Source organism: Sunxiuqinia sp. sy24, from assembly GCF_052677165.1.
In genome coordinates, this window is the sequence record NZ_JBQYLH010000004.1 from 115,343 (window position 1) to 173,013 (window position 57,671).

Genomic DNA, 57,671 nt, shown 5'->3' on the forward strand with positions numbered 1-57,671 from the left:
CACCCCAATAACTTTCAGGATCTACTTCATCGCCTGGCAAGAAAGGACGAATCCCATCTGGTGATTCCCAAACTCCTTCTGGCAAAACCCCTCCTTCACGGCCTTCAACAGTTCTTTTATCCAAACCTGAAGATACCATTGATTTTTCAAAACCATTGTAAACCGAGTTTCCAACATTTGCAAACAGTAAAGCCGATATACTTAGGTTACCATATTTGAACTCGTTAAACCACGATCCAATCCAATCAGGATTATAGTAACCAATAATCTCTTTGTCGCTTCGAGGCAAATCTTTACTTCCGTCGAAGAAAAGTTGTCCGTTGTATTGCTGCAACGAAGCATCGTGAACCTCGGGATCGTATTTAAATTTGCGGGCTACTCTCGAATAAATTGCGCCTCTTCTTTCGCCAACATAATCGTAAGTAAACAATCGGTAATCGATACTATGAGTAATGGCATATTCCGGATTTTCTTCATCCAACTCCAAAACTTTTGTTCGGTCAAGCGACCAGTTTATATTGGTATTCCATTGGAATTTACCTGCTTTAACCGGAGTTGCGTTTATGGTTACTTCAAGCCCTTCACTTCCCACTTCACCAATATTACGAATAACTTTGTCGTAGCCAGAAATAGGACTTACATCCATCTGCCAGATTTGGTTCTTTGTTTTTACACTGTAGTAAGTAAGATCGACATTTAGCCTGTTATTAAACAGAATAGTTTGAGCTCCAAACTCAAACGAATTTGAATATTCAGGCTTCAGATTACTGTTATTTTTCACAGAGCCTTCTCGTATGTCGGCAACTCCACCACTCCCTTGAGTAAAACTGAAAAATGGATCAAGCTGGAAGGCGCTTGTGGCACTACCAACACCAGCGTAGTTCATCTTCAACTTTAGCAAGTCGATCTTTTCGTTCATGTTGAACATTTTATTCAACAGTAAACTTAAACTAGCTGACGGGTAGAAATACGAGTCGTTTACCTTGTATTTTAGTGTTGAGTTCCAGTCATTACGAGCTGTTATATCCAGGTAAACCATATCCTTGTAGCCTAAGTTTACAAAACCATACAAGGCATTGGTTTTCGTATGCAAATCGTAGCCATTCCCAACAGTTGGGTAAGTTCGATAGTTGGCCAGGTTATAAACATTGGGAATAAGTAACTGCGATGAAGATCCATTAATATAGCTGCCATCGGTTTCCATCATATTTCCACCGAGCGATGCAACCATTGACAAGTTATTGGCAAAACTCTTTTTGTAGGATAACAGGAAGTCAGAGTTCATTTCAAAACCTTTCGACATGCCTGTACTGAACATTCCATACTCGTTATTAGCTCCTTCAGTAGTATATTGTTCTTTGTACCTGCTTTCGTTAACATATCCATTATAACCGCTACGCAGCATCAAACTTAATTCCCTGGTAATCTTAAAATCGAGAGTAAGGTTACCAATGTATTTTTCATTTTGCCAAAAATTAGTATTCTCGTATAAACTGAAATAAGGATTGTTTGATTGTTCTAACCACTGACGTTGCTGAACCCCTTCTTCAATCCAGTAATCTTTTAATACATCCAGATCGAGATTGGTTGGCCACAAACGCGGATCCATTCCTTTATCGTTATCGCTGTTCTTTTTTGCATATTTCACATTGGCTTTAATATTTAAAAGCCCGTCCATAAACGTCCAGCCCGAGGTAATGTCAATTCTGTTTTCACGATATTCGGTATTGGGAATCATCCCATTTTGGCGTATATCGGTAAGAGAAACCCGGAACATACCAGTTTCATTGTCGCCTGCCAGCGAAACATTATTAGTTGCAACAATTCCGGTTTCATAAAAGTCTGTCACATTATCTGGGTGCGATTTCCACGCATTGCTTCCCCATAATTGTTCAACATTCTGTCCGTCGAATTTTGGCCCCCAGCTGCCACTGCGGTTCGACATATAGTTTCCTCCTGATCCTTGTCCGTACTGATCCTGAACATCGGGCAATACCATTGGATTCTGAAAACTCATACTCGAATTTACTTCAACATTCAAACGGCCATTTTGGGGACCATCTTTTGTTGTAATCAGGATTACACCTGCTCCAGCTCGTGAACCATAGAGTGCAGCCGCTGCTGGCCCTTTCAGAACCGAAATTGATTGAATATCTTCCGATGCTATATCGTTAGTTCCTGCCGGTACACCATCAATCACAAACATGGGCTGGTTGTTTCCAGCCAAAGAGGTTTCGCCTCTGATTACAATACGAGAACCACCACCAGCAAGCCCACCGCCGCCTTGTGTGATGTGGACTCCTGAAATTCTTCCTGCAAGAGCATTGACAACATTAAGTTCTTTTGATTCAACAAATTCATCGCCGTCAACCGATTGTACAGCATAACCAAGTGCCTTTTTCTCGCGAGAAAGACCCAGTGCAGTCACAACCACTTCGTCTACGTTAATGTTTTCTTCCTGAAGTACAATCTGGAAACTTGTTTTCCCATCAATTGCGATTTCCTGAGTTTGCATTCCAACAAAGGAGAATACCAGGAACTCTGCATTTGCTGGAATTTTCAGTCCAAAATTCCCCTCAAAGTCTGTTATAATTCCCACCGTAGCTCCTTTCACAATTACAGAAACACCGGGAATTGGTTGACCAGATTGATCTGTAACCTTGCCGGAAACTTCAATTAGATTACTTTGCGTCAATCGGTCTTTGTTCATCAGAATAATCTGACGGTTATGAATTTCATAACTAACATTCGCATTATTAAAAAGTTGACTCAACACCTCTTCTATCGACTGCTCTTGAATCTCGATATTCACCTTGCGGTCTGTATCTATTTCTTCATTTCTATACATAAAGAAATAGCCACTTTGATCTTCGAGATCTCTGAGTACTTCCCGAACAGTTCCGTTCTTGCAGGAAACGTTCAATTTAGGTTGCTGAGAATACACACTTGCACTTACATGCACAAACGTAATTAACAAAATGAATGAGGTTAGTTTCATAAGTCGTAACCATTTTAACATAGCCGCCGAACACGGCCAGTCGTTTAACCACTTTTTTTTCATAAATTTGTAAAATTAAAGGTTATAGCTATCCCTTTGCTGAGGGATTCATGACAACTCATGCTACTGCATGAGATTAGAGGAAAGTGTTGCTGCACTTTCCTTTTTTACTTTTTAGAAATACGTACTACATCAGTTTCTATTTTATAGTTTATATTCGTTGTTATTGATAATACTTCCAGCATTTCCTTCAAACTTTCCGTTTTAATGGTGATTGTATAGCGATCGCTTGTGTCTATATCCGCATCAATATTCATTTTCACGTCATACCACCGCTCCATCTTTTTCAGAATTTCAGCTAATTCAGCGTTGTCAAACCGTAACTTATTCTCTTTCCAGCAGGTAAACAAGCCTGTTTCTACGGCTTTAATCTCATATTCTCCAGAAGACTTTGAATAGGAAATTTGTTGACCGGGAGTTATGCGCTTTCCTTTACACCTTCCGTCGGTAGATACTTCCACAAGCCCTTCTTCAAGTGTAGTACTTACAATTGATTCGTCGGCATATGCATACACATTAAACTTCGTGCCCAACACCTTTACTTTCAACTCTCCTGTATTAACAAGGAATGGTTTTTCATCTGAGTGGGTCACACTGAAATAAGCTTCTCCATCCAGATAAACATTTCGCTGTTCTGAATCAAAAATAACAGGATATTTAAATCGTGTGCCTGCGTTTAACCACACCTCGGTTCCATCATATAGGGTAATCAGCGATTTTTCTCCTTTAGGAACATAGACTTCATTATATACATTCGCAAGTTGATGCGAAGAACCGAAGAAAGAGTATTGCCATGCCAGACATCCAGCCAAAAAAGCAATAATGAATATAGCCGCATATTTGAGGTACTGGTGAATTGATGGAAGTTTCAGAATCTTCCTGGAAGAGGAGTGATTAAAGAATTTACTGCTTTTTAGAGGAGTAACCTTAGCTAAACCACTAAGTACCCATAAATGCTTCAACTCATTATATGTAGTACGATTTTCATCCGATACTTCTATCCAATCTAAAATTGATGCAATCTCTTGATCAGTCAGCGATTGCCCTTGGATGTAGCGCATGAGTTCTTTCTCGTCCATAGTTCAGTGTACTTTATAATATAACCCGATAGGACGTATATACCCTAACGCATTTGTAATTATTTTAAGAAAAACAAAATGTATAAAAGGGGAAGATACTCTTTGAGCTCAACGCGAAGATGTTTGAGTGATTTTGAAATGTGTGCTTCTACCGTCTTTATGCTGATACCAAGTTCTTCAGCAATCTCCCTGTTTTTTTTATCCTCAAATCGGCTTTTTTCAAAAACAAGACGAACTGATGGCGATAATTTTTGTAGTGCTTCCTCAATTTTATACTGCAATTCTTCAAAAACAAACTCGCTCGTATCAAACCCTGAGAGCGATTGGTAATTGATTTCCAATTGCCGTCCCTTCAGGTAACCAGTATAATTTTGCTGGGATCGGAGTTTTTCGATTCGTTTTAATGATTTGTTTTTTGCAACAGTAAAAAGCCATGCCTGAATATTGGTATGATTTGTAAGTTTCTGGCGGCGCTCCCAAAGATCAGTAAAAACGTCCTGTGCAATGCTATTTGACTCAATGGAATCTAACAAATACTGATTGGAGAAATAGGCTATCTTCGGATAATAAAATCGATACAATGCCTCAAATACGAGCTTGTTACCCGACTTAATCTGTTGTACTATTTCTTCCTTGTTTAAATTCACAAAAAAAAATCTAACTGATAAAATTGAATTTAAAAGTAGATAGATTTTTTCTGTTTATGAAAGATGAAATCATTCAATAGTGCAAAAAATTGAATTCAATCACTCAACAACTCTCATGTGAATGTAAATTAAGTTTATTCGCTCAAGACACTTCGTTAACAAAATACATAATAATATCCTAATTTGAAATAACAGATACCAGAGTGCACAAAATAAAGTCTTTTCACAGCACAACGCTCCTATCTTTCGCAACACACACTCTTATCTAGCAGTAGGACAACTCCTTATGCTTCACGACAATCCTTTTTACCCCGAGACATGTACCTGTCCGGATTGAATATTACAATAAAAAATTAAATCGTTAACACCCACGCACTTTCAAAATATCTCGTGTACCTTTTTCCAAGAAAGAATCTGAGCTCAGAACAAAAGCCCATGAGCAATAATAGTTTTCTTCATGGGCTTTATGTTGCACAACACAGAAAAAATAAGTCGTCTTTCTAAATACGATATATCCGAAACCTGCGGTTCGGCTGTGACTACACTGCAACTATCAGCTTTCCAAAAATGAAAGTCCTGAGGCAAAGTATAAATACTCATTTCAGTTATACTTATGAAATGAACTGCTTTGGTATTTTGCTCGCTGCCAACTCTTTTTGGCAGCGAGCTTTATTTCTCCATTATCAGTTCTTTATTCTAAGCCTTCCAGATAAATTTTCGTTACTTGTCGAGCTGGCATCAATTGAAATCTCCCCCTGGCTTAGTCCGGTTCTAATAAGGAATGCGGCAATTCCGGCTTCCGTTTCAATTTTCACTGGGGAAACAACCACAGCATCGCCGCTTATTTGAAGCGCAATCTCGGCGGATGAATCAACACACAATGCTCCATTCTCATCAAGCAGCTCAGCATAAACAAAAACAATGTCATTTGTGCCAAGTTTTCTGCCCGCTTCATCCAGAACCAGCCTTATGCTTGCTGGTTCATCCGGAGTACTTACTTTTTCTTCGGTTACTTTTTGCCCATTCACATATCCAACGGCTTTCAGTTCGCCTTTGCTCCAGCTTACCTTATTAAACGTGAAAGGTGCATGTTTTAGCGAAGTGCCGTTTCCGCTGTCGAACGGATTTCCGCCGTTGTTTCGATCCGAGTTTTCGATTTCATAGGCTGAATCGGAACCTGCATCAGGTTTTTGGCGGGCAATACGCTTGCCATTCACGAACAATTCCACTTCATCTACATTTCCATAAACGATAACTTTTTCGGTATCGCGTTTTGTCCACCAATTGGCGATATAAATCATTGGGGGCATTGAGCCATCAAACATGGGCGAACCAATATCTATTTGACTTCGGTAAAAATAGTATGCGAATTTGGGCAGCCGGTTTAATTCCGAAATACCACTGTGGCAGATATTGTCGCAGCAACCACGGTTGTAATCAAACATATCCCAGTTTGCATCGCCAATGGTCCATGGATATTGCTGGCGATATTTGTTGTGCGACCACTGAAAATTCCAGGCATTCTGAAGAAGTTTATCTTCTCCGTCTTTCCGGCTCACCCGGGTTGTACTGAAATGGCCTCCAAACTCGTAATCGCCATATTCCCGGATGAACCCGGGTTTGTCGCTATCATTTGGGCGGGTCATATTCTCATTCCAGTCGTTGTACAGCACATCCCAGCCATAATAGCCATACATGTCACCAGCAGTAAAACACTGGTCTCCGGGATACTCTTCATGGGCCGTTTTATGAGCAATATCTTTCCACCAAGCTGGCGGCCATGCTTCGTTCAAAATGGTTTCCCAAACAATAATGGAAGGATGATTTCGGTCGCGGCGAATGATATCTCGCACATCCCGATAGGTTTGCTGAGTAAAAACAGAATCGTTATTAAAAAACTGCCATCCCGGAATTGGCTCAATCACAAGTAAGCCCAATTCATCACAAGCATCAAGTACTGATATATCCTGCGGATAATGCCCCAGACGGACGGTATTAAATCCTGCCTGTTTAATTTTATACAAGTCGCGGTATTGGGCGTTATCAGAAATCGCATTGCCCACATACGGATATTCCATATGACGGTTGGTTCCAACCATCCTGACCGGCTTGCCATTCAAGACCAATCCTTTTTCGCGAGTAATCTCAATACGTCGGATACCAATGCTGGTTTTGTTGCTGTCTTCCATTTTTCCATCAACAAAAAGTTCTGTCTTCAATGCATAAAGATTAGGAGCATCAGGCGACCACAATTCAGGATTGTTAATAGCCAGCAAAGATGTGATATGCTGATCTGTACCTTCGCTCAGGAAAACGGCTTCCGATTTTTGAGTTAGCTGAACAATTCCTTTTGAATCAATTAATTGATGAACAAGCTGACAATGCGCTATTTTGCCAGCCTCGTTTTTCACATGAACCTTGACTTCTATCGTCGCCTGGTCAGAAGAAACTTCAGGATAGCTAATAAACACGCCCCCTCCTGCTTTTTGATTTGCGGCAACAGCATCGGTTATGTAGGTTTTATTTTTGATGATTAGGTTTACATCGCGGTAGATGCCACTGTGATAACAAAAATCGAGGCTTCCAAGTGGTTTGCCAGGAGGAATAAGAGGGTTGTCGCGGTTGTCGAGCCTGACCAAAATCTCATTAGGCTGATCGAACAATACCACCTTACTAAGGTCGATAGAAAAAGGCGTGAAGCCTCCTGCATGTTGTATCATATGCTTGCCGTTCACCCATACATCGGCCAACTGCATGGCACCTTCAAACTCTAGAAATATTTTTTTGTCTTTGCCGGCACTATCAATTTCAAAGTTCTTTCGATAATAGCAGATGCCTTGCCAAGGCTTAACAACCGTATAAGGCTCCATGTATGCAGTATGAGGTAAACATACGGCATCCCAGCTTTGGCTGCTAATGGTTTGAAGTTCCTGCTTTAGCATCTCATCGGATACCGTATTTTTATTCAGCATTCCGGCAGTCTCCATATGCTCAACATTGAATTGCGTTTGCCAGTCGGAACCTGTCTGAACCGTTTTCGAATGAGGCTCACGAATGCTTTTTAGGCTATCAGCAAGTCGAATAAATTGCCAATCGAAATTAAAATTGATCTTATCTGTGGGTTTTGTTTGGGATTCGATGCCGCAACTTTGAAAAAACATACAAATCATCAATGGCAGACATGCTCTAAACATTCTGGTTTTCATCATTTTATCGATTAATAGATTGGATTAAGAATGGAGAACCTTAGATAAATATGAACGATTTATCTCTTTAACAAAGGAATAAAAATTTTATCCTCTCAAATACGAAAAGAGGGAAGCAATGCCTCCCCCTATTCTATATATAATCTATGAAAATTAGTAATTCGGATTTTGCTCTATTGCTGGTGTAGCATCAATAACACTTTGAGGAATAGGCCACACATAATGCTTGTTGGCTTGGAAAACTCTTGTTTCTACCTCAATGCGATCGTTCGTTAGCGTTAAAGTACCATTGGTTGCATCTACGGTTCCCAAGCGGGCACCATATACTGTTGCATCCATTACTTCTTCGCCAATTTCCCAACGGCAAATATCAAACCAACGTAAACCTTCCAAAGCTAATTCAACACGACGCTCGCGACGAACCAGTTCACGCAATTTTGCTTGATCATTATATACTGCCCGATCAACTGAAGGCATTCCGGCACGATTACGAATTTCATCGATCGCATCATAAACGGAATCGTCAATACTGTTGGTTTCAATTTTTGATTCTGCGTACATCAGCAAAATCTCGGCATAGCGAATCACGATTGCATTCATTCCTGAATCCCAAATATCAGGGAAGACACTTAAATCGTCAACATACTTACGTGGATTGTATCCGGTTTTTGAGCGACCATAAGGTGCATAGTAATCCCCATTAGGATCATTCACATCAATCGGATTAAAATAGGCTCCTTCGTACAAACCTCCGGGATAAACGATGCTGGCTTCTAGACGTGGGTCGCGATTTTGATACGGTTCGTCTGGATTGAATACAGAAGACTCTGCAATTGTTTTACCATCAATACACTCATAACTATCGACCAATGATTGTGTTGGGTTAACCGAACTCCAACCACCTGAAGAGTTTGGAGGCAGAACACCCAAGACCCAAGTTGTTCCAATGCCTTCATTGTATTGAACATCAAGAATCACTTCGCTATTATCCTGATTCGAAAGTTTAAAGATATCCTTGTACTCAGGCACTAATGAGTAGCCCAGATCCATGATCTGCTGACAAGTAGCAGCACATTCGGCATATTTTCCTTCAAAAATTTCCATTCTCGCTTTAACCGACAAGGCGGCCCCTTTCGTAATACGACCAACATCAGGTCCGGAATAAGAAGCAGGAAGATCAGCCGCCGCCGCAGTCAGTTCATCCAATACAAATTTGACAACATCAGCTTTGGGATTGCGAGGCACATCTGCCTCTGATGGATTAAGCACTTGAGTTACCAAAGGCACATCACCATAAATTGTTACTTTAACAAAATAATCCCAGGCGCGTAAAAAACGCACTTCTGCTGTCAATCTCTTCCGAAGTGTTTCGTCCATTTCAGGACGGGAAATATTCTCCAGAAAACTGTTGCAACGGGTAATTGTGCTAAACCCCATAAAGCTCTGTCCGGCATCGCTAGGAGTAGCATTTCCGCTTGCCTGAACCTGAAATCCTTCCCAAGGGAAAGGGTTATAGCAGTTGTCTGATGCGCAATCCATATAAATCACATAGTACATGTCCCACCAGTCGGAGTAGCACCCATTGGCCGCAGCAATGGCATCTTTTTCATTATTCCAGAACGATTCGTTGGCAATCTGGTCTAATGGATTTTTGTCCATAAAGTCCTGCTCGCATGAAAAAAGGAACAGCAGAGCAATTAATAATAAACTATATCTTCTCATAATCCTGAATTTTTAAAATGTTACACTTAAGCCAATCGTATTGGTTTTCACCTGTGGGTAGTAAGCTCTGGCACCGGCAGGAGCTTCTGGATCTACGCCGTTTCGAAGGCCGGTAAAAGTCAGCAAGTTTTGGCCACTGTAGTAAATTCTCACTTTCGACAATCCAGCAGAATTGGTCATCATTTTAGGCAAAGTATAGCCAAACTGCAGGTTCTTCAAGCGTAAATAGGAACCATCAACAATCCAGAAAGAAGAAGGATAACTGCTGGATGAATTGACATTCCATGAAGAAAGAGGTCGGGGGAAATTCCCGTTTGGATTGGTATCCTTGTCGTAAGAGTCTCTGAAAATATCGGTAGGTTTAGAAGTAAAGCCGTTCAATTCACCTACAAACTCGTTTTGGACGTAACTCTTCACTTGGGCTGCCCCCTGGAATAGAAGCTGAAGATCCAAGCCTTTCCATGAAGCAGACAAAGTGCTTCCAAAGGTCCATGCTGGCATCCAGCTACCTATAAATTCACGGTCTTCGGCATTAATCTTACCATCGTCGTTTACGTCTTTATATTTAATATCGCCCAATGCAGCCTGGCCTCGGTTAATGACAGCACTGTTGTCCAAATCTTCCTGCGTTCTGAATAAGCCCTCAGCAATATAACCACCAAATGAGTTAATCGGGTAGCCTTCCTGCAAGAAACTATAGCCGTTCCAAATCCGGGCACCATCGTTACGAAGGTCAGTAATTTCATTCTTATTATAAGCCGCATTAGCCAGAACATGGAAGTTCCAGTCTCCTTTTTTCAGTTTGTAACCTAACTGAAACTCGACCCCTTTGTTCGTCACCTCCCCCGCATTTTGATAAGGGTCAGTTAATCCAGTAGGTGATGGTACTGGCAATCTTAGTAATACATCAGAAGTAGTCCGGTTGTAAACGTCGGTAGTAAACGTAAGTTTGTTGGAGAAAAGGCCTAAATCGACGCCAATATTAGTGGTGGTTGATTCTTCCCATTTAATATCCGTATTCACACCATCTTTCAAGGTAACACCAGAAACAACAGCTCCTCCTAATCGGTAATCGGCAGCTGACAACACCGATTGGTAAGGATAGTTACCAATGGATTGATTTCCGAGAATACCCCAACCAGCTCTAATTTTTAAGTCCGACACCACATCCTTCACGTTTTCCATAAATGGCTCGTTAATGGCACGCCATGCTCCCGAGAATGAAGGGAAGGTACCCCAACGATTGTCTTTCGAGATGCGAGAACTTCCGTCTTGACGTACATTCGCCTCTACTAAATATTTATCATTGAAGTTGTAAGAGATACGTCCGAAGTATGATCTTAATGAATACTCGTAAGCCGAACCTTCGGCTACCTGACCATCGGCAGAACCGGCATTAACTTCCCATAACTCATTGTTTAAGAATGACTTCCGGTAAGAACTATTCCAGTCGGTACGTGAGCTTTCTTGCGAAAAACCACCCAGTGCCTGAATTGTATGTTTTCCAAACGTTTTTTCATAAGTCACCAACGTTTGCAAACTAACAGTCTGGTAATCTGCCCGAATATCTTTTTGACTGTTTGGTCCTTGGTAAAGCGTCGGCTCACCCGTTTTCCAATTATAAAACTGAATGTCTTTAATGAATTTTTCGTCTGAAGTACCCGTATACTCATATCCCAGGATTTCTTTAATCTTTAATCCTTTGATGGGCTCATAGCTAATATTTCCGATACCGCGTGTCTTCCGGTATTTCTCTTCCCGTATGGCACCCAGATCCATCCAGGCCAAGGGATTACCATCGGCAATATAACCATAGTCTCCGGTTGAGTATTTGTAAGGAACGAAAGGCGCAATCCGATTAATTTGTCGAAATATCTGGTACATATCGCCCGTGTAGGGGTTTGTTGGTTCAGTTGTATTTCCTTGGGTAAACGACATGTTTAAGTTAACCTCAAACTTATTGATTGTCGTGGTTATGTTGGTCCGCCCGTTATAACGCTTAAAGCCTGCATTATCGATAATTCCTCCTTGATCCAAATAACCTAATGAAATCAAGTAAGTGGTGTTATCGCTACCTCCACTGATTTGAGCCCGGTGACTTTGCTGAAAACCACTTTTCTTATAGAATAAGCCAGCCCAATCGGTGTTTGGATAATTGTCGGGATCACTCCCATTCTTGAATTTTTCAATTTCATCCTCTGTGTAAGCAGGCGATTTATTTTCATTAACCAAAGCTTTGTTATACAGCTCGGCATATTCCCAGGAAGGAAGATGTTCAAGAAGTTGCGTTGGTTGTTGCCAGCCAATGTAACCTTCGTATTTCAAGGTTGTTTCTTTGCTATTCCCTTTTTTGGTTGTTACCAAAATCACCCCATTCGAAGCACGTGATCCATAGATGGCTGCTGATGCCGCATCTTTCAAAATAGAGATGGAGGCAATATCGCTGGGATCGATGTCATTGATATTTCCAACAACCATTCCATCCACAACATACATCGGGTTCGAATTATTCAGTGTTCCGATACCACGGATCCGGATACCACCAGCATCTTTACCTGGCTGACCACTCGTTTGAGTAACGGTAGCACCTGGCATAAGTCCTTGTAAAGCTGAAGAAACATTGGTAACAGGCCGGTTTTCCAAGGCATCTGCATTAACAGCAGAAACCGATCCCGTCAGGTTCACTTTTTTCTGAGTACCGTAACCGATAGCCACAACTTCCTCAATACCAATTGCATCTTCAGACAGAGACACATCGATTTGTGTTTTTCCGGCCACAGCTACTTCCTGTGGCTTCATTCCAACAAACGAGAAAACCAGGGTAGCTCCGGCAGGAACTTCAGTAAGCGTATAAAGCCCGTCAAAGTCAGTAACAATACCAATGGTCGTTCCTTTTACCAATACCGTAACGCCGGGTAAGGGTTGCCCGGAAGCATCGGTTACTTTTCCGGAGATTGTTTTCTGCTGCTGCAGGTTCGAGCTTGTACTTCCCGGAGTTAGAACAATATGCCGGTCGTTTACAATTACCTGAACGTTTTTATCTTCAAATAGCTTATTCAGAATAACATCCAGCTTTTCATTGGTAAAAGAAGCATCCACTTTTTTCTGAACATCAATCAACTCACTATTATACAAAAAATACATTCCGCTCTGATCTTCGATCTCCGCCAGAACGTCTTTTATGGTCACATTACTTTTATTCAGCGACAATCTGGTTGACTGCGAATAACTCATGCTTGCAACAACCTGCAAGCTGGTAAAGAGAATTAAAAAAGCTGCATTTCGCATAATAGTAAGAATTTTCCGGTGTGCATTTAAAAATACACCCAATGGTTTTGTCATTTTTTTCATAAATTTATCGTGTTAATTGTTAATAAATTATTTGCCCCTTGCGGGTAAATTCCGAAGGGAAGTGTTCGCAGCACTTCCTTTCTTTGTTTTGGGTTTTGTCATAGGCAACGCCTTTATCTTTTGGTTATAATTATTTTAGATTTAGTGACCGTTTTATCTCCTGGCTTATATTCTGCCTGTTTATATTCAATATTGATTGGGGAGGATAGCTCCAACAGATCGATTACATGTTGGAGTGATTCGTTTTCGAAGGTGGTCGAGAAACGGTATGCCTGAAAATTCTTACCCTGAAGAATAACTTCAACACCATACCAACGTTCCAGTTTCTCGGCAAGTTCATCGATGGAACTTTCATCAAAAACCAACTTGTTTTGATGCCATGCAATGTATTTATCGACACGGACATCGGTAATGGCTAACTCACCAGACCTTTTATTCACTACCAGCCTGTTATTCGGCTTCATTAGGTATTCGCTGGAAATATTATTGTAGCCACTTTCGAAACGAACCGTTCCTTCTTTAAGCACGACTTCTGCAAGCTGATCTTCCGGGTACGACCGGAAATTAAAGCTGGTTCCCAAAACCGTTACCTGAGCCTCGTTCGAAGTAATAAGGAACGGATTATCCTTGTTTTTTGTCACTTCAAAATAAGCTTCTCCCAATAATTCCACTTCCCGGTTTTGACCAATAAAGGGAACCGGAAACTTAATGGTGCTCTCGGCATTTAACCATACGTGTGTGCCATCAGGCAATTCCACTTTTGTGCGACAACCAATAGGACTTGTCACTTCCTGATGAGCAATTAGCGTGCTTCGTACCTGAGGAATCTTCACAAATAAACTCCACAAGGAAAGCAACAGGACGGGGAGAAACAAGACTGCAGCAACCCGCTGAAGTTGACGAAAAATTAAACGATAAGTTTTAGGTTTATTAATTTTTCCAGAGACATTTCCCCAGGCAGTTGTTACATCAACCGCTTTAATTTGGTCGATGATTTTCCCCGCTTCCTCAAGCTGCTGCTCTTCGGTCAATGACTGCCGTTTTCGTATGAAGGCCGTTATTCTGGTATTATTATCATTTTTTTTATGCATCTGGCTCCGATAGATTAGGAATTATTTTCACAAGCATACAATGCTTTTCTACTTTCTTACACTAACAATACAATTGCCACAGCAACTACACGTACGCAGATTTCAAAAAAAAATTGGGGAAAGCAAAAAAAGATTAGAGATTGATGAATCCCAAAAGGGCCAGAAAGCCGATATATTCTTTCAGCTCTACTTTAAGAGTTTTTAAAGCTTTGCTAATTTGAGTTTCAACGGTTCGCTTCGAGATGTTTAATTGCGATGCTATTTCGTCATTTTTCAATCCATTGATCCGGCTCAATATAAAAATTTCACGACATCTATCAGGCAGTGTATCAATAGCCTTCTGTATTTTACCCTGCAATTCAGACGCGATATATAAATCAGGATCATATAACAGATGATCGTCTGATAACTTCTGAATATCACGCAGGTATCGTTCTTCAATTTTCAGACGCTTCAAAACATTGAGACTGCTGTTTTTTACAGAAGAAAACAAATAGGATTTTAAGGAATCAGAAGGTTTTAACGAGGGGTGTCTCTCCCAAAAGCGAACAAAAAAATCCTGCACAATTTCCTCCGCTTTTTCAGCGTCGACTACAAATTGACGAGCATAAACAACTAATCCGGGGTAATAAAACCGGAAAAGCTTCTCAAAAGCTAGCTGGTCGCCCTGAATAAGCCGATTAACCAAAACCCTCTCCTCTACACCATCAATAACTTGCATTGACACAAAAATAAAAGAAAATGGAGTTCTCAATGCAATTCGCGTATTATATCTTCGTCTTATTTATAAATTTTCTGTAATAAAAGACTCTAATTTGCTTAATCATTCGCTCTCGAAGCAACACAAACAGCACATATACAGGAACATGGACGCCTAGCTTACTAAGATAAATTTTTCAGTGCTAAGAAATATGCCAGTGTGTATTTCCTCTCCAGCCATTCGCTAATTCCGTCGCAACGAATCAACATAAACCTGACTATATCGGTCTAATGTATGTTGCTTCCACTTGGGATGTGTCCGCCAAACGGGTTCTGCTAGTTCGTTCTCCCATGCATGAAATTCGTTTAAAAGCTGTTGGGTTAATTCCGGAAATTGCTTGCTCACATCGTTTTGTTCCGAAATGTCATCTTTCAAATTATGTAGCCGAGGCTCACGATCATCAAACCAAATCAATTTCCAATCGCCTTTACGAACTGCCCCATGATAGAATAACCGCCAAAAAAGCTTTTCGTGAGGCTCTCCTTTTTTCTTTCCCAATAAATAGGGCATTAAGTTTACACCATCATACGGCTTATTTTCATCGAGTTTTCCGCCAGCCAAAGCAAGCGCTGTTGGCAAAATATCAAGTGTAATAACCGGCTCATTATAAATTGCTCCTTTCGGAAGAACCCCTTTCCAGTGAGCAACAAAAGGAACATGCACTCCTCCTTCCAGAAAGGTCCCTTTCGTTCCCGAAAAAGGATCATTACAGGATGCATTATAAGGCATCGCTCCCCCGTTGTCGTTAGTAAAGAACACAAGGGTGTTTTCTTCAAGTTCCAATTCTTTCAGTATAGCCGTTACTTTTCCTATATTCTCATCAAGCGAACGGGTCATGGCTGCATTAATCGCTCTTTCATCAGTCTTAAAACGACTTCTTGCTTCTGCTAAATAATCGGGGCGGGCGTGCAATGGCGTATGTGGAGCATTAAACGACAGGTAGAGAAAAAATGGTTGCTCATGATTTTTCCGAATAAACTCGCAGGCTTTATCACCAAATGCATCTGTCAGGTACGGAAGATTTACATAGTCGGCGGGCTCAAAGTTGTTACGTATTCTTCTGGCTGTTCCAGCACGATAGGAACTCCCGCCACCCAGCATGCCAAAAAACTCATCAAAACCTCGGTTGCACGGATGAAAGTGCTCCTTTTCGCCCAAATGCCATTTCCCCACCATGCCGGTATGATACCCCTGCTGCTTTAACACATCTGCAATTGTTTTTTCTTCAACAGGCAAACCAATTAAATTGGGATCGGTATTGGTGTAGTTCTCGCCAATATTTGTTTCATGTCCAAATCGCTGCTGATACCGGCCCGTCATCAAGCCTGCTCTGGACGGGCTGCATACCGGTCCGCTTACATAACCATTTGTAAAAGTAACCCCATTTGCAGCCAAGGCATCAATATGGGGTGTTTTTAGTTGTTGACTGCCCGTAAATCCAAAATCGGCATAGCCAGCATCATCAGCGAACAGAATAATGATATTGGGTTTTGAAGGCAATTCGTCACTCGATGAAACACCTGCCTTACATCCTGAAACTAAAATTGAAAAAGAAGCTAAGGCCAAAACCACGTTATCTGAAAACATAAGCAATAAGTATTTAGTCTAAAGTTCTACCGAAATAGAAAGCTAAACAAGGTTGTTCAATGCAATAATAACGACCGCACCAATCAATAAGGCTATTCCAAGGTTGAGTGTTTTACGTGCTTTTTGCGGAGCTCCGTGCCATTCCCCTCTGAATATTCCCCAGAGATTGCCAATGACAATGGATAGTGACACCAGTAGTGGCCATCCTACAACCAGACCTAAATCACCCAAAATAACAGCTCCATAACCATAGGCATAAAAACTTCCAATCCACATCAATGACATGGCGAAAATTAAGCCCCAATTCATCATCTTGTACTCATTTACAAAGGCCTTCAGTTCTTTACCCCGAATCAGAAGAAACAGGCAATAGCCCATATTCACAATTGCTCCCATGGTGAAAAACAACGACCAGATTACATTTCCGGCGATAGCTTTATCCACGCCATGCTCAACGGCAATGGTCGTAATATCCTGACTAAAGGCAGCGCCCAAATTAGGCAAACACGACGTAAAACCGGAAATAACAGCCAAGATCAAGCCTGTGGTTGTATAGCCCGAGAGTTTTGAACTTTTTTCTTTCTGAGAGGAAGCCCTCGCGCAGTAATAGATTCCGACGACCGAAACCAAAGCTCCCAATAGAACCAACAGTCCTTTAAGCTCTAAAAAGATGGATGCTGAAAAAACTAAAGCCGGAACCAGAGTCCCCGTGATCGCATTGATGCCCATAATAATGGGATAGCCAAGGGCCATCCCCAGCATATCCATCGCTTTGCCAAAAAGGATGGCTCCGATTCCCCATAATAAACCAAAAACAGATACCAGCAACAATAATCGAAACGGGACAGCCGCAATAATTGAAATAATACCGTCGATCGTTAGAAAGGCAATTGCCCAATTAACCAACAACATGGCCAATAACGAAAATGCAAACCAGCTATGTGCCCAAGCCCATTTTCGAGTATAGGTCATGGGTAAAAAGAAAGATCCTTGCAACACGCCTGCAAGAACAACAATGAGTAATCCAGTCAAAAAATTCATGCGATTTAATTAGGTTGTGTTTTTTTATTAAGGCTCTAAAGATAGAATATTAGCTCACGGATTTAATGAACTATATTTCCACATTCATGAACTATATTATCCAAAGACGCAAGAGCAAAAAGCCTGCAGAACAGGGACTCCTCTTATTAGACTACAATTTCAAATTGAAATCCACCTGAGGCTACTTACTTCAGGTGGACTTCGAAAGCTTTCTATTCTCCAAACTCTTCCTGCATTTTCTCAACCTCTTTCAACCCACTTTCCAGTAGCTTTCTTTTTAGCCGTTCGTTTTCTCGTTTCAAATCCTGCAAGGCTCTATCATCCTGATCAAATGTAGAAGTTCCGGTTGAAGTCCTATTTAAGCGTAAGGCCTCCTGCTGGTTATAAACACGTTCCATCGCGGCAGGAATACTTTCAAACACCAATTCGGCTGATACGGGTTGCTGAGCTCCTGCCCATTGCACCTCAGCCACTAACTTTATTTTACCAGCTTTTTTGGTTGATTGAACCAATACAGGAGCTGTTCCCCAACTAATTGGTCGTGGATTAGCCATAATATCAGCGCCTCCCAAAATTCGTCCCTCTCCGTCTATTGAGAATTTCACATTGAAATTGCTCAACCGCTTTATGTTTCCATTTTTATCAGCAATTCCGGCAACAACCGTCACCACATCTGAGCCGTTAGCCACCAGACTGATGTCTTCGTTATCTAACCACAACACTATTTTTTCTGGCTTTCCTGCTGGCTGCACTTTGTGCGTAGCAATGACTTTTCCGTTTATCAGGCCCTCGGCTAACATATATACCTTATCCCGCTGTCCTTTTCTCGAAAGATTTTTCGTATCCATAAAATCGTACACATCCTTAAACGTAATAATTGGAGACGGCATAGCCATTTCTCCTGCTTCCTTTTTATATGTGTGTTGTTTACCATTGCCATAAACAGTTAATCGTACTTCTTCGCAGTTGGAATAAACCACGACATTTTTCCCTGAAAACGGGCTCATTTCGTGAGCGATAAAAACCATCGGACCGGTTTCGGCAATTAAATCAGACTTTACTGGATCCCGCTGCGACATAAATAGGTAGTAGCTGTATTTTGGCTGACGGAAAGCATCCATAATTCCCCCATAAAATGGGACTGGGTGGTAGCCCTGGTTGTGGTCAAAAGCATGCCACATGGTCCCTCCAATATGATGTTTTCCTGCAGCGTACAGCGACTCGAGGCAAGTAAATGGCTTGTATGGAGGATTGGCATAATGCTGAGCCTGTACCAACATGGCTTGCTCTCCCCACGAACGATGAATCCGGCTAGGCGAATTTTGCGAATTCCAGTCATCCACATTATCTCCCCATTCGCGGGTATAGTATGTTTTTGATGAATCAATTTCTGCTACACTGTAAAATGAATTGGTCAATGCAGGATGCGAAAATTGGATTGGGTAAAAATCACTTCCTTTGGCTTTTGGATCGGTAGCCGAATAGTTGCTGTTGGGTCCTGGATATTCTTCATCAACACAGTTTCTTGCTTGCTGGGCAAATTCAAGCGGGTAATGCGTTTCATTTAACACCGGTTCCCACATAATTACTGAAGGATGATTTCGATCGCGCCGTACCATATTGCGGATATCGGAATAAATAAATTCAGCAAATTGAGGGTCTTTATTCCAGAACTGCCAGCCCGGCGTTGGAACGACGACAAAAAGGCCCAACTCATCACAAGCGTCCATAAATGCAGGATCTTGCGGATAATGGCCGTTACGAATAATAGTCATTCCCGCATCTCTCAGTTTCTTTGCATCACGCCAGTGCATGTTGTTTGGCAATGCATTTCCCAATACGGCATGTTCCTGATGCCGGTTAGCTCCAATCAGTTTCTTTTGGTATGGTTTACCATTTAGCCATAATCCATCGGCTCCTTTAAATTCAACGGTACGAACTCCAATACGCTTTTTATAGCCGTCAACAACTTCTCCTTGGTTATTCAGAATACGAACTTTCAACTGGTATAAATAAGGATTGTCGGGAGTCCAACATTTGGGATTGCTAAGGCTGGTTTCACTAAAAAAATGACGAGAAGACGACTTCCTGACTTTGATCAATCTACTTTCCGATAAAACTTTCGCTCCGTCAGCCCGGAACAAATCGTACTGCACCTTGCCTGAGAAGTTCTTTTCAGCTTGATTTCGTATATGCACTTTCAACTTAATCGTAGCCTTTTCATCCGAAATATCATCAAACGAAACAAACAAACCTCCTCCTGCTACTTGATTCTCGTAATTGGGATCGGTAATATACACCTGGTTATGCGCAAGCAACCAACAGTCGCGATAAATTCCACCATAACGACTGAATCCCAACACCGAATGAGCTTTCCCTGGTGGGAACGACGGATCATCACTATTGTCTGCCTTAACAGCAACAACGTTGGGACTCCCCCAGATTAGCTGATCCGTAACATCAACTACCACTGGAAGATATCCTCCATAATGCTTTTGTAAGAGTTGACCATTTATCCAAATTTCAGATTTTCCCATGATCGCTTCGAAATGTAGAAAAATCTTTTTTCCCTTCAGGCTTTCATCAGGAGTAAAGTGTTTACGATACCAAGCCTCTCCCAAGTAGTTAATGGAGCCAGCGGCATCAACCGGTAAGTATTCAAGCCCATGAGGCAACGACACCATTTGCCATTCTTCGTCCTTGCAATTCAGACCTCCTCCATCGTCCATCGAACCTTTATAAAAGCGCCAGGCCACGTTAAAATTGTAAACTTCGCGCCCACTTTGAGCTAACTGAAAAAATCCTGCTGTTGAGAATGAAGGATTCTCTTTAGCATACACAAATTGTAAAAGCAAGCAGAAGGCTGCAAATAGTAATAGTTTTTTCATTTCAGATTCGTATTTATTTCCGTTTTAGCGTTAAATCCTAACCCATAAAGATGACTTTACAGGTGAGGAAATATTAAAATATACTTTAAAAGACTCTAATTATACCCTGGATTCTTAGTCATGTTTGGATTTAAATCAATTTCCGATAGAGGAATTGGCAATTCTACCAATCCTCTTCAATTGATGACAAACGAAAGTTCAAACGACCACTAAATCTCTCACCTACCTTTGAAGGCAACACATAATTTCCCCACCCTAAATCACTGTAGGAAACATGATGCAATATCTTCATAACCACCTCTCCTGTGGCAGCAACAGAACAACGCGCAGCTAATTCGCCGTCTGCAAAAACATATAATCCACACTTATCATTAGTATTGTAAACCTGGTATTCGGTAAGGTTCAGGCGGGTAGTTCTGAAGTCGTTAGTCCCCATTCCCATTTCCGGATCTACTCCACTTTTCTGAAATAGGTAGAAATCTTTTCCGTCCTGCTCCCACTCTTTTTGAGGTTTAACCCGATATTGCTCGGTTGAAAAATTTGAATCGCGAACAGCTGTTCCAACTGGTCGCCCAATGTGATTCTCAGGATATACCGACCACTGTGCATTGCGGTTCCAAGTTATACGGTTCATATCTGAACTCAACAAAAAATTTATCCCTGCTTCGTGTACTGCTTCGGGCATATCTTCAATCGTGTATTTTACTTCCACCTCACCGCTAGCTAGAACCTCAAAAAAATAGGTCACCTTCATGTCATCCATCTGCCCTTTAATGTGAGCCGTAAAACTATTTTTATTGTGTTCATATGCGAAGTTGAATAAACTCCAGTTTTCTTTCAGAGGAATTAATTTGCTTCCCTCGCCCTGATTGACTCCTTTAGCCCAAGAGGGAACAACAACGTTAAAAAAAGGACCTCCTTTGATAATTTCTACTCCATCAATCATCCCTTTCTTTATCAGTCCGCTTTGTTTATCCAAGCAATAGGAGAAACCTTCTCCCGAAACTGTTACATCAGCATCATTTTCCACCACATTCAGAACGCTATTGGGTAAATTTTGGAACTTTTTATCGACCGGTTCTTGAAAAGAGATGCGATACATATCGACCAAGCGCTCACCAAGCCAAAATTTCAATATAGTGCCGTTCTGAGCAAGGTAGGCCGGCACAATCAATTTTCCGCGATGATGAGGAGCAATGTCGGGCATTTCTATCACCTCCGAATTACATTCGAGTTTTAGTTCGCTTAGATTTGTATGATCAAATCGATTGAGGACAGCCATCTGCAATTCGCGTCCCTCCATATTCTTTTCAAACCTGGTACTTTCAAGTTTCACCGGAGTGTGTGCTTTTTTCGTATGCCAAAACTCGGGTTTCTTTCTTCTCCAGGTATCAATAAACCCCCACTGTCCATATCCGACCACCGTATCGGGTAACATAAATATTTCATCAATCATGCCCCAAATGGCTCCACCGAGGCCTCCGTCGGAATCAAAACAGCCAGTCCACATTTTTTCCATGCTCTGCCCCCAAAAGTCGCGAACTCCAGGATCTTCTTTCAAGGTTTGTACGTTGTAACAAGCCACATGTGCCCACTCATCATGAAGTGCCGGCATTCCATCTACACCAAACTTGTGGGTAGATATCCCCATATTATCTCTTAGTTCACCATCGTAATTCACATAGTGCACACTGGCAATATCATATACTTTCTTCTTTGTTGTACCCGGATAACTAAACATGATAGGACGAGTTGTATCATGTGCAACAACATAATCATAGGAAATACCAAAGTTTTCCCCATATCGGTTCTCATTTCCTATGGACCAGATAACTACCGACGGATGGTTACGGTCGTTTTCAATCATTTCAGCCAGCTGCCCCAGGTATCTGTCCGTGTAAGCAGGATCATCCTTACTTTCGTCTTCTTTACTATACGGCTCTGCCTTCCAGGTTTTCACAAAACACACTGCAGTTTCGTCTTCCACATAGATGCCGTATTTGTCACAATATTCCAAAAACTTCCTGCTTGGAGGATAATGAGAAGTGCGGATGTAGTTCATGTTGGCTTCCTTAGCCAGCATGACATCTTTCAAGTCATATTCTTCATTTGTGGTTCTTCCCAGCAATGGATGGATATCGTGACGACATGCCCCCCTGAGCTTAACAGGCATTCCATTGACCAGCATTTTATTACCTTTTACCTCAACTTTCCTAAATCCTATTTTACGCTCAATACTTTCAGTGACCGTTCCTTTTTGTTTCAATTTTATGGTTAAGCTGTATAAGTACGGTTTTTCAGCCGTCCATTTATGGGGATTTTCAATTGGCTGAGCCACCTGAATACTACTGGTGCTCTTTTCTAACTGTTCTGCCTGCTCAAATAACAAAATGTTATCTTCATCGCGTAATTCAAACACTAACTTGCACTTTGCGCTTTTGTTGATTCCTACATTTAGCTTAAGCTTGGCATCTTCATAGTAATTGTCCAGTTCCGTTTCTATCTCCAGCCTACTTACATATATTTCCGGCAAGGCAATTAATTCCACATCTCGAAGAATTCCGCCAATGCAATGTTTAGCATATCCTGAACCAAACGAGATATCATCCACCGGATCCAAGAATGCCACAATTAGTTCTACAGGCTCATCTTGTTTGACAAAAGGGGTTAGGTCGCATTCCCATGATGTGAATCCTCCCCAGTGTTCACGCAAATAGGTTCCATTCACCCACACTTTAGCGTGACTATATACTCCGTTAAATCGCAATACAGTCTTCTTTTCCGCAAACTCAGATGGAATCGTGAACACTTTCTTGTATGCATACCAGGCATCGTGCTCGATCATAAAACCCTGCATAGCAGGCTCCCCAGGAACTTGTATATTCTCCCATTCCTCTAAACTTAACTGCTCTCCACTCGCTATATTCAATTGCTTCCCTGAAAATTGCCAGTGACCGTTTAAACTTACAACAGGTATTTGTACTCCCGTAACTTGGGTAGGCAGTTCGCACAATTGATTGCTATATTTTTCAAAAGAATTGTTTACACTTGTCTCCTGCGAATAGGCTCCTAAAGAGCAATAAACAAAAAGGCAGATTACCAATGCCTGCCTCATAATTTCTAGCTTTATTGATCGAACTTTCATTATTTCTAAATATCTAAATAATACTGTACTCCTAAAAATAAATTTTCTCCCATAATTTTCAAATAACTCAAGAGAGGTGGTTATTTTCAATAGCTTTTGAAATAACCACCTCTTCCTCCCGATTTATCCCTCAATATTTTTAATCTTGGGCTCCGGTATCAGCCTCTTTCAGCCAATTAGGATTTTGATAAATAGGTGAACCATCTACACTTGAATCAGCAGATGATTGTAAAAAATGGGATACAGCAATTGGCTCCAAATAATGAGCTTTATGCCATTTATATCCATTGTAAACACGGTTATTCGTATTCGCTCTGTGAGGTTGTAAATACATACTACCTCCTTCTTCCGGTGGTGAAGAAACATTATTGTCATTGCTAGCCGATCCGTATTTCAAATACGATACTCCATTTTCCTTATACCACTCCTGCATAGTTCCCCAAAGTTTAAATCCTTCAACAATGTACGGAGTCGTTTCTAACTGATCAAAAGAACGCCAACGCTTAAGATCCTCATAACGGAATCCTTCCGAAAAAAGCTCACTCCGTCTTTCTCTTCGAATATTATAGAGTATCTTGTCGTTAAGCATCTGACCGCCTGAGTATGCAGCCCAGTCATTGGCAGCCTCTTGAGAGATATCTGTAGCATCAATTGTTACGGAAGGATCTTCAGGCAAATGAGCCCGAGAGCGCAGCTCCTTCCAATACTCCAATGCATCAACATCCAATGTTCCATTTTTCTCATACGAAGCCTCGATATAGTTTAGATAAGCCTCTGCAGCCCTGAAAACAATATGACCAATACCACTTCCTCCATTTAAGGCATGGGCTGCATCAGGATTCATAAACTTCCTTAGGGCATAGCCTGTAGTCATTCGCCCCTCTCTGCCATTATAGGCTCCAGTTATCCATGGATAATCTTCAATAGGGTTCAATTCGTGGGTGCCATCACCCCGGTTAATCCAAAGGTTATATTGCCCAGGCTCTTTAATAAATAAATACAAACGATTATCTCTATTTTCACGTACTAAACCAATCTCATCATCTTGATAAGTAAGACTACTAGAATAAATCGGTTTCCCATCTTCCATTAGAAAACTTTCAACTGCCGAACGCGTTACGCCAACCTGACCATTGTCTTCTTGAAAACCACGTGAAATTTGATTGGTTACTACTCCTAATTTGAATTCGCGCCAAAGAACCACTTCTGAATAACCAGCCATATCCACATCCCCAAACATCTCAAAATATCGATTTTGACCAATTGGATAGGGCACTGGAGCATTGTCTGGCTGCGGAACACCACCGTCATTCGGAGTTAAAGCATATTTATCAGCAACAATTTTAGCTGATTTCATAGCTTCACCCAGGAAAAAATCAATCTCACTATCAATATTTCCTGAGGGGAACTGAATATCTTCAGATTCACCAGGCCAACCCGTACCTCCCGGAACACGAGCAGTACCTTTATGATACTTGAGCCAAGTTCCTTCATATAAAGCAACCCTAGACCGAAAATGATGAGCAACATCCTTATTTATTTGTGTTTTATTGGCGACGACAGGAGATGCGTCTGCGAGGTATGTCAATGCCGTATCAATATTGGCAAGGATAAAGCGTGCCACCATATTTCGAGGTTGTCTCTTTGTAGCTTCACTTAGTATCTCTTTGTCATCTGGCAATTCGCTAGTAATAATAGGGAAATCACCTAACGCCTGTAGTTTACTAAAATAAACACAAGCCCTGAGAAAATACATTTCTCCGATATGATGCCGTATTGCTACTTCATCTCCAGAGATTTCCCCGGCTTCGTATTTCGGAATTACTCTTTGTAAGAAATAATTGCATTGTCGTATTTCATTGAAAGACCAACTTCCACCAGCTGACGGTACTTTATATTCGCCAGGCACAAAAACATTGCTTGCTCCAGGGGAAGCCTGGTTGTCGGTATTATTATCTACTGGGATCCAGCCATTTGGGTATGAATTTGGGATATACGTGTATTTATCAATTACGTAGGCTGACAAATGACTCACATCAGTTAGGTATGATTCAGGAGTAACTTGGCTTATCGGTTCTTTATCTAAAAGATCATCGCAAGCGCTAAACAGAAAGAGCACAATGCTTAGTCCTGTTATATATTTTATGATTGTTTTCATATGATTCCTTTTTATCAATTTATTAATTTTACAGACTTAAGCTTAAGCCTAAAGAGTATGTCCTAAAAATGGGATATGAATTCCGCTTATCTGTTCTAATCAGTTCAGGATCATAAATCTTAGTTAATCCAGTAAAAGTAAATAGGTTTTCTCCTGATGCATATACTCTCAAATTACTTATTCCTAGCGCATTGGTTAATCCTTTAGGAAGTGTATACCCTACAGTTAAGTTTTTCAATCTCACATAAGAGGCGTCCAAGATATACTTTGTTTGAATTTCTCGGTTCCTATTATCCATCAGTGGTCGTCCATAGTAAGGATCCAGATTCTGTCCCAAGGGGTGATTCTCATCAGCTCTAAAATAATCCAGTTGGTCATCCAAGACTATGACACCCCACTGCCAACCACCTGGGAAAAACATTTGTGAAGATGTTGCATAATCTCTTTTTAAAACTCCTTGAAAGAATGCTCTTACATCAAAGCCCTTATAACTAGCACTCAAGGTAGTTCCCAAACGAAATCTTGGCGTATTGTTACCAATAACTCTACGGTCACCCGGATCATTTAAAGTATTAGCTCCTGAACTAATTTTATTATCTCCATTCAGGTCTTTATACATGACATCGCCTGCGGTCAAGTTTGTTAAGCCAAACTGTCCGCCATCGTTTAATGGTGCTAAATGGGCATCCATTTCCTCTTGGGTCTTAGCAATACCAACTGTTTCATACCCCCATATCTCTCCTAATTTCTGTCCTTCTCTATAAGTTGACAAGCTTTTACTTTCATTGGGGTAGCGGGTAATTTCAGTCTGCGAATCGGACAATACCAGAGAAGCCCCATATTTAAATCGATCCCCTCTTATATCCAAACCATCGTTCCACACTACGGATAACTCCCAACCATAAGTTTTTAAGTCTGTATTATTTTGTTTTGGAACTGCTGTTCCCAGGGTATTTGGAAGCTCTGGTGCTGGACCGACCATATCTAAGGTATTACGCACGAAATAATCAAACGAACCGCTCAACCGACTGTTTAATAAAGCAAAATCTAATCCGTAGTTATAAGACTCTACCTTTTCCCACGTAAGACTACTACTAATCAAGCCAGGAGCATAAGTAGTGTTGGGTTGACTACCTGAAACTAACCATCCTCCATCTTGAACACCAACAGGCTGCGTTAAATATGTTGGATACCACACATCGGTATTTTGATTACCCAGCGAACCATAAGAAGCCCTGACCTTTAACTGATCCACAATATCAACATTCCAAAATTTCTCATTGGCAACATTCCAGCCTAAAGAAAAAGAAGGCACCAACAACCATCGACTACCTTGTCTGAAGCGAGAAGAACCATCATATCGGAGATTGGCTTCAAAAAGATAACGATTGTCATAGTTATAATTAAGGCGTCCAAAAAAGCCACCAACAGCCCAGTCATAATAATTACCATCTAATGAAGGAGGTATTTCTTCTCCTCGGGAGTTTATACCAGTAGTCGTACTAATAGACTGAACATCTGGAGAGATGCTCCCCGTGCGCTGCGCCATTAAGTCTCGCTGAGAGAAATTTTCGAACTGCCCTCCAGCCATCAATTTAAACTTGTGAGCTTTGATTTCTAACTCATAGTCAGAGTATACATCAAGGTTGTAATAGTCTGATTTAAAAGCATACTCATTTACATTACTTTCAGTTCCTCCACTTCCATAATAAGGATTCCCGTTTTTATCATAGTTATAAAAAGGCTTTTGATACCACTGCCTAAATTGATTCGATGACTTGTAGCTACCACTACCTACAATCTGCCATCCTTCAAGTGGTTTAAGTGTAAACTTTAATTGATGCGTATTTACATCTACAATTTCATTATGCTCACCACCATCTCTCAATTTCAAGATCGGACTTGCTGCATTATCAAACAGTTTTCCATTGTCATCATAAATCGGCATCGTAGGCCATCCCTGGCGTAAAATATTATCCCAAATACCATCATTCAAAAAAGTAGGACGCTGGTAATCTTTTCTTGAAAAACGGTTAATAAACTCCACATCAAGATAAGAAGTCAGAGACGCATTTATTTTACCGGTAATATTATACCGCTGATAATTATCAGTGTTAATTTTAAGAAGTCCTTCCTCCTCAATAAATCCCCCTGAGATATAATACTGCATCTGTTCGCTACCTCCCTTTATGCTGAGGTTATGCTCTTGAGAAAACGATTGATCATCAAAAACACCTTTTAACCAGTTACTATTGGCATGGCCTGCATTATAACCATTTACCCAACGACCTTGGCTATTGGCAAGCATAGGTACATCTTCGCCATTCTTGTATCTTATAATTCGATCCAACCACTCGGAACTAAAGTAGGGCGCATTCCCGCTATTAACACTATTGTCATTAAGGACATAAGCAAAAGTTTCAGAGTCTGAAACACTGGGCCAATGGTTAGGCGAACCGCTCCTAAAACTATTATTATAATTGACCTCAACCTTTCCTTTTTCTCCTTTTTTTGTAGTAATCAGAATTACCCCAAAAGGAGCCCGGGAGCCATAAATAGAAGATGATGCGGCATCTTTCAAAACCGAAATATTTTCAATGTCCTGTGGATTAATCAAAGATAAGTCCCCTTCTACTCCATCAATCAAAACCAACGGAGAACCATTGGATCCTTCTCCCAAGGTGGTTACTCCCCGAATATTAATCGAGGCTGTTTCTCCAATATTCCCAGAACTCCTTGTTATGTTTAGTCCTGGGGCTACTCCCTGCAACATGTCCACAGCATCTTTTGCCGGACGCTCTGCAAGTGCCTCGCTTTTAATAACTGCAACTGAACCTGTTAGGTTTTCCTTTTTTTGAACGCCGTAACCAATAGCTACAACTTCCCCAAGCCCAATAGCATCATTCTCCAAACTTACATTGATTACCTTGTTCGTTCCAATTGGTATTTCCTGTGTTTTCATACCAACAAATGAGAATACAATCACTTTATCTTCTTCTGGACTTACTTCCAGAGAATAATTACCATCAAAATCAGTAATCGTTCCAGTTGTTGTCCCTTTTATAAAAACAGATACCCCCGGCAATGAAGTGCCAGTCTCTGCTTCGGTAACATTTCCTGACAATGTTACCGATTGTGCCCTCAGAAAACTGGTTCCAGCTAAAAGTACCAAGAAGGCCAACAGTACTTTCCGAACCATTTTGCTCATCAATTCATAATTTTTCATACGTTTGAACGTTAAAGTTTAAAAATAGCCACTATGGGCTGTTAACATACCTGCATGATGTTGGTAGCATCATGTTTATTGCCAGCAAATGCGCAAACACTTGCCGATTTTTTTATTCTTAGTTTGATTAGAATTCAGTTGGTTTTATGCTTGATAAATATAAAGGCTTTCCACCATCTATCGATGAACTATATTGCCGTACTTATGAACGATATTGTCCGAATACGATCCCTACGGGAATATATACTTTAATGATGACATGGCTGCGCTCCACTTTTCAACCTATTACATCGTTTGGGGTCCAAGCATTTTGCCATGCCTAGCAAACAAAAAACTCATTGTTGTCTTGTCGAAGTTTGGCTTCAAAACAAGATTCAACAATGAGTTTTTTATATAGTAAATCCCAAAAATCGTGGCTTTCAAGCAAATAATCGAGACTCTGGTTTAATTTTTAAATACCAGAATAATTCTCTTATTAATTTATATAAGATCAAAAGAATATCGATTATAGTTTACCGACGACATAAATCTCAGCTAAAGAAACATATGGAGGGGCATTTGATTCCGTGACATTAATTTTTATATACCTCATACGTTTACCATCAGTCAGTTCAACCAGTTCCTTTTGATTGGCACCATCCGAAGAATAGTTAAGCGTTCCGAATTCTTCCCAGTTAACATTATCAGTACTTCCTTCCAGAACAACGGTTTTTGTATGATTATTTGAACTTCTTCGAAAAAGGTCAACCTGAGTAACATTAAACTCATTTTTCATATCAATCGTAATGTGGTGAGGTATTTGTCCGGTTCCACCATCCCATTGACTTTGCCAATAAGAATCCTTACTACCATCAATAATATTAGCAGTTGGACCATTACCTCCACCCTCATTGGCTGCTTGTTCTTCAGTCGAGAAATCGATGATTTCCCAAGATGATTTATCAAGCTCAAAAGCAATATCAGTAAGATATTCGAGGCTTATTTCTTCAACATCACAGAAAAAAGTGTCAATGGCCATTTCGCTAGGGACATAGCCACTAGCATACTTAATTGGAACATATAAATCGGCATCTTCAATAAGAAGCTCCGATTGATCCGGAGGAATAACTAAGTTCTTTTTGGCACCATCCACTGATTGATATTCAAAGTTCATAGTAGCCAGATTGCCTGCTGCCGGAGCAAAAGTTATCACTGCTCCACCGGAAATATTAGGCAGTATCTTTTGAATGGACCTGTTTTCCAGATAGCTTCGGTATTTCTCTCCATAAACCTTGGCATCAACGCTTGTCGAAATAGAGGTATTCCCTTCCTGGTTCTTTGAAGTAAACTCAAGCAAGTACTGTCCCTCATCAATTGGAATCTCTGCCATGAAAGAATCAGGCGACTGGCTATAGTCGTATGCAAAGGTCTCAATGTGTTCAGAATTGTCCGCATTTTTCCATTTCACGATGATGCTATTTACTTGTAAAGCATTTTTCAGATACCCCTTCAACTTCACCCGATTATTTCCAGGAAACAGATACACACTGTCTACTTTTACACTGTAGATGGTCTCTCCATCCTGGACATATTCACTATGCGTATCCATCATATCTTCGCAGCCAAAAAACATGGCAAAGGCGAAAACGGAGATCAGCAATAAATATTTATTTTTTTTCATAATAATTCCAATTTATAATTCAACTCCATAAAAGTCCATTTCAGACCAGTTTACCCAACCTGTATTCCCCCAATTGGAAAGTACACCGATGCGGAAATATCTCATCTCTCCTAAATCCATGGGCATATCAAAATTATGCCCATCCAGAGCTGCGTCAATGTCTTCCTGAGAAACATCGCTACCTGCTAAACCTGACGGCTTAACAATTTCATGATTTCCAATGAGCGTCCAATAATTTGTCCAATCCTGCAAGCCATCGCCGTCAAGGTCCTCGGTTATTTCTTCACTCATAACAGGAGCTTCGGAACGACCATATACATACCATGTTTTGGGATTTCCATACGAATACAAATAGCTGTTTCCATTCCGACGTTGTTGCATTACATAGCGTGATAGCTTATACGTTTTTCCCAAATCAATCGTGATATGCCTTGGATACGGTGTTTGGTAGGAGATCACACAACTTCCAAATGCAACATTGCCATCAATAAGAGAACTGGGCAATCCTTCCCACCAATTCCATTTATCGTCAACAGGGTTGTCCCCGTATTCAAATACACTCATCAGCGACTTATCCAACTCTTCTTCTTTTAAAGGAGTTATAATTGACTCCGGCTTAACCAGCTCTGTCTCATTCCCGTAATTATCTCTGATGATCACTGCAAATTCGCGCGGCGTATCCGGAAACCCTCTGGAAATATACTGCCATTCTTTTTGAGACGTATTGAGGATACGGGTTGCAACAAGTTCTCCTGGCTCCTCTCCTTCTGTCGTAATCGTATCTGCCATAAAAAAGAAAGTAATGGGCTCCTCTTCAGGATTTTCCCAGTTATATAGCGCTCCACCAAAAGCCTCAGTAATCTGCATGCTATTTTTCACTTTTTGCAATGGTGATACCTCAGGTTGTATTTTTACTGTAACGGGTTCTGATTCATTATCACTTCGGTCAATACAGGTTAGGCTCACATTATATTCCTGCGAATTATCTATCCCATTGAATCCTTTCACAACCAATGACTTTTCATACATGGAAGATTTGACCTCCATTACTTTTCCATTGTCGATAGTATAAGTTGCTTTCACATAAAGCAAGTCATTGTCATTAGGGATCGTATATGCAATCTCTGCTCCACCCGAAATGTTTTTCACAGTAATATCGGTCACCACTCCAGGTGCCTCCATATCGCCAGATATAGGCTCCAGTGATTTCTCTTCGCATCCAACTAAGGCGACAAAGAGCAAGATATAGTTCATTATTTTTTTCATAATACGTACTCTTTAATGTTAATAATTATAAGCCTACCAACCATAATTTTGAACCAAATTGGGGTTCTTTGTTATTTCGCTCTCAGCAATTGGAAAGAAATAGTTTTTAGTGGTAAAAGTTGGATAATAAAGCGTTTGTGGCTGGTAATACTTTTCTGGTGTCGACTCCTGTGGATTCCATGCCTGAACCGGAACATTACAATAATCTTCAGCTTCTAACCAACGACGTAAATCCCAAAACCGGCTGCCTTCAAAAGCCATTTCAATCAGGCGTTCGCGATGTAATATTTCGCGTAGACCCTCCTTTGTGCTTGGTTTATCCGGGTTAACGCTATAAGCTTGCCATGCTTCATCCACTCCTTTTAGTCCGGCACGTTCTCTTACTTTATCAATCCATACTTTTGATTCATCCAGTTGATTTGATTCCAGAAGTGCTTCGGCATACAACAAATATAAGTCGGCCAGCCTTAGTGCGGGAAAAGCATATCCTGTATAGTGCCAAAATTGCCCGGCCTCACCCGATTCGATGCTAACTAATTTATGCGGCCAGTAACCAAATGGACAATACTTGTGCGCATATCCGGCAGTAGTATATCCACCCTGTAAATGATCGATATAATCAAGATTCTGATTTTTATCATTTGAGAACGTACGTTGATGTCCATACACCAAGGCTCCGTCAAAAATCAAATCGGAGTAGAAGCGTGGTTCCCTATTAAAATTTCTTTTCACCGTTCGTTTACCCAGTTTTAAATGAAACCGATGGTCATCATCTGCTGGTATTACTTGATTCAAATTCTCATTTTGCCATTCTGTATCCTCATTAACCGGAACACCATTTTTGGTATAATACATCAAGGAAATCTTTAATGGCACACCATAGTTTCCATTAGAATGATAATCGAGCTGGCTGAAATACTGAGGCATAGCATCGCCCTGCAATCCAGTAACAATACTATTGGTATGACTCCATACAACTTCCTTATTGTCATCTCTTTTGGTTACCCTATAGCCCAATACGACTTTCTGCCGCGTAGAATCAGAAACATTACCACTTTCATCGAAATCATCGATTTGCAACAACCGATGCCCATTTTGCTCTGCTAATGCAATAGCTTCTTCACAAGCGACTAAAGCATTTGCCCACTTCTGGCTTGCAACAGCAGCATCGTCACTTGGGAAAAGTAAAGTGCCATCATTATTTTGAATCTGAAAGCCTGACTCCCCATTATACAACGGACTTGCTGCAGTTACCAATACTTTCGCTTTAACAGCCGCAGCAATGGTAGAAGTAATACGTCCGTGCTCAAGCGTGCTGTTCTCATTAAACTCCGGCAAGTCGGCTATCGCTTCATCCAATAATTCCACGACGTAGTTGAAACATTCATCAAGAGGATCTCTGGACATTTTCAAATTTTCGATAGACTCATTAATAGAGATATTGTCGCGAATAATATGAATAGGACCATACATGCGTGTCAAGTAAAAGTGCAGGTAAGCCTTGATAAATTTAGCCTCTGCTTTCCAGGTTTTCTTTTCCCGCTCAGTCATATCAGAAACCTCATCAATACGTTCAATCAGGGTATTGCAATCCCGGATACCAACATACATTGGCTGGCCTCCATTCCATCCATTCCAATAATTAAATAGTGGATTGACAATACTCTGATAGCCATTGGCCAGTAATACTCCTCTTTGATTTTCATGGTACAAGGCCTTACTTACCTCATCACTCCCCAGCAAAGCTGGATTTTGATTAATATCGCCAATCTTAGGCAAGTATGAGTAGCAGCTAAACAGGTATTTTTCGGCATTAAACTTATCTGTAAATGCATTGTCAATTGTTGCCACATTATCCGGAACGATATCCAGGTAATTACAAGAGGCTAATAAAGACAACAAGACAATATATATGCGTAACTTCATCATTTCTTTACGTTTTAAGGGTTAAAAATTTACTTGCAAGCCTAAGTTCACCACCCGTTGTATCGGGTATCCAATTCCTGATCCTCCCATTTCGGGATCCCACAGCTTAAACTTACTAAACGTTAACAGGTTGGTTCCACTTGCATAAATTCGCAGCCGATCAATTGATTTAACCGGAATAGTGTATCCAACTTCAAGTGATTTTAATCGTAAGAAAGCGCCATCCTGCATAAACCAGGTACTTGTTTGGTTATTGTTCTCCACAACATTTTCGGATAGACGAGGCCACAGAGCATATAAATTTTGATTTTCAGGAGTCCAGTGGTCGTCAGCATAGGCTTGCAATAAACTGCTATGGCTACGCCTTGACAACGTTTCTCTTAAGAACTGTGAAGCACCGTTGGGTATAGGTGCTGGGCGAAACGGAGCACTTGCTCCCTGATCAATCCAAAAAGACGACAACGCGGAGCCTTGGAAGAAGCACGAAAGATCAACGTTTTTATATCCGGTTGAGAATCCAAAACCGTAAATAATCTCAGGGACCGTGGGGTGACCAATCGGAACCTTATCTAACGGCGTAATTCTTCCGTCTCCATTAATATCCTTATACTTAATATCACCTGGCAAATATTTACCAAACTGTGTTGGTGAGTTATTAATCTCGGCCTGATCCACAAAAAGACGATCAGCAACATACCCCCACACTTGATTCAGAGACTGACCAACGCGAGAGACCCAAGGAGTAGCACTGTAGTCTGGTTCTTCAAACTTAACCATTTCACTACGAGCAAACGTGAAGTTCCCCCTACCAGTAATCCAAAAATCTTTATTAAAGCTGTAATTATAATCCAAAGAAATATCGACACCATGGTTTTTCGCTTCACCAACATTAGCCCTAACACCTGCTTGCAGCCCCATGTTAGCCAGAGTAATACGATTCATCAAAATGTTTGACCGTGACTCGCCGAAGAAATCGACCATAATATCAAGAGCATTAAACAAGCCCAGCTCAAAACCTAAATTGTACTTTTTAGCAATCTCCCATTTTATTTGGTCATTTTCATACCTGCTAATACTTACTCCTGGCTTGTAATAATCGTAACGGGTTCCAAACGTACCGCCTCTGTTCGCATCATTAAGGTTTACCTCTGACATGAAAAAGAAACGATCCTGAGCGGAACCAATCGCATCGTTCCCCACTAATCCATAAGTTGCTTTCAGCTTTAGATTGTTAATGACTCGGCTAAGAGGACTAAAGAATTCTTCGTTACTAATAATATATCCTAACCCAACCGAAGGGAAAAACCCAAAACGTTCATTTTTTGCAAAACGTTCCGATCCGTTATACCCAAAATTTAACTCGGTAAAGTACCGCGAGTCATATGAATACGTGAACCGACCGCTTACTCCCAGGTTGCGGTATGGAAGCGACTGTTGTAATGAACCCGGATTAGAATATTTGCTTTCTCGTCCAACAAAAACCAACAACCCACTTACACCATGTTTTTCGCCAAAGGTGCGATTATATCGCAAAGATGCCTCATAGTAAGTATTTATACTAATAGCTTTATTATCTTCAAGATACCCCAAATATTCAGTTCCACTTTCCGGATTGATGGGGTCAAGCACATATCCTCCTCTTGAACTCCCAAGTCTGTAATAATAGGGATTATAGAAACGACTAATACCCGAAGAAGCCTCCCTGTTTGTATTAAATATCAACTTAGCAGATAGTCCCTCTGTTATGGCATCCATGCTCTGTTCTAACTCAAATTGGGACAATATCAAGGAGCGATCATAATCTTTGTACCCTCTTGTTAATTCGGCATAAGGATTAAGATAATCACCATCCTCATAATTCCCATAAAGAATGTGCCGGGTAAATTGATTGTTTGCGTCAGGCTCGTAATATGCGGGGAATAAAACGGGATTCGCATAAAGTGCCATTTTATACAACTCAGAACCTCCATGCACCGGACCGGTATAATCGTCAAATGTGGCATGAAATCGAACTGCCACTTCTGTTGAATTGGTGATGTTCAAATTAATATTCGAACGCAACAAGTACTTCTTAAAATTAATATTGTTATCGAAATTATTCATTTCAGCTTCTTTCAGAATACCATTATCCTGGTTTAACGAAGCTGCTAAGTAGTAACGAGCTACTTTACCACCACCACTTACATTAAAATTGAGTCGCTGATTCATTGTATAATCCTTCGTCAACATATCTTTCCAGTTATTATTAGGATAGAGATATGAATCACCAGAATTAGCGGTTCGGATAATTTTCTCTTCTGAATAGCGTGGCAATCCCAGGGGGTCGCGCATTAATATGGCTTCATTATGCTTGCGCATAAACGTGATATTATCAGCAAATTCAATATCCTTTGTTGGTTGTGAGATTGAATTCTCAAAACGGATATTGATTTTAGCTTTACCTTCCTTACCTTCCTTGGTTGTAACCAGTATAACTCCATTTGCTCCACGCGCACCGTACAAAGCAGTGGCGGTTGCATCTTTCATGATCGAAAAGCTGGCGATATCATCAGGCTGAAGCCGAGCCAAATCATTTGCTGAAAGTTCAATTCCATCGATCAAAATAAGGGGAGACTTGGAATAGCCGAATGTGGTAACCCCTCGTACAAAGAACTCAGCATTATCCTGCCCGGGTTCACCACTTCGCTGGTAAGAAATCATCCCTGCCATTTTACCGGCAAATGCTGTTGTCAAGTTACTTGATGGTACTTTTAGATCCGCAGTATTCACAGACTCAATGGATGAAAGCACACTTTCCTTTTTCTGCTTTCCAAACGCAACAACAGTTACTTCATCCAGCTCGTCAGTCTTCTCGTTTAACGTAACATTGATGGTCGTCTGATTGCCTACTTCCACCGTCTTGCTTTCCATTCCGATGAAGGAAAATACCAGCTTATCGGTAGCCTCAACATCAATTGAGTACTGTCCGTCAAAATCCGTTATTACTCCACGCGTGGATCCTACAACAGTAATCGTTGCGTTAGGTAAAGGTCCTCCTCCACTATCCACAACTTTTCCTGTTATTTTCTTTTCCTGAGCTCCGGAGAAAAACAGGGCTGACAAGTCATCTGAAAAACCTGGCAACGAAGCCGTTGCCGAAAAGGAAAAGAATAGAAGAGTTGTCAACAAAAAATTAACTTTTCGGGAAAATTGCTTGTATCTGGTACAAACACATCCCGACTCAACATTTTTTTTCATAAGTTTGAACGTTTAAGTTTAAAAATAGCCACTATTGGCTGTTAACTTACCTGCATGATGTTGGTAGCATCATGTTTATTGCCGGCAAATGCGCAAACATTTGCCGGTTTTTTTATTCTTCGGTTGGTTAGTCTTCGGTTGGTTTTATGCGTGATAAATATAAAGGCTTTTCATCCCCTATCGATGAACTATATTCTCACATTGATGAACTATATTGTCCAAATAAAAATATTAACAGAACATATAATTAAATGACATGATATCAAAAGATACTCTTTTTGCTATCATGTCATTTTGACTAGTCCAGCCTTGCTTTAAAAATTCCGGCATTGCAGCCTTGCTCGTCAAGCTGAATCTTAAAAAGAGATCCACTTAACGGATATTGCTGCAATTGCTGATCCGTCAGCCCTTCCCGGGCAGTGGTGATGTACAAGGTTTGCAAATTTTCGTCTCCAAAAGCACAAGAGGTGACATGTGGAGCCGGAATGTCAATTCGTTGTATTTGCTCACCTGATTCAGGATTCCAGCAAATTACGGCTTTTCCACCCCAGTGCGCTACCCACAGCATCCCTTCCGAGTCGATGGTCATGCCATCGGGAGCACCAAGCTGATTAGGAATTTTAACAGCTACTCTACGATTGGACAAATTTCCTGTTTCCAAATCAAAGTCGTAAGCAAAGATGGCAAACTCCGGCGTGTCAATATAGTACATGGTTTGTCCATCAGCAGACCATATGATCCCATTGGAAATGGTTACATTGGCTTGCTTCACGGTAAGTTCATGCCCTTCAAAAGCATACAGATTACCGGCATCTTTAACAACACTTTTATTCATGGTACCTACCCAGAAACGTCCAGCCGGATCACATTTACCATCGTTAAAACGATTATTTTGCATCTCCTTTGGATAATCCGTCAGTTTCTGTAGCACACCTTCCCCTGACACTCCATGAATCCCGGATTCCAAAGCAACGACAACCGAAAATTTCCCAGTTGCCGGCACAACGGTTCCGATCATGCTCCCCATTGAGTAGGTCTTATTTTCATTCGTTACCGGGTCATAACGATGAAGTTTTTCCCCGGTAATATCAACCCAATAAAGCACCTTTTCAATTGGATGCCACACAGCACCTTCGCCTAAGATAGCTTCTGGCGTATTCTTTACAACTTTTACTTTTTGTCCCATGAGCATATTGGTAATGGTCAGCATGAAAAGTATTAAAGAAAACCTCATGCATCGATTTCTCATTCTTTTTCTATTTTAGCTATCCTGCATCAAAGCTGACCGCCCACCATCAAGCAAGTAAGTTGTGCCCGTAGCGAACGCGGCAAAGCTGCTGGCTAAAAATGCACACCATGATCCCACTTCTTCCGGAGTTCCAAGTTTTCCTGCTGGATGCAGATCGATGGTTCGTTGACGCTCAGCAGCGGCATCAGGGAACGAGTTAAACCATTTATCGTTTCCGGGGGTATCAATAAATCCAGGAGCCAATCCAAGAACCCGCACCGATGGGCCCCACTCAATAGCCATCGCTCGAACCAAACCGGTGAGTGCTGTTTTGGTTACATTGTATGGGAAGCAGCCGGGGATAGACGAATAAGCATGATTGGAAGTCATCACGATAAATGTTCCCGAGGCACTTTTCTCCAAGTGCTTGCGACTCGCTTTTGCCAATCGCCAATGCGATGCCAGATTTAACTCGTGGTTATAGAGCCACTCCTCTTCGGTACAATCCGAAGCGCCTTTAAACACATTCACTCCGGCATTGGAGACCACAAGATCTATTTGCTTAAACTCTTGAGCTACATTCTCTACAAAGCCCGCTAACTGCTCTTTTGAGGTTACATCAACCGACTGATAAAATGCTTTTCTGCCAAAGGCTTCCACGCTCTCGCGAAAAGCTTTTACACTATCTTCATCTTCAACAGCCCTGGCACAACCAGCCACATGACAACCTGCTTCTGCCAGTACTTTAGCTACACCGGCACCAATTCCACTGGAAACTCCTGTGACAATAGCCACCTTATTAGTTAAATCAATTGCTAACATTCTTCATTCGTTTAGTATGAATAAATTTGTCTATTAGAACGATCACGAAATAGATCGTTCTAATGAGACCTTATCTTTTAAATATAAAAACCTTTGCGTGCGGTACGAATACCAGGATGTTTTTCCATCTCCGATTCAATCAGATCCACTCCTAGGCCAGCGCGTTCAGAAAGCATCAGGTAACCATCAACCACTTCTATTGGATGATCGATAACCTCATCCCGCCATGGCACATCGCAGTAGATAAATTCTTGTCTGAAGAAATTCGGCACCGAAGCACATACGTGCGCACTCGCCAGCGTTGACAGCGGACCATTCGGATTATGCGGAGCCAACAACACGTTGTAGGTCTCGGCCATGGTCGCCATACGCTTCATTTCTGAAGGTCCACCACAACGCGTAATATCCGGCATAATGACATCTACGACCTGCTTTTCGAGCAGATCACGGATTCCGTGACGGGTATAGTGTCGCTCTCCCACACAAATAGAAACCTTAGGATCAATACGATCACGTAAAGCTTTTAAAGTATTCGCATTTTCAGGTCCCGCAGGTTCTTCATACCAAGTAATATTCAATTCGGCCAATCGTTCGGCCATGGTTACCGCTGTTTTAAAATTGAGCATCGCATGCGTTTCAATCATCAAGTCGGCATCCGGACCGATGGCTTCCCGCACGGCCTTACTTACCTCATAAGCCCGGTTTTGCTGTTCCTGACTCAGTCCCAAGTCCGTATTCAGATCTTCGCCATACAAGTAGTTTACATGTGCAAAAGGATCGAATTTAACGCCTTTAAAGCCGGAGTCCATCACCTTTCGAGCCTGCATGGCATAGTCTTCAGCATTGTGACCACCTCCTGTAAACCAATAATTTGCATACATCCTGATTTTCGTGCGAAATGCTCCACCTAACAACTCATACATAGGAACGCCAAGTTTTTTGGCTTTTAAATCAAGCAAGGCCATGTCAATACCTGAAATAGCACACATGCTGGCTCCAAAAGGTCCAACCCAATTCAAGTCGCGATACAGTTTAGTCCAGATAAAATCGACACGCATCGGATCCATTCCGATAATACGCTGACCCGCCTCAATAGCGGCAGCCTCTACCATCTGGCTTCCCGGCCAGTTCGTCGCTTCTCCGACTCCGGTAATTCCTTCGTCAGTATAAATTTTCAACATGGTCCAGTTGTACTTCACACCTTCAACCAACCATACTTTTACATCTGTAATCTTCATATTTTAAAGTTAAGAGCAGAGGACATCGAGCAGAGCGTCAAGAGCAAAAAGGAAATTATCAATACCCAGTCTTCCAGACGCTTTGTTCTATGCCCCCTGCCTGTTCTACATGATTCCGTATTTATTCCACGCCTCAACGGCACTCATCCCATTTTGAATTGCTTCCAACACAGTCCGTTCACCGCGTGCTTTCTCCAACGAGCGAACAAACACCTCTTTTTCAACAGATTTCGGAACTACACAAACCCCATCAATATCGCCAATAACAATATCACCCGGTTCAATGCGCACACCATTCATCTCGATTGGAACACCAAAATCCATCACTTTCCCGCGAGGCGCCTGATCTTGTGAGTATGGCCCATATGAAAATACCGGCAAGTCAACATCATAGATTCCTTTTGTGTCGCGCGAATACCCATTGACAACAGCTCCTACCCCTCCGCACATCTTAATTCGCGTTAGCATCAGTTCACCAACCAATGCATAGGATGGCGATGATCCCGAGCAAATGTAAACTTCTCCGGGCTTTACGTTATCCAATGCTTCGAGCATCAAGCCAAATGGCTTATTCATCAGTGGATTTTGGGAGCCCGGACTCAGTTCTTCAAAGCAATCAGCTTCCAAAACTGTCATCGCCCGGCCCACCAACATCATCTCTTCCTTGAGGGGTCTGATCTGTGGTGGTAGAAACTGATGTTGCAAGCCCATCTTATCCATAATATCTCCGACCACAGCAGTATAAAGTTCCTTTCGGATAAAGCCGAAAAGCTCTTCGTCATCCTTCCAATAATTATCAGTCATGTTATTTATTCTTCAGTAATTGTCAGTTTTATTTGTCCACTTAGTTTCTGTCCTCTTGTTAGTGGAATATCATAAAGCCGGGCATGTGAACTAAACCCACGCAGGAATCGTTCCGATCCCGGATTATCGTACCCGGCTACCAACCAATGAATGTTACCATTTTCAAGCCAGCTGCGTATATGCTGACTTCCGTCAGATTTCAACTCAAGGGTACTTTCTTCTTCAGTTGATAAAGAAGCATGAAACACATTGCGTTTGGTCGAACGGAAATCGTTGCTTCCGTAAGCCGTTTGATCCTGATGATATGCCCACGACGGTTGTTTTGATGGACCTGCTAAACCACAGCGTTCATCGTTGTAGAAGAGTTTGGCTTCACCTTCTAGTCTCCCGATATGATCTTCGGGATAAACCGACCACAGCCCTTTCTTCTCCCAGCTCAACGTATTGAATGTTTCAGGCAAAGAAAGCGCTACACCCCACTGACGGAAATTTTCATTTTTCAACATGGTGTAATCGTATGAAACGTTCATGTTCCCGTCAGCCTGAATATTAATTTCCATAGTACCTGTAGCCTCGTCGTATCCTTCCGTTAGAATAATTTTCAGTTGGGTTTCTCCTTTTTCCAGCTCTACCGAACGAATGCTTCGATTGGATGCTGTGGGCGAATACAGCGTATAGTCCGGCGTTTCTTTGGTCATTTGTGTGTCGCCCTTATTATTTGCAGATACAAGCATCAATACCGGCCAGTCACTTAACACTTCGTGCCCTTTTGAATCCGAAACATGAAATCCTTCGGGGCCAAATTCAACCTTCAGCTTTTTACTTACGGCAATTTGCTGATCCCCCTTCTGACTCCATTTAAAGCGGTCATCATTCTTTGCAAGCGTTTCTGCTTTCGGCATCGATAAATCATAAGCATATTCATCTACAGCAACTTCACTATCTTTATAAACCGAAATAGCAAGTTTCCCTATTTCATCATTGCTAAACGGTAAAATAGCCTCCACCGTTGCGCCAGGTTCAGCATCAACAGCTAATATCCCCTGCTCATCATTGTTGGTCCAAACAATTCGGCATTCTTTCAGATTCGAAAAGAAATAGCGGTTTTCAATTGTCAGCTTTACAGACTCATCTCCTTGTCCATTTTCCAGCTTGATTTTTACAGGCGAATAGATTTTCTTCATATGCCAGTATTCCGGTTTGGGCCTTCTCCAGCCATCAACAGGCCCCCAGGTACCGTAACCAACAGCATGTCCGGATGGCAAAAAGAAAGTATCATCGATACCAGCCCACAGAGCGCCACCGAGCACACCTTTTGCTGCATACATTTTCTCCCACATGTGGTAAAGAATATCGCCCCAGAAGTCGCGAACACCCGGATCAGTCATCAACTCAAAACGGTTGTAGGCATTCAAGTGTACATACTCGTCGAAAGTAATCGGACGTTTATGATTCTTGTATTTGTCGGGGCCACCAGGGCCTGGGTAATGATGATTCGCAAGTTCTAAATATTCGCCATCGCCGTCAGGTCCGTATTGACTAAAAATACGGGGACGTGAGGGATCTGCTTCCTTCACCAAATCAGCTGCCTCTTTAAAAAGTTCGTTAAAATCGTACGACTCATTGGCAATAGACCAATGCAAAACCGACGGATGCGATTTATTCAATTCAACCATTTCAAGGATGGGCTGAACAATAGCTTCAAAATAATTCGAATTGTTAACAGGCTTCTTGCCAGCCCAGCAAAATGGACCTTCTACCTCAACAAACATCCCCAATTCATCACAAGCATCCAGCAACTTTTGGTTAGGAGGATAGTGTGAAGTACGAATGTAATTGACATTTCCTTCCTTAAAGAGTTTTACATCTTCGTACCAAGTGTTTCCGGTAAGTGATCGTCCACGAAGAGGATCCACCTCGTGCCGGCAAACACCTTTTAACTTGATGGGGCGGTTGTTTACAAAAACCTGATTGCCTCGAACCTCGGTTTGTTTAAACCCAAAACGGCGCACTATCGTTGCTGTTTCTTTACCATCAACCAAGACCACACAATGCAAGTGATACAAATTGGGATGTTCCGGATCCCACTGAGCAGGCTTTTTAACGTTCAGCTTGGCAGTAACGGTGCTTCTGCCTTCTTGTGCATCAACCGTCAGTTTATTGTCGCCTTCATAAGCAACCGTTTGGTTAAGATTATCTGTTAATTCAAAATTCAATGTAACCTCGTGTGACTGTGCCGTTTCATTACTCAGCGTAAATTCGGCCAATAAATCAGCATCTTCGTAATTTTCATCAAACTGGGTTCGAACGTGAAACGAAGCCACATTAACCTCAGGAAGTGCCACCAAATAAATGGGACGAGAAATTCCGCCTAAAGGATGAACCGCATATTGCGATCCCGAAGAAAGCGTATCGGCCACACTTTCGCTACGAACCTGAAGAGCAATGGTATTTTCTCCTTTTTTAACGGCATCCGTCACATCCAATTCAAAAGGCGTAAATCCACCCAAGTGTCCTCCTACTTTTTGTCCATTAACCCAAACAGCACACTCGCTATATACCGCTTCGCATTTAAGTTTGATGCGGTAACCATTCCAGCTTTCCGGCAGTTGAAAATTCCGGTGATATCCGGCATACTGTCCGGCTTCCACTTCGAAACCCTGCATCACCCATTCGCCGGGAACTTCAATGGTTTTCCAGTTTGCCACGGTCTTTTTTGTCCAGAACGACTCTTCAGGCGATGGATTAAAATGCCAGTTTCCATTCAACTCTACCTGAAGTTTATTAATCCCCATAACTTCGGAGGGAAGGGGGCTCCAGCGGATGGTTTCCAATTTTTGACGGTCAAAAGTAAGTTGCGCTCCAACTGCTAAAGTGCATATCAGAATGGCAACTAACAAACTAAATTTCTTCATATTTATTCTATTTAATACGGTTATTTTGGGTTCTTCAGATACACCTTTCCCGAAGAGCTTTTTTCTATTTTTTGACTAGCTGCAACTTTACAGACGATTCCAATACACTTCCTTCTTCCAGTGATGTACGTTCATCATTGTAATGTCCACTAAAAAACAAATCGCCTCCGCCGGTTGAATAGCCAGCGACTAAGAAGCTGATTTTGTCGTCACCATCAACGAAAGAACGGAAAGCCTGTTTTCCATCAGCAACAACCGTAATTCCGTCGCCTGCAGCATTGGACAATGCTGCCCAGTAAATATTTTCGCGTGTTGCCCTGAAATCATTGGTCCCCAACTGAATGGCATCATAACGCCAATCATTCTCCGGCACTTGACCAAACGAATCAATACGAAAGGCTTTTTCGCCAAAAGGGACTGCTTTACCATTGGTACGCCCGATGTGATTTTCAGGATACCAACTCCACAAGCCCTTACGATACCATTGTAAATTTGCTGAAGTAGCAGGCGCTGAAAATACTAATCCCCACTGCCGTGGATTCATCTTCACTTTTGATTTCATTTGGTAATCAACAAGAACATCGCCATTGGCTGTAAACGAGTAATTAATTACTCCCTCTGCTTCGGCATAGCTTAGCTGCACTGAAACGAGCACAGTATCTTGTGTTTGTTTCCAAGTAACCTCCTTCACCTCCCTGGCTGTACAAATCGAATTATGCAGCGGAATCTCCAAGCTATGTTCGGTATTACAGGGACCTGTTCTTAGTTCAAGCATCATCAAATCAACTCCACCAACCAACACTTTGTTATCATCGACCCAAGCTCCATTCAAGTCGCCTTTGTTCAAGTCAAATAACCATTCAAATCCCTGCCCTGCGATCGTTAACCGCTCATTGCTTTCTGAAGCTGAAATTTGAGTTGTCTGTACTTTCTGAAAAGGAAAATCATCGCGTTTCACATTCCCGATCTCAATGGCACAAGCTTCCACCTCGATGTCTTGAGGCGAAACAATACGCACCGTCAGTATTTTCCCATCAAGATTGCTGTTGCCAGTATAAATATCCAAGATGCCTGATTTTTGTGGCTGCAGCGCCATATCCACCGTTCCTTTCTCTGTTCCAACTTCCCAGTAGATCTTGCACTCACTCAGATTCGTGAAGTTGAACCGGTTTTCGATCTGCAAACGAACAGGCTGGCCAGCCTCCGGCACATCAACCTGCTGGTTATGAATCTGCACCGGAGAATACGTCTTTTTCATGTGATAGAACTCCGGCTTTTCACGACGCCAACCATCAATTGGGCCCCATTCGCCATAGCCTACGGCACGTCCATCAGGTAAATAGAAAACATCATCGATACCTGACCAGATAGCTCCGCCCAGGCAGCCTCGGCTTTTGTACATGCCTTCCCACATTTTACGAAAGCCCCTTCCCCATGCATCGCGCACGCCAGGGTCCGTTACAATTTCCTCCCGATTATAAGTATTCAGGTGAGCATACTCGCCAAACAAAAGCGGACGTTCAAAGTCCTCAGCCACTCGTGGGCCACCCGTTCCCGGATAATGAATATTTGCTACGGGCATTTTTTTACTTCCGTAGTTGTTGAAGCCACCATAGGCCTGATCGTGAAAGGTAACCGGACGAGTCGGGTCTTCTTTGGCATAAAAGTCGGCCAAGCGCGACCAATTATCAGTCCACATCGACTCGTTAGCCATTGACCAGATTAAGATACTGGGGTGGTTACGAAAAAATGCAATATCGGCACGGGCAATGCTTTCGAAATAAGGATACATATCCGAATCCTTTGCATCATGCATCTTCCAATGTTCGTTGGCATGATGTCCCACCCAACTGATAGGGTTTTCAAGTTCAACATACAAGCCAAGACTATCACACAAAGCAATAAACTCTTCGGATGGCGGATAGTGTGAAGTCCGAATATAATTCACATTCCCACGCTTAAACAGTTCGGCATCTTGTCTCCACAATTCTGAAGTAAGGCTTCTTCCTAGTAGTGGGTGTACTTCATGCCGGTTAACCCCTTTTAACTTAATAGCTACTCCATTGACGAAGAGCTGGTTCCCAACGACCTCAATTTGACGAAAGCCAATTTTCCGGACAATCGTTTCAACTCCGGCTGATGAGCGTAGCTCAATCTCTAAGCGATATAAGTTAGGGTGTTCAGCATCCCATTTTTTCGGACTATTTACCGAACATGAAAACTGAATAGCTTGCTCTTTCGCTCCATCGAACTGAACTGTTTTTCGCGAATCGGCTAACTGAACTTGATCGCCGCTTGGACTGAATAAACGAACAGCGATGTCGGCCTGGCTGGCAGAAGCAGCATTTTTCAGATTCGCTGATATATTGAGTAAGGCATGATTGTATTGCTTATCCAAAGGCGTTTCAACAACTAAGTCAGCCAAATATGTTTCAGGCACAGCATACAAATAGATCTTACGCAAAATTCCACCTAATTGGTGAGCTGCATATTGCGTTCCAGACATCAAAGTATCGGCCATCGTTTCGGCTGTTACCGCCATGGTTACCCGATTCTCTTTTCCGGGCTTAATTAAAGAACTTATCTCTTTTTCAAAAGCAACCATCGGCCCGACATGCGAACCGGCCTCTTTACCATTAATGACAATATCGGCCTGACTAAAAACAGCATCGCAACGCAAAAAGATCCGACAGTTCTTCCAAGCTTTTGGCGCTTCAAACGAACGCGAATAAACTCCGGACTTTCCAGGTTCAACCTGAAATCCCTGCATTGTCCATTCTCCGGGGACCTCAATCTGATCCCAGTTTTTCGATTCGGCTCCCACCTGAATAGGCAGGCCTGAATAGGAAGCATGAAAATTCCATGTTCCATTTAAATCAACCCTCGATGTTTTTACTGAAGAACTGCTTGGAACAGCAGTCAATTGAGCGTAGCCCATCGAGGCTAACAGTACAAATAGTAAAACAAAGGTTAGAAAGCGTGTATTCTTCATTTCAATATATATTATAGGATTTAATATTACTTCTTAAATTCTTCGAAAGTTCAAGCTACTCCTGCACTATGACTCCTCACTCGATTGTGATTCTATCCCGCTCTTAAAATGAACTTCTTTTCGCTGTTTCAAAAATACATTGTTACAACATAGAATAGTTGAATCATTTTACCCGGAACTTGAACTATATTTTCAAAGAGTAGATAAAATGAGTAAATTTGATTCAATTTACAAATTAAAGACGCCAACATAGAATAAAAATGTCAATCACTATCAGTAAGCAATTTCATGAAAGCACAATACTTTAAACTCACCAAACAGCTTCACCAATCCATTGCAATCCGAAAAGACACACGAACAGCTTTTCACGATCACTGGCATTATCATTCGGAACTGGAACTAGTTTATATTTTACAAGGTGAAGGGACACGTTTTGTTGGAGACGACATCTCCCGTTTTTGCAGTGGAGACCTTGTTCTTATGGGGGTCGGCTTACCCCATGTCTGGAAAAGTGATGATAGTTATTTTGAAAACAGCTCAAAGAAAAAAGTTAGTGCCATCATCCTGCATTTTGGACCCAATTTTCTGGGGGAAGGACTATGGGAACTTCCGGAGGTGGCTTCGGTAAAAAAGCTAATAGAACTAGCTCCACGAGGAATCAGCTACCATCTGCCAGAAGGACATCCGGTAAAACGACAACTACGTAAAATGCTTGATCAAACCCCATTTGACCGCCTGTCGAGCTTACTTTCCATGCTGAATGAATTATCGAAACAGGAGGAAAATACGATTCTATCCGGCATCTCATTCGCCGACCATTATCAAAAACACCACTCGAAACGAATTGATAAAATCTACGACTACATCCTCACTAACTTTGAAAAAGATATCAAACTGGAAGAACTTGCTTTGCTGGCCAACATGACCCCCGCCTCCTTGTGTCGATTCTTCCGCCAAAAAACCAAAAAATCGGTGAGTGAGTTTATTAATGAAGTTCGCATTGGGTTTGCCTGTAAATTACTGATTGAAGGAAAACTGTCCATCTCCGAGATCTGTTTCCGATGTGGCTACAACAACCTTTCCTATTTTAACCGGCAGTTTAAACGAATTATTGGACTGACTCCCGGAAGCTACCAAAAAGAAAAAAGTCTGTTTGAAGAAGAAAACCACCTAAAGTGACATTCTTAAGCTTCAAACAGACTAAGCCATGCATTAGACAATAAGGCAATTACGCCTATTTCAATTTCTTTCCAACCTCTTTCAAGATTTTAACACTGGCAGGAGGAACTTCTCCGTTTCCATCTGGACCAACATTTAGCAACAGGTTTCCACCTCTTTCATTTATTTCCAGAAGCTTTTCATACACTTTGTCCGCGCTTTTCCAGTTATGGTCTTCTTGCTTAAAGCCCCACGAATCGTTCATAGTGTAACAAGCCTCCCAGTAATGCTCCAGAGCATCTCCCGGATGTTCCTGCTCCGGCGTTCCAAAATCGCGTTTAAATTGATCGCGTTTGGCCACCCGATTATTAATAATGATCGAAGGTTTCAATTCGCGAATATATTGATATAAATCCTCTCCGGTTTCCATATCCCACCAGTTAACCCAGTCGCCATCAAACCAAAGAATTTCAGTATCATATTTTTCAACCAGCTCACGAATCTGATTTTTCATATAAGCTACATATTCCTGCTTTTTCTCCGGAATCATAGCCACTTGTCCCCAACGTCCCCATCCGTCTTTCCCGGCATCGTTACGATGTTGAGAAGGATGGTGCCAATCGATGATACTGTAATATGTTCCAAATTTGATTCCTTGCGTTTTACAGGCATCCGAAAGTTCCTGCACAATATCCCGCCCTTTCATGGGTGAGCTGGCAATATCGAAATCGGTATATTCCGAGTCCCACAAACAAAATCCCTCATGATGCTTAGTGGTAATAACCAAGTATTTCATGCCTGCTTTCTTAGCCAATCGTGCTATTTTTTTTGCATCAAATTCTTTGGGGTTCCAAGTATCAATTAATTGAGCATATTCCTCTCTTGAAATATCCGCTGATGATTGAATCCATTCGGCATAGCCTTTTACCGTTTTTCCCTCATAAATACCTCCCAGCTGACTATACAAGCCAAAATGAATAAACATGCCATATTCGGCATCTGTAAACCACTCCATCCGATTTTTAAAATCAACCGGTGACTCATTCAGGTAATTCACCTGCGCAAATAGTTTCGCCGACAATAGGCTAGACAAAAGGAATACACTTAGTAGTGTTTTTTTCATTTTCATATTTTTAGTTAGTTTAAAAGATTGACAATCGTTATCCGCTTCCAAAATAACGAATAGTTTTTTCTATCAGCAAAAACTCACCAATAAATATATAGATAAACAAGACCGCTCTTAGTCACCAAGAACGACTATGCCATTCAATTCACTCATAACCCGCCCATTAACTAATCGACCTTCTGCACATAGTCGCTCGGCAATACACCATATTCAGCTTTAAAACACTTCGTAAAGTATGAAGGGTTATTGAATCCTGTCTGGAAAACCACCTCACTAACGGAGTATTGTCCTGAAGCCAACATTCGCGCTGCTCTTTTCAAGCGCAAAAGACGAATAAAGTGATTGATCGACAAGCCAGTTAAAGCCTTTATTTTTCGATAGAGCTGATCCTGACTCACTTTCATTTCATCAACCAAGCTTTGTACCGTAAAGTCAGAATCAGTCATATTCTTGTCCACAATTTCAACAATCCGTTTCATAAAACCTTCATCTACCGATGAAGGAGCAGGTTCAGCTGTCTGCAGATCGGACAATAAAAACCGCTTTCGTAATAGCTGACGATGCTCAATCAAGGTGCGAATACGTGTTAATAACAATTTACTATTAAATGGCTTTTGAATATATTCATCTGCGCCCTTATCAAATCCTTCAATCCGATCCTCAATAGTACCTTTAGAGGTTAACAGAATGACAGGAATATGCGAAGTGTTCAGGTTCGTTTTTATCTGTTTACAAACAGCGAATCCATCCATATCCTCCATCATTATATCACTAATAACTAAATTTGGGTTCTTGCGTGCAACCAAACTAAGTCCACTTTTCCCATCCAGTGCTGTATAAACGCGATAGACCGGCGAAAGAATATCAGTCAGGTAATCTAAAATATCTTGATGATCGTCAATAACCACTAACACCTGACCTTTCTTCTCATGGCCATTATGCTGCCAGCCCTCATCCGTTTCCTCTAATGAGGCTTGTGTAGGCAACAAGAAAAATTCATCAAAAGAGGAGGTATCCGCATATTTCGGCAAATCGATATAGAAACTGGTACCTTTACCCAGGCTACTTTCTATCTCGATCTTCCCCCGATGTAAGTCCACATAGCGCTTAACCAGATTTAAGCCAATACCAGTTCCTAAGGAACTCCCTGAAGGTTTTAACTGATAAAAGCGGTTGAAAATATTAGGAAGCTCTTTCTCATCCATTCCTATTCCTGTATCACTAACGATCAATCGGATGCTATCTGCCTCCTCCTTGTATTCAACTAAAATACTTCCATATGGTGCCGTAAATTTGAGAGCGTTTGATAGTAAGTTAAAAAGTACAGATTCTATTTTCAAGGGATCTGCCACAAGAATGGTCGATTCATCCGGGCATAACAATTCAAAATCAATATTCTTATTCTGGGCCAATTCATTAAATTGGTAATAAATATTCTTCAAGAATTCATTCAACTTAATTTTTTTCACGGATAAGCTCAAATTGTTGGTTTCAGCCTTTCTAAAATCAAGAATTTGATTAATCAGCTTCAAAAGCATACGCGCATTTTTCAGCATGCGCTGAAGCGTTTGTTCAACCTTCTCATTAAACTGTTTACTATCCAGCATTTCTTCCAAAGGCCCAACAATCAAGGTTAAAGGCGTACGTAAATCATGCGAAATATTCGTAAAAAACACCGCTTTCTCCTGATAAAGTTCAAACTCTCGTTCCTGTTTTATTTTTTCAATTTTTAATTCCTGGCGAAACCTGATCCGCAAATTAACTTCTCGAATGATGATATAAATAATTCCCACCACAATTAAAAAGTAAATCAATAGCGCCAGATTAGTTGCCCACCAAGGACTTAACTTAATGATCACTAATTCTCGCTCCTCTGACCATTCATTTTTCTCATTTGCGACTTTCACGCGTAAGATATACTTGCCTGGAGGTACATTCGTATAGACAGCAGTAGCCGAAATACCAGCTTGCTCATTCCAAATTTCATCAAAATTATCAAGCTTATACCCTATTCTTTCTTGTTGTGATCTCGAAAAAGACAGCGCATTAAGTCGAATCGAAAAAGTATGACTAAAGTGCGGAATAATTATCGTGTCACAGTAGTTGATGTGTTTTGGCAAAATTATTCGCCCTTTCAATTTTGTCTTCGGAGCTATTTCCTGATCTAATAATTTTAACCCAGATAAGCGAATTTCAGGAACTCTTTTATTCCTCAGCTCGTAATTTGGGCTTATCCGAACCAAGCCTTCATCTGATGTTGCCAGGATTGTATTGTATTCTGAATTATAGTTTATTGAGTGAAAGGCATAATTGGTAAGCATCGATTCTATTTCATAGCTTTCTTTATCAATCTTAAAAATCCCCTTGTAAGTACTTACCCAGAGTGAACCTTTGCTATCTTCAGTCATTCCTGTGACAATACTCCCCCCAAGCAGCTCAAGTTTAACAGGCTTTTGCTTCTCTTCATCAAAATAACCTAAACCATCAGTCGATAAAATCCAGAGCTTACCTTGCTTGTCCAGATAAAGTGATGTTAATTTCATCTGCTCATCACATCCTTCAAACTTCTTAAAATGCTGCGTACGCTCTATTGTCCATTGGTTCGTGAAATCTAACACAAACAAACCTTGGCCAAACGAAGCCACCCACATTGAATTTCGGACTGTGTCTAAGGCCAAAAAACGCACATCCGCCATATCGTTTTTCAAATCAACCTTTGTCAACTCCTTTTTAGATTGATTGTAGTAGTGAAGTCCGTTCTTGAAACTCCCGATCCAGATATTTTGACGATGATCCATCAGAATTGAATAAATCCGATCATCCTTTAAGACTGCAAATTCTGTTTCCAAATTTTCCTGTCCATTCATCTTAGGCTCATCAAATATTCGGATTCCATTCCCCCAAGTCCCCACATAAAGTAATTTACGGGAATCATCAAACAAGAGGGAAGAAACAGATTGCACTCCAGGTTGTTGATTTATCTGTTGAAAATTACCTTCACCAAGCTGGTATTTGCAAAGTCCATTTCCATGTGTCCCAAGCCAAAAGAAATCGTTACTTCCTTTCTCTAAGCACCAGGTTATATTTGAGAAAATATCATTTTCATTTTTTTGGTCATAGATAAAGAAATGACTTTGTTCTTTCAAGTCTAACTTATTAATGCCGCTGAACCAGGTTCCAATCCATAAATTTCCACGCGTATCGACTAGTGAGGACAAAATATAATTTGAAGTTATCCCATTCTTTCGTCTGCTAGAATATACAAACTGCTCAATTGAGGTTTTCTCCTGAGTATCAATTGGTATTTTAAAAAGTCCTTGCCCCTCGGTTCCTATCCACAAATCATCTAAATAAACAGATATACTCCGAACTATTCGTCCCTCCATCTGCCATGTTTTATTGAGTGTATACTTCTCATTATATGAAAGCAATTCATAATTGTCAAGTCGAAATAATCCATGATCAGTTCCAATGAAAATGGACTTTCCTTCTCTGAAAATCTTATACACACGTTGTACTCCCTTAGTTTGCAATGGCGAGTCAACGATAAATTCGACTCCACTTTTTCGAACCCGGTATACATCCGGCCCATCATTCCCCAATAAAATCCCTTGATCCATCACCACCAATGAATTGATTCTCAAAGGTGGTATTTGACTGATTCGAGATAACCTTAATGCCTCACCTTTCTTATACCTTCTAATTAACTCCTCACTAGTGACACAATACAATTTTCCATCTTCTATACCAATCCAAATGTTTTGATCAGCGTCGATCTTCATATCCGTAACCCAACCTAGTTGCTGCCTTTCGTTGGTATAAAGTGGAATTATTTTTTCTTTAAATTTATCAAATAGAAAAAGTCCTTTCTCCACTGTTCCAATTAATACATATCCTTTTTCAAATGGCAAAACAACAGAAACTTTATTGCCAAACCCTTCGGTATTATATTGATTATAAATCGCAAAGTCACTCCCATCAAAAACGTTCAATCCCAGGTTTGTACAAGCATAAATCAATCCCTCATCATCCTCCGCTAAAAAATCAACATTATTAAACGACAGTCCATCCTTCATTTTATACTGAGCAAAATTCAGTTTGCTTCCCTTGGCAGGCATTGAAATAACAAATAATACAAAAGTTAGTATTTTAAATAAATCACGCATATGTCTTTTATCTGCTAAAAAGTTCTCAATAAAAGTAGCATTTTCAAAAGTACCTGAAGCGCTATTCCGAATCTGTGTTAAAGAATTCCGAATCTGTTTCAATTTTCCGAACCTCTACTAAAGTCTTTCCGAATCACTTCTACTATTGAGAATCTTTCAACTGTAATTTCGTCCAATAACTATTTAATCAAAAACTTACGCTTATGAAGAATTTGTTATTTGCAGCATGTTTACTGCTCGTATGTACACTTTCGGCTAATGCTCAAAGCATTTCTGTAAAAGGAAAGGTTTTGGATGAGGGAGGTGTCCCAATTCCTGGAGCCACCGTAATTCAAAAAGGCACCACCAATGGCGCCATCACTGACCTAGAAGGAAACTTTATCATTCAGGTTAAAACAACAGATGATGTACTTATCATTTCATTTGTTGGAATGAGATCAACAGAAGTTGTTGTAGGTCAGCACAACGATTTCACAATCACACTCGAGAGTGATGTTATTGGATTGGAAGAAGTCGTAGCCATCGGTTATGGCACAACAACCAAAAAGGATTTAACCGGATCGGTAGCAAGTGTTCGGGTTGACAATACTCCTTTGGTAAACCTACCTAACCTTGGGGCTTTACAAGTATTACAGGGAACCACTACCGGAGTAAATATTGGCGCTGTTACCAGTGCCGGCGGATCACCCGGGTTATCCATTCGTGGGCAAAACTCTATTACAGGAAGCAACTCTCCCTTAATTGTACTCGACGGTATGATATTCACCGGAAGCTGGAACGAAATTAATACTAACGACATTTCTTCTATCGATGTTTTAAAAGATGCCAGTGCTGCAGCAATCTATGGTTCGCGGTCCGCAAATGGGGTTATAATCGTTACAACCAAACGTGGGAAATCAGGAAAGCCGGTAATTAATTTTAACTCTTACCTGGGTATTCAAAACTGGACACGCGTCCCTGACATGAGAAAAGGAAAAGATTTTCTGGAATGGCGACGCGATAATTTAGCACTAACCGGAGTTGAAGACCTGAGCATTGAGAATATTTTAGGACCGCGCGAGTTGGAAGCATACAATGCCGGCCACCAAATGGATTGGATGGATGAGGTAACACAATTTGCACCAATTCAGAATTACCAGGCAAGTATTTCCGGAGCTACCGAAAAAGTTAATTATTATGTATCTGCAAATTACGTTGACCAAAAAGGTATTCTTGACAACGATAACTTTAATAAAGCAAGTGTAACGGCAAAAATAGAAAATACTATCACAGACTGGTTGTCTTACGGAGTAGATATGAATTATACTGAAAATGATTATTCAGGGAATTCGCCCGAAATGTACATGGCAACCTGGTACACACCTTACAGTTACAAATGGGTTGAAGGTTACGAGGATGAAGTGCTTCAAAAATACCCTACCACAAGTTTTCTTTATAATCCTTATACCGGTTTTTATACCGATGATTTAGACAAGAGCTGGAGTTTTAGTGGAAAAGGTTTTGTAAATGTGAAAGTACCTTTCATTGAGGGCTTGAACTACCGATTGAATTACTCTAAACGAAAAGGAGTAGGACAAAGAGGATCGTTTACTCATGAAATGGCTTATGCAAATACCTGGATACCGGAAGATATTGAGAATCCGACTAAGTTTTTAAACAGTACAAATGGTTATAAGCAAACAAGTACTTCCGACCGATGGGTAATGGATAATTTATTAAGCTACAAGAAATCATTTTATAAACATAGCATTGATTTACTGGCAGGTTACACCCGTGACCAATATATTGGTGAGGTTCTTAGATTCGCCGGCAGCGATTTTTCGGCCTTAGGAACTTCCGTACTTGGCTATAATGGATTAAACTTAGGTGATCCGGAAAAAAAGAGTGGTGTAACTTCAGTTAGTGAGTATAGCAATATTGGTTATATTGGAAGAGCTAATTATAGCTACAATGGCAAATACCATGTTACTGCAAGTTTCCGTAGAGACGGATACTCTGCTTTTGCCGAAGGACACAAATTTGGTAATTTCCCGGGGGCATCGGTAGCCTGGACAGTGAGCGAAGAAAATTTTATAAAAGACAATATTCCTGCACTTGATTATCTAAAACTACGTGCATCGTATGGTAAAAACGGAAACCAGGGAATTAATCCATACGCAACTACAGCAGGTGTAGCTTTTGGAACTACCATTTTCGGGGAAACATCTTTTAACTATTCATATCCTTCATCTCTTGCCAATAAAGAACTTTCGTGGGAAACTACTACGGCAATGAATCTGGGGTTGAACTTCTCGATATTTGATGGTCGCTTTAGTGGTGACATTGACATATATAAGAGCAAAACAACCGACCAGTTGCTTTCCCGTAATTTGCCAATCATGACTGGATATGGAAGTGTAAATACCAATATTGGGCAGGTTGACAACAAAGGATTCGAATTGTCGTTGAACAGTGTAAATATTGATTCGCCCAACGGATTTAAATGGCAATCAGGCGTGCGGTTTTGGTTGAACCGGAATAAGCTGGTTTCCTTATACGGATTAGATGCTGATGGAGACGGAGTGGAAGACAACGATATTGGTAGTAATTGGTTTATTGGCGAATCATTAGGCGTTATTTATAATTACACCACAGATGGTATTGTTCAAACTGATGATACTGAGTATCTGGAAACCTACGGAGGCAAGCCGGGCGATGTAAAATTTGTTGACATTGATGGTAAAGATGAGGATGGTAATTTAACCGGCATGCCCGATGGTAAAATTAATGCTGACGACCGTTCTATTATTGGAAACAGCAATCCCAATTTTAGGATGAATATTTCGAATACCATGAGCTATAAAAACTTTGAGCTTTATTTTGATATCGCCGTTATTGCCGGGGGTGGTAAGGATAATTACTACATGGCAGGTAACACCAGAGCTTACTTAGGATTAATTCCGATTACAGGAAATTGGTTAAATCAGGATTACTGGACAGAAGATACCCCAAGCAACACTATTCCACGTCCGGATTATAGCAATCCACTTGGATATGGATTCTATCAATCAAGAGCTTTCGCCCGTTTACAAAACCTTACCTTAAGTTACAACTTTAATGATAGGATTAAGGAAATGCTGAAATTAAGAGATTTAAAAGTTTATGTGAGTGGAAAAAACCTATTGACTTTAACCGATTGGGTAGGTCTGGATCCGGAAAATGCAGGTCAAATTGGATCTTCAAGTCCTGTGATTCGGACATTCACAATGGGAGTAAATCTTAGTTTTTAATAAATCTGGAAAACAAAGTCAAGACTATGAAATTATATAAAAACATATTAATTATAGTAGCAGCTGGTTTCTTTTTTCTTACTGGCTGTGAATCGGATGCTGACTTCTTAAGCGAACAGCGAAAGGATGCACTTACCACCGACAATGCTTTTTTAAGTAAGTCTCAGTTCGAATCATTGTTAGGATCAAACTATAGAACTTTGCAATCGATGTACAACTCGGGTGATGGTGCTGCCAATATATGGCAAAATGGCTATGGAATGGATGCCATGCACTATGCTCTGGCAGAGGATGTGGCATACAACGACTGGACATTGGTTAATGAATTTGAGAGCTATAATTCCAATTGGTATAACATCAATTTTCAAATGATCAAATATGCCAATACTGTTATTGATGCAGCCCAAAAAGAAGGTGTTAAATGGAATAGTGAAGTCGAAAAGAATGGGATAATTGCGGAAGGTCGGTTTTTCAGAGCCTGGTCATATCGCAACTTAGTGAATATTTATGGAGGTATGCCCATTATTGACACCCCAGTAACAGAACCTAAAGTAGATTTCGCAAGAAATACAAAAGAAGAGTGCTATGCATTTATTAAAGACGATTTAGAATTTGCAAAATCTAATTTGCCAATAACGACAGATACTCCCGGGAGAGTTGTGAGAGCCGCTGCTGATCATTTATTAGCTGAGATTAATATTTGCCTAAAAGATTGGGATGGCGCGATTGCTGCTGCCACAAGGGTTATTGATGGTACTGATGGCGATTATCAATTAATGACTGAGCGCTTTGGCCTTAGAGCCGATGAGCCAGGAAAAACCGTCTATTGGGATTTGTTCCGAATGGGAAATCACAATTATCAAACCGGGAATAAAGAAGCCATTTGGGTTGCTCAATTCGAATAT

Annotated in this window: 30 protein-coding genes (2 of these 30 running past the window's edge); 3 read left to right on the forward strand and 27 right to left on the reverse strand. The window is 41.1% G+C overall.

Translation table 11 applies throughout. The annotated features are described in order from the left end of the window. From ACUNWA_RS05470 to ACUNWA_RS05590, 25 genes are all read right to left on the reverse strand, one after another. Window positions 1–2,998 carry the 5' portion of a SusC/RagA family TonB-linked outer membrane protein gene (locus ACUNWA_RS05470; protein ID WP_445590879.1) on the reverse strand. Its footprint begins 293 nt before the window's first position, so only the first 2,998 of its 3,291 coding nucleotides appear in the window; its start codon is at window positions 2,996–2,998; its stop codon lies beyond the left edge, outside the window. Window positions 2,999–3,165: 167 nt separating this feature from the next. Then, window positions 3,166–4,137 (reverse strand): FecR family protein, encoded by a 972-nt coding sequence (locus tag ACUNWA_RS05475; protein WP_445590880.1) that lies wholly within the window; start codon window positions 4,135–4,137, stop codon window positions 3,166–3,168. A 59-nt stretch (window positions 4,138–4,196) separates the two neighbouring features. Continuing rightward, the gene (locus ACUNWA_RS05480) at window positions 4,197–4,784 is read right to left on the reverse strand and encodes an RNA polymerase sigma-70 factor (protein WP_445590881.1); all 588 of its coding nucleotides are present in this window, start codon (window positions 4,782–4,784) and stop codon (window positions 4,197–4,199) included. 683 nt (window positions 4,785–5,467) lie between these two features. Beyond that, complete coding sequence (locus ACUNWA_RS05485) at window positions 5,468–7,993, reverse strand: glycoside hydrolase family 2 TIM barrel-domain containing protein (protein WP_445590882.1); 2,526 nt, start codon at window positions 7,991–7,993, stop codon at window positions 5,468–5,470. Between the two features lie 150 nt (window positions 7,994–8,143). Continuing rightward, window positions 8,144–9,712 (reverse strand): RagB/SusD family nutrient uptake outer membrane protein, encoded by a 1,569-nt coding sequence (locus ACUNWA_RS05490; RefSeq protein WP_445590883.1) that lies wholly within the window; start codon window positions 9,710–9,712, stop codon window positions 8,144–8,146. A 12-nt stretch (window positions 9,713–9,724) separates the two neighbouring features. Further along, window positions 9,725–13,063: a SusC/RagA family TonB-linked outer membrane protein gene (locus ACUNWA_RS05495; protein WP_445590884.1), complete on the reverse strand. Its 3,339-nt coding sequence runs from the start codon at window positions 13,061–13,063 to the stop codon at window positions 9,725–9,727. Window positions 13,064–13,176: 113 nt separating this feature from the next. Then, window positions 13,177–14,154: a FecR family protein gene (locus ACUNWA_RS05500; protein ID WP_445590885.1), complete on the reverse strand. Its 978-nt coding sequence runs from the start codon at window positions 14,152–14,154 to the stop codon at window positions 13,177–13,179. Window positions 14,155–14,287: 133 nt separating this feature from the next. After that, window positions 14,288–14,875, reverse strand: a complete 588-nt coding sequence (locus ACUNWA_RS05505) for an RNA polymerase sigma-70 factor (RefSeq protein ID WP_445590886.1) — start codon at window positions 14,873–14,875, stop codon at window positions 14,288–14,290. Between the two features lie 222 nt (window positions 14,876–15,097). Continuing rightward, window positions 15,098–16,501, reverse strand: coding sequence for a sulfatase (locus ACUNWA_RS05510; RefSeq protein WP_445590887.1), 1,404 nt, complete (start codon window positions 16,499–16,501; stop codon window positions 15,098–15,100). A gap of 42 nt (window positions 16,502–16,543) precedes the next feature. Further along, window positions 16,544–17,542 (reverse strand): L-rhamnose/proton symporter RhaT, encoded by a 999-nt coding sequence (locus tag ACUNWA_RS05515; protein WP_445590888.1) that lies wholly within the window; start codon window positions 17,540–17,542, stop codon window positions 16,544–16,546. Between the two features lie 212 nt (window positions 17,543–17,754). Next, window positions 17,755–20,430, reverse strand: a complete 2,676-nt coding sequence (locus ACUNWA_RS05520) for a glycoside hydrolase family 2 TIM barrel-domain containing protein (RefSeq protein WP_445590889.1) — start codon at window positions 20,428–20,430, stop codon at window positions 17,755–17,757. 95 nt (window positions 20,431–20,525) lie between these two features. Beyond that, window positions 20,526–20,600 (reverse strand): RagB/SusD family nutrient uptake outer membrane protein, encoded by a 75-nt coding sequence (locus ACUNWA_RS05525; RefSeq protein WP_445590963.1) that lies wholly within the window; start codon window positions 20,598–20,600, stop codon window positions 20,526–20,528. Beyond that, a complete protein-coding gene (locus ACUNWA_RS05530; protein WP_445590890.1) occupies window positions 20,594–23,545 on the reverse strand; it encodes a glycoside hydrolase family 2 protein in 2,952 nt (983 codons plus the stop codon). Before ACUNWA_RS05530 ends, ACUNWA_RS05525 begins: the two co-directional genes overlap by 7 nt. A 169-nt stretch (window positions 23,546–23,714) precedes the next feature. Next, entirely contained in the window at window positions 23,715–25,733 is a 2,019-nt protein-coding gene (locus ACUNWA_RS05535; RefSeq protein ID WP_445590891.1) for a RagB/SusD family nutrient uptake outer membrane protein, read from the reverse strand. A gap of 28 nt (window positions 25,734–25,761) precedes the next feature. Further along, window positions 25,762–28,959: a SusC/RagA family TonB-linked outer membrane protein gene (locus ACUNWA_RS05540; RefSeq protein ID WP_445590892.1), complete on the reverse strand. Its 3,198-nt coding sequence runs from the start codon at window positions 28,957–28,959 to the stop codon at window positions 25,762–25,764. Window positions 28,960–29,464: 505 nt separating this feature from the next. Then, complete coding sequence (locus tag ACUNWA_RS05545; RefSeq protein WP_445590893.1) at window positions 29,465–30,619, reverse strand: DUF4998 domain-containing protein; 1,155 nt, start codon at window positions 30,617–30,619, stop codon at window positions 29,465–29,467. A gap of 12 nt (window positions 30,620–30,631) precedes the next feature. Next, window positions 30,632–31,885: a DUF4959 domain-containing protein gene (locus ACUNWA_RS05550; RefSeq protein WP_445590894.1), complete on the reverse strand. Its 1,254-nt coding sequence runs from the start codon at window positions 31,883–31,885 to the stop codon at window positions 30,632–30,634. Between the two features lie 33 nt (window positions 31,886–31,918). Then, entirely contained in the window at window positions 31,919–33,814 is a 1,896-nt protein-coding gene (locus tag ACUNWA_RS05555; protein WP_445590895.1) for a RagB/SusD family nutrient uptake outer membrane protein, read from the reverse strand. Window positions 33,815–33,832: 18 nt separating this feature from the next. Then, entirely contained in the window at window positions 33,833–37,048 is a 3,216-nt protein-coding gene (locus tag ACUNWA_RS05560; RefSeq protein WP_445590896.1) for a SusC/RagA family TonB-linked outer membrane protein, read from the reverse strand. 298 nt (window positions 37,049–37,346) lie between these two features. Further along, complete coding sequence (locus tag ACUNWA_RS05565; protein ID WP_445590897.1) at window positions 37,347–38,297, reverse strand: SMP-30/gluconolactonase/LRE family protein; 951 nt, start codon at window positions 38,295–38,297, stop codon at window positions 37,347–37,349. A gap of 12 nt (window positions 38,298–38,309) precedes the next feature. Further along, window positions 38,310–39,098 carry an SDR family NAD(P)-dependent oxidoreductase gene (locus ACUNWA_RS05570; protein ID WP_445590898.1) on the reverse strand — a complete coding sequence of 263 codons (789 nt, stop codon included), beginning with the start codon at window positions 39,096–39,098 and terminating at the stop codon, window positions 38,310–38,312. Window positions 39,099–39,175: 77 nt separating this feature from the next. After that, entirely contained in the window at window positions 39,176–40,336 is a 1,161-nt protein-coding gene (locus ACUNWA_RS05575) for a mandelate racemase/muconate lactonizing enzyme family protein (RefSeq protein ID WP_445590899.1), read from the reverse strand. A gap of 105 nt (window positions 40,337–40,441) precedes the next feature. Beyond that, window positions 40,442–41,140 carry an RraA family protein gene (locus ACUNWA_RS05580; protein ID WP_445590900.1) on the reverse strand — a complete coding sequence of 233 codons (699 nt, stop codon included), beginning with the start codon at window positions 41,138–41,140 and terminating at the stop codon, window positions 40,442–40,444. A 5-nt stretch (window positions 41,141–41,145) separates the two neighbouring features. Continuing rightward, window positions 41,146–44,055: a glycoside hydrolase family 2 protein gene (locus ACUNWA_RS05585; RefSeq protein ID WP_445590901.1), complete on the reverse strand. Its 2,910-nt coding sequence runs from the start codon at window positions 44,053–44,055 to the stop codon at window positions 41,146–41,148. Between the two features lie 64 nt (window positions 44,056–44,119). Continuing rightward, window positions 44,120–47,047 carry a glycoside hydrolase family 2 TIM barrel-domain containing protein gene (locus ACUNWA_RS05590; RefSeq protein WP_445590902.1) on the reverse strand — a complete coding sequence of 976 codons (2,928 nt, stop codon included), beginning with the start codon at window positions 47,045–47,047 and terminating at the stop codon, window positions 44,120–44,122. 288 nt (window positions 47,048–47,335) lie between these two features. On the opposite strand from ACUNWA_RS05590, the gene ACUNWA_RS05595 reads away from it, so the two are divergent. Then, a complete protein-coding gene (locus tag ACUNWA_RS05595; protein ID WP_445590903.1) occupies window positions 47,336–48,226 on the forward strand; it encodes an AraC family transcriptional regulator in 891 nt (296 codons plus the stop codon). A gap of 55 nt (window positions 48,227–48,281) precedes the next feature. On the opposite strand, the gene ACUNWA_RS05600 is transcribed toward ACUNWA_RS05595, so the two are convergent. Next, a complete protein-coding gene (locus ACUNWA_RS05600; protein ID WP_445590904.1) occupies window positions 48,282–49,328 on the reverse strand; it encodes an alpha-L-fucosidase in 1,047 nt (348 codons plus the stop codon). Window positions 49,329–49,498: 170 nt separating this feature from the next. Then, window positions 49,499–53,497 carry an ATP-binding protein gene (locus tag ACUNWA_RS05605; RefSeq protein ID WP_445590905.1) on the reverse strand — a complete coding sequence of 1,333 codons (3,999 nt, stop codon included), beginning with the start codon at window positions 53,495–53,497 and terminating at the stop codon, window positions 49,499–49,501. Window positions 53,498–53,700: 203 nt separating this feature from the next. On the opposite strand from ACUNWA_RS05605, the gene ACUNWA_RS05610 reads away from it, so the two are divergent. Together ACUNWA_RS05610 and ACUNWA_RS05615 are read left to right on the forward strand one after the other, a co-directional pair. After that, complete coding sequence (locus tag ACUNWA_RS05610; RefSeq protein ID WP_445590906.1) at window positions 53,701–56,766, forward strand: SusC/RagA family TonB-linked outer membrane protein; 3,066 nt, start codon at window positions 53,701–53,703, stop codon at window positions 56,764–56,766. Window positions 56,767–56,792: 26 nt separating this feature from the next. Further along, on the forward strand, window positions 56,793–57,671 hold the 5' portion of the coding sequence (locus ACUNWA_RS05615; RefSeq protein WP_445590907.1) for a RagB/SusD family nutrient uptake outer membrane protein. The gene runs 759 nt beyond the window's last position; the window shows 879 of its 1,638 coding nt (coding positions 1–879); its start codon is at window positions 56,793–56,795; the stop codon falls past the right edge of the window.

Bases quoted from the DNA above. Each gene is read 5' to 3' on its own strand.
- ACUNWA_RS05590 (WP_445590902.1), bottom strand. From the start codon at position 47,047: ATGAAGAATACACGCTTTCTAACCTTTGTTTTACTATTTGTACTGTTA.
- ACUNWA_RS05605 (WP_445590905.1), bottom strand. From the start codon at position 53,497: ATGCGTGATTTATTTAAAATACTAACTTTTGTATTATTTGTTATTTCA.
- ACUNWA_RS05500 (WP_445590885.1), bottom strand. From the start codon at position 14,154: ATGCATAAAAAAAATGATAATAATACCAGAATAACGGCCTTCATACGA.
- ACUNWA_RS05550 (WP_445590894.1), bottom strand. From the start codon at position 31,885: ATGAAAAAAATAATGAACTATATCTTGCTCTTTGTCGCCTTAGTTGGA.
- ACUNWA_RS05510 (WP_445590887.1), bottom strand. From the start codon at position 16,501: ATGTTTTCAGATAACGTGGTTTTGGCCTTAGCTTCTTTTTCAATTTTA.
- ACUNWA_RS05555 (WP_445590895.1), bottom strand. From the start codon at position 33,814: ATGATGAAGTTACGCATATATATTGTCTTGTTGTCTTTATTAGCCTCT.
- ACUNWA_RS05610 (WP_445590906.1), top strand. From the start codon at position 53,701: ATGAAGAATTTGTTATTTGCAGCATGTTTACTGCTCGTATGTACACTT.
- ACUNWA_RS05575 (WP_445590899.1), bottom strand. From the start codon at position 40,336: ATGAAGATTACAGATGTAAAAGTATGGTTGGTTGAAGGTGTGAAGTAC.
- ACUNWA_RS05565 (WP_445590897.1), bottom strand. From the start codon at position 38,297: ATGAGAAATCGATGCATGAGGTTTTCTTTAATACTTTTCATGCTGACC.
- ACUNWA_RS05475 (WP_445590880.1), bottom strand. From the start codon at position 4,137: ATGGACGAGAAAGAACTCATGCGCTACATCCAAGGGCAATCGCTGACT.
- ACUNWA_RS05595 (WP_445590903.1), top strand. From the start codon at position 47,336: ATGAAAGCACAATACTTTAAACTCACCAAACAGCTTCACCAATCCATT.
- ACUNWA_RS05545 (WP_445590893.1), bottom strand. From the start codon at position 30,619: ATGAAAAAAAATAAATATTTATTGCTGATCTCCGTTTTCGCCTTTGCC.
- ACUNWA_RS05515 (WP_445590888.1), bottom strand. From the start codon at position 17,542: ATGAATTTTTTGACTGGATTACTCATTGTTGTTCTTGCAGGCGTGTTG.
- ACUNWA_RS05520 (WP_445590889.1), bottom strand. From the start codon at position 20,430: ATGAAAAAACTATTACTATTTGCAGCCTTCTGCTTGCTTTTACAATTT.
- ACUNWA_RS05585 (WP_445590901.1), bottom strand. From the start codon at position 44,055: ATGAAGAAATTTAGTTTGTTAGTTGCCATTCTGATATGCACTTTAGCA.
- ACUNWA_RS05490 (WP_445590883.1), bottom strand. From the start codon at position 9,712: ATGAGAAGATATAGTTTATTATTAATTGCTCTGCTGTTCCTTTTTTCA.
- ACUNWA_RS05580 (WP_445590900.1), bottom strand. From the start codon at position 41,140: ATGACTGATAATTATTGGAAGGATGACGAAGAGCTTTTCGGCTTTATC.
- ACUNWA_RS05535 (WP_445590891.1), bottom strand. From the start codon at position 25,733: ATGAAAACAATCATAAAATATATAACAGGACTAAGCATTGTGCTCTTT.
- ACUNWA_RS05560 (WP_445590896.1), bottom strand. From the start codon at position 37,048: ATGAAAAAAAATGTTGAGTCGGGATGTGTTTGTACCAGATACAAGCAA.
- ACUNWA_RS05600 (WP_445590904.1), bottom strand. From the start codon at position 49,328: ATGAAAAAAACACTACTAAGTGTATTCCTTTTGTCTAGCCTATTGTCG.
- ACUNWA_RS05570 (WP_445590898.1), bottom strand. From the start codon at position 39,098: ATGTTAGCAATTGATTTAACTAATAAGGTGGCTATTGTCACAGGAGTT.
- ACUNWA_RS05530 (WP_445590890.1), bottom strand. From the start codon at position 23,545: ATGAGGCAGGCATTGGTAATCTGCCTTTTTGTTTATTGCTCTTTAGGA.
- ACUNWA_RS05540 (WP_445590892.1), bottom strand. From the start codon at position 28,959: ATGAAAAATTATGAATTGATGAGCAAAATGGTTCGGAAAGTACTGTTG.
- ACUNWA_RS05485 (WP_445590882.1), bottom strand. From the start codon at position 7,993: ATGATGAAAACCAGAATGTTTAGAGCATGTCTGCCATTGATGATTTGT.
- ACUNWA_RS05495 (WP_445590884.1), bottom strand. From the start codon at position 13,063: ATGAAAAAAATGACAAAACCATTGGGTGTATTTTTAAATGCACACCGG.
- ACUNWA_RS05505 (WP_445590886.1), bottom strand. From the start codon at position 14,875: ATGCAAGTTATTGATGGTGTAGAGGAGAGGGTTTTGGTTAATCGGCTT.